Source organism: Caballeronia sp. SEWSISQ10-4 2 (assembly GCF_030464885.1).
Taxonomy (GTDB): domain Bacteria; phylum Pseudomonadota; class Gammaproteobacteria; order Burkholderiales; family Burkholderiaceae; genus Caballeronia.
In genome coordinates, this window is sequence record NZ_JALPRJ010000004.1 from 115,344 (window position 1) to 173,014 (window position 57,671).

The following is a 57,671-nucleotide window of genomic DNA, read 5'->3' on the forward strand; positions in this document are numbered from 1 at the left end:
CGCTGCCGCCACGCTCCTGTCGCACGTACTCGGAACGCCGAACGATCCCCAAGCGATCGAGACGGCGCTTCAGGATCCGAGCGCACTCGACAAGGTGCGGCAGGCGGAGAGCGCGAACGCGGTTCAGCTTCAGCAACTCGCGGTGACGGCGGCGCAAGCCCAGTTGACCCATGAGATCGAACTGGCTCGTGTGAATGCGGAAGACCGCAAGGACGCTAGGGCGATGGGTATCGCCACGCGGGACTGGGTGCCCAAGGTCCTTGCGATGGCGGTAACGATCGGCTTCTTCGGCATCTTCGTTCTGATGGCGCTGTACGCCCTGCCGGAAACCAACCGCAATCTCGTCAACGTGACTCTCGGTTCACTCGGCACGGCGTGGATCAGCATCATCGGCTATTACTTTGGAACGTCCGCGGGGTCCGCCAGAAAGACGGAATTGCTGGCGCAGTCGAGCCCCCCGGTCACGACGCCGGACAGCGCCGCCGCACCGCGCGCGCCAGCGACGAAGCCTGGCGCCGTGCCGCCGCAGGCGCCATCGCCAATGGGCGGCACAGCACTCGATGAACTGTTTCCGCCGTTTTCTCCCGGCGCACAGGGGCCGGTCTTCACCGGCGGCTGATCGCAGCAGACCGGCACACCGCACGGACGCTGACGATGCTAAGTGGTCGCATTGCCGCACGAGGGATCGTGCGGCAATGCGACCGCCGATTGGAAAGCTGTCCGGGCGCCAGCCCGGGGGAACTTCGTCCCGATTTCAAGCCTGCAACCGCTGAACCTGAAAGGACCTGTCATGAGCACGCCCGATAATGAGCCTCGCGCTTTAGCCGTCGATCTGTTGTCTGAAATAATTTCCTACATCAAGCAGAGCCGCCCTACGAGGACCGATGACAAGGCGACCGTGGGATTCGTGTACTCCCAGTTGCGTGTCGGCCAGATGATCTCCGCGACCGACTTCGGTAGAGCATGGAGTCCGATCGGCGGATCGCCGACCCAGGGCACGGGTGCGCAACAACCCCCGGCCGGCACTGATCCCGCGGCCGTCGCCACGGCGGCAACGGCTGCGGCTGCGGTGGCTCAGAACGTCAAGCGTGCGATGCAGGCGACGTATAACACCGAGCAGCTCGTCAATACGATGCTCATCGTGACCGATAACGGCACGCTCGAGACCTATAGCGGCGGCGGAAGACATCTCTCGTTCGCATACAAGGAAATACTCGACGCGATGGAAGCCCCGCCGGCGCCGCCCCGTTCCGCGGCGGACCAGCAGCGCATCGACGCGGCCACCAAGGTGCTTTGGTCGGCGGACAACACGCCGACGCCGCTCTACAACACCTACAAGAGAAACCAGACGGCTTACGCCGTGGCCAAGGCCAACTACGTTGTGAACAGCAACCGCCTGCTTGCGGACCCGGCGCAGGCAGACTCAGCGCCGATGCTGCTCGATCCCTACGACACCGCCGTTCGCCAGGCCTACGATCAGTGGAAGGCGCAAGGTGCGAACGATGTCGAGGCCGCGCTCGCGACGGTGGAATCGCTGGGCGTCCCGCTCGAGCAGGGCGCGATTGCCGACGCACGCAAGCTGATGGATGCCTGGAGCATTCCGGTTCCGAACGTCCCGGGCGTGAAGGAGCCGTATTCTTATGTGCTGCCGTCCGACTGGGCAGCGTTCGACGTCGACAACATCGGCTGGACCCAGCTAACGCTCACGCAAAGCGACTACAACTCGCACTACGCATCGAACCAGTACCAGGTCAATTCGGGTAGCTGGCGGGGCAGTTCGGAATCGTCGAGCGGCGACGTGGGCGCGAGCATCATGGGCTTCGGCTTCAACGGCTCCTATAGCGAACAGGATTCGAGCAATCAGAGCGAATCCTCTGGTAGTTCGGCCACTTATGGCTCTTTTCACAATGACGCCAAGAACCTTTCGATCGACCTCGAATATGGTCTTTGCGAGATCGTGCGGCCCTGGCTGATCACTGATCTATTCCAGCTCAAGAACTGGTATCTGAAGGGCGAGAAGGCCAATTGCATCAGCGACGGATCCATCACGGGTCAAGTGCTCAAGAACGACCCATTGCTGCCGATGATACCCACGCACTTCCTCGTGATCCGCAATGTCAGGATCTATACGCAGGAATGGAACAACGACGGGGCGACGCTCAGCAACTACTTTCAGAAGAGCGAAGGCAGCAACCAGCAGCATTCGAGCTCCGCGAGCGGAAAGGTCGAAGTGCCGGTATTCGGGCCAATCTGTCTCGACGCCGGCGCGTCGCATAGCGAAAGCGGGTATGGCGGACAGTATCAGGACGAGGCCGGCAACAGTTTCTCAAACGACTACAAAGCCCACTTCGAGGCGGGCGCGTTGACGATCCGCGGTGCGCAAATTGTCGCGTGGCTCAGCGAGGTACTGCCAGCATGTCCTCCTGTCGACGATCCAGCACTCGCAGTGAAGAAGGTGGCCGCATGACTACCATCGACCAGCTGGCCGCCGAGCTCCACGATTTCCTGCAGAAGCAGCTCGGCGGCGCGACGGGTGACGCGCCCGGCGGCATCGCCATGTTCTTTGACAAGGGCGGCACGCCGCTCGCCGCTGCTGATTTCGGTTTTAATGACAACCCCAACCAGCAGCAGCTGTTTTCGCATCAGCGTGCCGCGCAGCTCGCGGATCAGCTGCCGGTGTCCGACGCGCTTGCGGAGGGCTGGTATCTCACAAGAACTGGCGGCAAACTGTCCAACTGGTACGCCGATGCGCTGCGCGGCAGCATCTGCCTTCAGGGAACGGAGCAGGAGAAGAATTCGTTCGAGACCCGCAAGGCCGACGCGCTCGCCAAACTAGACGGAAACAAGATGCTGGAAGTCTCCGGAGCGACCGACGCTGGCAACAGCATCGACGCGACGGGCTCGCACGATGTCTACTATGCGACCGGCATGTCTCCCGCCAACTGGTTCCTGCCGAATGCCGACTGCTGGGCGACGTATCACCAGCAATCGGGCGATCAGCCATCAGGAAACCCTGTGCCGAGTCCCACCCCCTCGGCAGTCCAGCATCCCACATTCACGTTTCGGGTTGTCAGTCAGACCCAGGCGCCCGCGGTCGGCGCGTTCCTGACGCGGGCGTCGCTGCTCGCAGCACCAACCGTGGCCGCCTCGCCACCTCCCGCGCGACCGTTGCTCGTCAATTCCGGTGTCTTGGCGAGCTTCCAGAGCAGGGCACTCATGCAGCCGGTGGCAACCGTGGCTACCGTCGAGCCGCTGTCGCACGTCGTGGCCGCCAACGAGCTTCAGTTTCGGGTCCTGCCGCCAGCGGTCATCGACCGTGAGGCGCTTCAGGCGGCGACTTCCGAGCAGCCCGTGAAGAGTGTCGGTTTTCACATCGACTTCGACTACTGTCTCGTGAATTTTGACCGTCCGTGGTGGGATGAAGTGTTCCTTTCGGTGCCGCCGGGCTGGGCGATACCGGGCTACCGGCGTGGACAGGTGGCGAGCGGCTCGTTGAATGGGCCGTCCGGCTTCATCACCTTGATCACGGTCGGGATGGTCGTGATCCGCAATCTGAGCATCGAGGCCTCGTGGACGGAAGAAGACCAGAAGGCGCTTGCGGCTAACGCACTCAGCCTTGGGCCATTCTGTGTCGCCGGCGGAAGCTGGAACAACCAGAAGTTTTCTCGTCCCGGCATGCAGGTCGTGGCCTGGATATGCCAGATTCCGCCGCTGCTGCCAGCGCTGGACGCGGCGTGACGACACGCGCCGCCGATCAGTACGAAAGCGGGCATCGATGCGCACCCGGCGCGCCGGCGCCCGCGACTTCCTACGAGACCCTGGACGTGGTCTCGGCCATGCTTTTCGAAGGAGATGCGATGAACTACGCCGCCAGCGATACCGACCTTTCGACGACTACCAACAACGAAGACGGGTCCACGACGACCCGTTTTTTCCCCGACGGCACCACACGGGTCGACTATCCCGACGGCTCGTCGATGACCGCCTATCCGGACAATCGCGTGCTTAATGTTTCGCCCGACGGCACGCGCACGCTGACGGACGTCAACGGGGTTGCCCTCGATCCCGACACAGGGAAGCCGTTGGGCTCGAGTCCACCGGTCGTGGAGAAGAGTCCCGTCTCGGAAAAAGACCTCGAAACGGGAGCGCACTTTATTTCGACGCTGCTCGAAGCCGCGGCCATCGTCGCCGATGCGGAAACGATGCTGGTCTTCGTCGAGCCGATCAACGCGGTGGCCATGCCGGTTGCGATGGCGATCGAGGTGTGGCGGGCACTCGAGGCGTCGGTGCGCGCGTACTCGACCATGGCCTACTGTTATGGCCTGATGTATGGCGCGCTCGACATGGGCAAGCCCAAGTATCCCGAAGGCGCCTATTCGCTCGACAGTGCGGAGACGATTCGCGACAAACAGGCGGCGTTCGAGGATGGCATCGCCAAGGCGTCGGCGCATCTTTCCAACGGCAGCGCGGGAGTCGCCCTGCGCAATCACGTTCTCATCAGAACGGCGTTTCTGAACTCCGACCCGCATGCGACGCTCAACGAGATCTGGAAGGTGCTCTGCGAGAGCGAGGGCGACGACTTCTACGCAAAACAATTCGCGCTGCGCTGGCCGGAGACGGGGATGACAGAGGCATGAAGCATGTTCGCGCGCTGACCGGTGCGGCGTGCCGGCTTGCCGCTTGTCCGCATGCGAGCACGACAAAGGCTCCGGCTCGCGCGACATCCTTGCGCTTTGAATCCCTTTGTTTATGTCAGTTGGCCGCCCATTCACGCGCTGATGTGCTCGGCGGTCATGCTCGGATATTGCGGTCGCTGCGGAAAGACGCGCCAGCAGCCGTGCTCGTGCCGGAAGAAGAAGAGGGCGCGCGAGCCGGCGGGGTGCGACGCCTCGATGCAGACATAGCGCCGCTTTTCTAGCCGCGTTCGGCTGAAAAGGATCACGCGCACCGTCTCTTCGGCTCCCGGCGCAAGCCACTTTTCGACTTGGGAGCGCAGGCAGCGCTCATCGGAGATTTTCATTTCATGCTCCGTCATTGACGTAGGACCGGCTGCGAACCGAGTGCATCGGTGCGATCGACCGGAACGGTGCACGCTGCCGTAAGCGCGCCGTTCAATAGGAAGGACGACCGGCGTAGTGACATTTTGAAGCGCACGCGCAGCGTGGCGAGATATATCCGATGCCATGCTCCGCCACGTGGCGTCACGAGAAAAACAGGGGAGAAGTGATGTTTAATGCGGGCGAAAACCGGGCCGTCTACTTCAGGCCGACGCCCCAGAATCGCGTCGGACCGAACGGATCGATCCTGAAGCCGGCGACGTCGCGCGACAGCGGCTGGTAGACGGTCGAATGCGCGATCGGCGTGAAGGGCACCTGATCCTTGAAAATCTCCTGTGCCTCCATGTATTCGGCCGTGCGCGCGGCGACGTCGGTCGTCGCGCGAGCTTGCTTGATGAGATCGTCGAAGGGTTTGTAGCACCACTTCGCGAAGTTGCTGCCCTGGACGGCATCACAGCCGAGCAGCACGCCGAGCCAGTCGTCGGGATCGCCGTAGTCGCCGGTCCAGCCAATCAGCAGCGCATCGTGCTCGCCCGCCCGCGCGCGGCGAATGTACTCTCCCCACTCGAAGGTGACGATGCGCGCTTTGACGCCGATCTTCGCCCAGTCCGCCTGGATCATTTCGGCCATCAGCCGCGCGTTCGGGTTGTAGGGCCGTTGCACGGGCATGGCCCACAGGTCGAGCGCAAAGCCCTCGGGGTAGCCCGCCTCGGCAAGCAATGCCTTTGCCACGGCCGGATTGTAGGGCGCGTCCTTCAGGCGGGTGTCGTAGGCCCACTGGGTCGGTGGCATCGGATTGGTCGCGAGCCGGCCGCCGCCCTGATACACCGATTCGAGGATCGCGCGCTTGTTGATCGACATGTCGAGCGCACGGCGCACGGCGAGCGTGTCGAGTGGCTTTTTCGTCGTGTTGTACGCGAGATAGCCGAGGTTGAAGCCGACCTGGCTCGGCATCTGGAGGCTGGGATCGGCGCGGATTGCGGCGATGTCGGCGGGGCGCGGATAGCTCATCACCTGGCACTCGCCGCTGCGCAGCTTCTGCAGCCGCACTGCCGGGTCCACGGTGATCGCGAAGACCAGCCTGCGCACCTGCACGATCCCCGGCTGCCAGTAGTCGGGATTGCCGTCGAAGCGGATGTCCGCATCCTTCGTATAGCTACGGAAGATGAACGGTCCGGTACCGACCGGAAATTGATTGATGTCGCGCGCGTTGCCGCCCGTGAGCAGGTTGTCGGCGTATTCGCGCGAGAGAATCGATGCAAACGGCATGGCCACTTTCTGTAGAAACGGCGCATCGACGTTCGCCAGGGTGAAGCGCACGGTATACGGGTCGGGCGCTTCGATCTGCGTGATGTTCTTCGCGAGCCCGAGATCGCGGAAATACGGAAACGGCACGGGATACGCCTTCCGAAAGGGCTGCTCCGGGTCGAGCATGCGCTGGTAGGTGAAGACGACATCGTCAGCGTTGAACGCGCGCGCCGGCTTGAAATACGCGGTGGTCTGGAACTTCACGCCGTGGCGCAGGTGGAACGTGTATTGGCGCCCGTCGGGCGAAATCTCCCAGCTTTCGGCGAGACCCGGCTCGACCCCCGGGCCGTCGCGCCTGAACTCGACGAGCCGGTTGTAAACCGTGTAGGCGGCCGCACTGGCCTCGACGCTCGTCGTGTACTGCGCCACGTCGAAGCCGGCGGGGCTCGCCTCGGAGCAATACACGATGGTCTTGTCCGGCAGGTCGCCGGCGGCGCGCGCCATCGGCGACACACCGAAGGCGGCGAAGGCGAACCACAGAGTCGCCGCCCGGAGCCGGGCATGAAAACGCAGCGCGTGTTGAACATGCATCTCGTCACCGATGGGTAGCGATTCGCGGGCGATTCAAGGGAGATTTTTGGCGAGGGAAGCCTGGAGTGCAGAATCAGTATAGGCAGCAAAGTTCGCGCTCACAAAAGTAAAGCCGTATCGCGTCATGCGAATTCGCACTGTGTTCCGGGTTGTCGTCACACGCGGATCCGGTGAAAATCCGTTTGACGATTCATCCGATGATTCGACGTGGCGTGAATGCATCGAGCCGTCCTGCAGACGCCCGAACCCTGTCAAGCGCTTGACACCGGTATAGGATGGCGAGAGCCGGTGGACCGCACGCCGCTTCATCCGCTCATCGCAGAGTGCGACGCGCATCTTGTGCAGGCGGGGATCGAGAGGATCAGCATGTATATTTTGCTCACCGGACCGGCGGGGCTCTTTCGCGAAGGGGTCGAGCGCTTGCTTCGCGAGTTCGCGCAGGACGTCGAAGTGCGGTCGTGCAACTGCCTGACCTCCAACTGGCCCGACGAGCGTAAGCCCGACTGCGTCGTGATGGACGGCGATTGCCTGCGCCAGGCGAGCAACGAGCTCGAAGCGGCGCGCCGCCATACGCGCACGACGCCGGTCGTCGTGCTGTTGAGCGAGGCGAGGCGGCAGCACGTCGACGAACTCATCGCGGCGGGCGTCTCGGGCTGCGTTGAAAAGTCCGCGTCGTCCGAACTGCTCTTCAGTGCGCTGCAACTCGCGCTCGCGGGCGGCATCTATCTGCCGCGCTCGCTGCTCGCGGCAAGCCTCAGCGAACCTCCCACGCCCGCCGACACCGCCGCGCAGGCCGGTACGCCGATACCGGGCCCACACCTGCACCTGACCCCGCGGCAGATCGAAGTGCTCGCGCTTCTCGCGCGCGGCCGCTCCAACAAGATGATCGCGCATCAACTCGACGTCTCGGAGGCGACGGTGAAAACGCATCTGACGACGATCTACAAGGCGATGAACGTGACGAGCCGCGGCCAGGCAAGCGCCGTCGCAGCGCGTATGGAGAAGGTTTGCGACGAGCAGCTCAGCAAGGCGATCAATGGGCGCCTCTCTGTCGGGCGCCTGCTCGCCAATATGGAGAGCCAGCATTTCCGCCCCGGCGAAATTCTGTTTCACAAAGGCGATTCGAGCGGCGAGCTGTTCTACGTCGTGCGGGGCACCGTGCGCCTGAGCGATCTCGGTATCGAACTGGGCGCGGGCGCGATTCTCGGCGAAATCGGGCTCTTTTCGCCGGAGCACCGCCGCACCTCGACCGTGATCTGTCAGACCGACTGCGAGCTGCGCACCGTGTCCGCCGCCGACGCAATTCGCCTCTACTATCAGGAGCCGGAATTCGCGATGTACCTAATTCAGCTGCTAGCGGGGCGTATGGAAGCCGACAAGGCGCGGCGAGCGTAGCGCCGTCCGCGCGCCCGCACAGCAAACGCTTCTTGCCAATCGCGCGATCAGTTAGTACGTTATGAGATGCGGCCCTCGCCTCGCTCGCTTCGGTTACCGAAGCATCGGATGCAGCGGGGTAACGCCCGCAGCCGGCGAAGACAATCCAACCATCAGAAATAGCCGGCGCATCAGCATCTCTCGCAACACCTGCATTTGCAGTCTTCTCGAAGTCATCAGCGTAACGCCCGACCGGACAGCCGGCGGAATCGATCCGGGTATTGAAGAAAATGAACGCGGAAAGCCTTGCCGCAGTCAACGAGCTGCACAGAGTGGTGCGCACGATTCTGTTCGCCGATCTGGTCGAGTCGTGCCGTCTCGCCGAGACCGACGAGGAGGGCACGGCCGCGCGCTGGCGCGGCCTGCGCATGGCGATCGAGATGCGCATCGTTCCGGAATATTGCGGCAGGCTCATACGCACCGAGGGCGACGGGCTGATGATTGTCTTTGAGCAGGCGCTGCCCGCTGCGCGCTGCGCACTCGAGATCCAACGGACCTGCCGGCTCACGGCGACGAGCGGCGCATGCGGCGCATGCGGCGATCCGCTCCTGTTGCGCATGAGCCTGCACGAGACCGAGTTATTCACAGATGAACGCGATGTCTACGGCTGCGGCGTGAATCTCGCGGCGCGTCTGTACAACCTCGCGGGGCCCGGCGAGATCGTGCTGTCGGAGCGCATGCTCGACCGGCTCGGCGCCGGGTTCGACACCAACATGGAAGACCTGGGCGAGTGCCATCTGAGGCATCTGTCGCAGCCGGTGCATGCCTATCGTCTCGGCGGCCCCGGCCCGCGCCCGCTGGTCGCGTCGCGCACCGCGTTCGCGTCGCAGTTGCGTCCGTCGATCGCCGTGATTCCGTTCGCCGCGCGCTGCATCGAGGCGAAACACTACGTGCTGGGCGAAATCCTCGCCGATGAAATCATCGGCGCACTATCTCGCTCGGCCCAATTGCTGGTGATTTCGCGCCTGTCGACAAGCGCGCTGCGCGAGCGTCACGCGCGCGGAGAAGAGGTCAGCGCGCTGCTCGACGCCCAGTATGTGGTCTCGGGCGGCTATAGCACGCGTGATGGCAAACTCGTGCTCTCGGCCGAACTCGCCGATACCAGGCTGCACTGCGTCGTGTGGGCGCAAACGCTCAGCGACAGCATCGGGGCGATTGTCGCGGGCGAGAGCGAAATGGTCGCGCAGATCATCCAGACGATTGGTATGACGATCGTCTCGCACGAGCTGGAACACGCGCGCTCGCAGGCGCTGCCTACGCTGGAAAGCTCGACACTCCTTCTGAGCGCGATCGCGTTGATGCATCGTGGCGTGCGCGAAGAGTTCGAGCGCGCGGGCCAGATGCTCGAAGTGCTGGCCGAGCGCGCGCGCAGGCAGGCGACGCCGCATGCCTGGCTCGCGAAATGGCATGTGCTGCGCTTCAACCGTGGCTGGACCAGTGATCGTCTAGGCGAGGCGCAGCGGGCGCTCGATTGTGCGAGGCGCGCGCTCGACGCCGACTCGCAGTCGTCGATGGCGCTGGCGGTCGAGGGTTTTGTTCAGACAAACCTGCTCAAGCAGCTCGATGCCGGCGAGGAGCGCTATGAGCGCGCGCTCCACGTCAATCCCAATGATTCGCTCGCGTGGCTGCTAAAGGGCGCCCTGCACGCGTTCAAGGGCGAAGGTGAGCAGGCGGTCGCTTCCACCGGACAGGCGCTCGCGTTGTCGCCGCTCGATCCGTTGCGCAACTTCTACGATTCGCTCGGTGCGACGGCGGCGCTCTCGGCGGGCCAATACGAACACGCGATCGAACTCGCACAGCGCTCGTTGCGCGGGGGGCGCAGCAACACATCGACCCTGCGTGCGCTCGCGATCGCACAGTCCGAACTGGGGATGATGGAAGCCGCCCGCGCGACAGTCCGCGAAGTGCTCGCGATCGAACCAGACCTGACGGTGCGCAAATACCTGGAGCGCTCGCCGAGCGCCGCGTATGCGACGGGCAGGATCTGGTCGGAAGCATTGGGACGCGCCGGCTTGCCGGCCCAGTGACGACCGGTTGTCAGGCCGTCTGCCGGTCGCGTCGACGCACTGTATTTCGCCTATATCGCGGTTCAGCTTGCTTCGATGCACATTGAGCCAGAACTAACGAGGGGAACAACATGAGTGCACTGGGTGGAGCGGGAGGCGCAGGCGGAGCAGGGGGGGCAGGCGGCGCGGGTGGCGCAGGTGGCGCGGGGGCGGGTGGCGGCCCTCCGGGCGACGTGCTGGGCGACTGCGAACTGCTGACCGAGTCGCTCATCTCTCACCGCGACGGCATCGTCGGGCCATGGACGGACAAACGGCTGGCGATTCAGCCCGAAGAGAACGAGGCGCCGTCCGGCGGCCACATCGACGACAACGGGCAGCTGTGGCGCTGGGATGGATGGGTGCGCGCGGCCGTGTACGACTTCGAGCTGATTTCCAATCTCGCCTTCACGCGATCGCCGGGAGGCACCGCCGGCGTATCGCTCTGGCACCGCGGGGCCAGCATGCAGCCGGACCAGAATGAGCCGACCTTCGAGCCGGTGAAGCTGGTCGCCGAGATGTACCGGCCCGGCGAGGAAACCTTCGTCAAGCAGCTCGCGTTCATGGATCGCTATTCGGACCTGCGCGCGGAGCGCGCGAACGAGACGCTGATCCAGATGGGACCGCAAACCGCGTTCTGGGGCTCCATAGTCAATCTGAGCCCAAGCCGCACGCCGAAGACGCTCGAGCTGCTCGACACCGTGGTGCGCTTCGCCATCGCGGTGGAAATGCGCTTCAAGCATGCGCTCGCCTGCACGCGTTCGATCGACTACTCGCCGCAGGTGCAGCCGATGATTGCCACGCCGGGGCACGGCACGCTGCCAAGCGGTCATTCGACGCAGGCATACATCATCGCGGGAGTCATGTGGGAATTCTTTCGCGACCTGCGCATGGAGGCCCCGGTCATATCGGGATCCCACCCCAAGGAATCGACGACACTGAAAAACCAGTTCCTTTATCAGGCTCGCAGGGTGGCGATCAATCGCACGATCGCGGGCGTGCACTTTCCAGTGGACAGCGCAGCGGGCCATCTGCTCGGCACGACGCTCGCCGAGTATTTCGTGCACCGCTGCAAGGTCGCACCGGGTGCGCGAGGCAACTACGTGCCACGCACTTTCCAGGGGGATCAGTTCATCGGCTACCACGATTTCGATGCCGACGAGCCGCTCGTACCGGAGCTCGCCTTTCCAAGCTCCCCGTCGCCGACCACCAGTACAACGGTGCCTGGATATCCGCACATCGTGCTGCATCCACCTCTCGAGACACTCGAAGGCTCGAAGATTCTCGCGTGGATGTGGAATCAGGCGAAAAACGAGTGGAATGGAAAGAGTCTGGCGGCGGGCAGGATCAATTGAGGGAGCGCACGCATGACCTCGCAATGGGACGTGGATACCACGCGCGGCTGGCTCGCGCCGGATGTCGTCGATCAGGCCGCGACGGCGCCGTGCTTCGACCCCTATCTCGTGTGGGCGGACGCGACTGGATGGGTGGACCTGGGCGGTGTTCCGCAAGGGCGGTTTCCGATTGCGATCGAGCTAGCGAAGAGTGGCAAGACGGCGCAGGAACTGAGCCTCCTCATCAAGACCAACGGCTGGGAAGAGTGGATCTGGATGTCGTCGCTTTATCGACATCCGCCGGAGGGTCTGGAACAAACGCGCTTTTGCACGGCACACGTGACGCGTGAATTCTTCGTGCATCTGCACACAGACCTGTTCGGCTTGATCGAGCGCTTCACTCTCGGCCTGCCGATCGTCACGGGCGGCCCGGCACGTACCGATCAGATCGTGCCCGACCCGGCGCCGCTGGCGCCGGCGCAATCGCGCGGCGACCTCGGCAAGGTGGTGATCGGTGTGTGCGACGACGGCATTGCGTTCGCGCATCAGCACTTTCATGAAGATCGTGAGGGCAGGAAAACGCGAGTCGAATGCTTCTGGAATCAGGATGATGCGTCCAACTCGACCGCGGGCCTGGGTTATGGCCGCGAACTGCTGAAGTCGGACATCGATTCGCTGATGGATGCGGCGCGGCGCGGCGATACCGTCGACGAAGAGGCGGTGTACCGGCAGGCGAACTACACCGCCGTCGCGCGCCGCTGGGCGCACGGGACCGCGGTGATGGACCTCGCCTGCGGCGTGCATCCGCTGCGGCCCCCGAGGCCGCGGCAGGAGCTGGAGTTCGCACGGCCCATGATCGGCGTGCAGTTCAGGCTTCCCGGGCGAACCATGCGCGACACCTCCGGCCTATGGCTGGAAGTGCAGGCGCTCGACGCGATCCGCTACATCGTGGCGCGTGCGCACGACATCGCCGGATCGGACTGCCATGCGCTAGTCAATCTGAGTTACGGCTATATCGCAGGGCCGCATGACGGTAGCTCCATGCTTGAGTGCGCAATGGATGAACTGATCGATACAGGGGCTTGCTCGATCATCATTCCGGCCGGCAACAGCAATCTGGCGCGGTGCCACCGCACGCGTTTCATCGATTCGGGAAAAGAAGACAGCATGCGGTGGCGCGTGCCGCCCGACTGCGTGACGCCGGGTTTCGTGGAGATATGGCTTGGTACGGAGCAAGGTGATCCGCAGGTGCAGGTGAAGATCGAACCGCCGGGCGGCGAGGCGAGTCCGTGGATCAGCCTCGACAACGTTGCGAAATTGACGCGTGACGGCGACACGTTGTGCACGGTGGTGCATCTCGGACGGGGCGCGAAAGGCGACGCATGCATGATCCTGGTCGCACTCGCACCGACCGTCACGCGCGATGGCAAGCGCAAGGTCGCGCCGCCCGGCAACTGGATCATCTGGCTGAAGAACACCGCGAGCCCCGGGCTGACCGTCAATGCGTGGGTGCAGCGCAACGAGACGCCCGATGGCTTTCCGTTGCGTGGCCGCCAGTCGCGCTTTGACGACGACGCTTACCCGCGCTTTGACCGCTTCACGGCCGAGCAGGACTACGACGGCAACACGCCGAGCTGGATTCGCCGTGAGAACACCATCAATTCGATCGCGACCGGCAGGGGCCCGGCGGTGATCGGCGGGTGGCGCCAGAGCGATGGCGCCACGGCGCCATACTCGGCGACGGGAATCGACGTCGTGTCCGCCGCGCCCCAGCGCGCGGGGCCCGACGCGAGCGCGGTGTCGGAGCGCTCGATCGTGCGCGCGGGGGTCATCGCCGCCGGCACGCGCAGCGGCAGTGCGATTCCGTTCGAAGGCACGAGCGCCGCCGCGCCGCAGGTGGTGCGCATGCTTGCAAAGGGCATGCCTCTGCCGCAAACGGGAACGGGGCTCGGGCAAATGGTGGTTCAGCGGCCAGGCTCGAACCTTCGCGACGCCGTGCGAAAACTCGCAAAGAGACTGAACCCGGCCGCTAAGGCGAGCCAGCCGATACGCTTCAAAACCTTCAGCGCGGATGAGTATGCCCGCCGCCTGGCGGAACGAAACGTCGGCGCCGGACATCTCCCTTTGCAAAACGATGACGATTGAAGGCAACCGGCACACCGGGCGGTCGCAGTGACGCGGCGCTCACGCATTGGCCTCCAGCGCGAGCAGGTTGAGCAGGACGAGAATCGCGTCCCGGTTTTCCATGACGATCGCGACACCAAGCACGCCGATGAGCCAGCAGCCGATCTTCGTGACTGTGAAGTCTGCGGATGTCGCTGTTTTCCTCATCGTCACGCCGAGCTTGCGCGCGCGATAGTGATACGACGGAACCTGATATTCGTCGGCGACACGCTTGAGTCCGCCCTTGCGGTCGCAACGTGATCCGAGGCTGCCTGCGAGAATGATGCGGTCGGCATCGTCGAGCGCGTCGATGAACGTGCGGGCCGCGAGGCGCACGCGGACCTCGTTCAGGCCATGCTCCGCGAGCACCGATTCGATTGGATCGTCGATTGCATGCGTGTGAGCGTCAAGCTCGGCGGCCATGCCGTCCATCTCGATCGACACGTTGTGCTGATGGCTCGCGCTGCGCAGGCAGTCGATCAGATAACGCCGGAAATACGCGCACAGCGCATAGGCGGTCGACGGCGCACTTTCGGGAGAGGCGTGCGATACGGCGTGGTCCGGGTCGAGCCGCAGCACGCGAGAGAAGATGAACTGCGAGATCAGCTCCTCCTTGTCCTCCGGAAGCGAGCGTAGCTCGGACGGGTAATAACTGTGAAGCGCGCGCCGCACCAGCACGGAGATCCGGCCCATCTCGGTTTCGGAGAGACTCGCACGGCGATGCCAGAGATCGAGCAGCGTCTCGGCGTCGACCACTAGGCCGGCCGGCTCGGCATATCTCAGTGCGTCCATGGCGATCTCCGGTAGGCGCATGCGGCGGCGCGATGGCGCGCTAGCGCGAGACGCGCGATCGTCGAGCGGACGGGCGAGCGCGATGGCGAGAACGGGCGGATCGCGGCGGCGGCCGTGGCGCAGGCGTCGCACGATGCTTCGCTTGCGTTCTCGCGCGGGCTGGGTGCTGCGGCTGAGTCGAGCTGTGCGGACTGAGTCATGACGCCTCCTGACTTCGATGGAATGACCGGAAGGTGCTGCCGCGCGGTTGGGCCATGTGGCCTTTCGCGAGCGATGCGATACCAGTCCGGATACCTTCCAAAGTAGAGCGAAGGAGGGCGAAGGAAAATCGGCTGAATGGACTACATCGAAAGTCGTAGATACGCCGCGGGTCTCGTCGCACGAGGTCGCGGCTGGCGGCGGCCCCTTAACGGCACGACGAATACGACGGAGCGTTTATGGGAAGGACGGGTGAGTCGAAACCATGCTCGGCGCGGCAATAGCTCGCGACAGAACGCAGCCCCCGTCGCAAGACAACGCGATAACGACGGGGGCGCGCAACGCAGCTAGCTTGCGTAGCTTGTCTTGCTTTCCATGGCACCTCGCCCGGGCTCAATGACTGCTTTGGCTGGGGAAGCCTTGGCTTGTGTACGGCTCGGAAATATCACCTCGACGAGCCGATCCACGAAATAGAAAAACTTGTCGGAGGCATATCCAGCGATGAAAGCCACGGCTAGCGGAGAAATGTTCTTTCCGCCCTGAACGAGGTCGCTGAACAGGCCGATGGCGATGCCGACGATAACAGCGCACGTGATATGCGACCTGTTTGCGACTGTTGAGTACTCGGGATGAAACGTGCTCGTTTCGCTCTCGATCCTTATCTTTCTGAGGATCGCCGCACACGCGCCAAGCCAGGCGTAGAGCACGGGTAACACAAAGCCAGTGACTGCCCCGACCAGGGAAAGAACAATCTCGCGGCCATACATCGCCATTGCGCGGATGTCCTGGTAGGCGGCGATCTTCTGGAAACCCTCCTGTACGGCGTCTTCAGCGCGGAGTGTTTCGTTGCTTTCGTTCGTCACGTGATCCGCTTCCATGATGGGCACCTTGATCTCGAGATTTGCGCGGATCTTGCTCTTGGAGCATGTCCAGTCGAGAGCCAGCTGCGAGCTATCGCTCTTCGTGTTGCCCGCGGTTGTCGCTGCGCGCGCAGCGACATGTCCGCAATCCGGTTCGGTGTATGGGTTCGTGACGGGCAGAAAAAGCCAGTCGCCGATTCCCTGGGTGCGGGTGACATCGTTGTATAGCTGCCGATTGTTCGTGGCGAACTGCTGCAGCAAGTCCTTTATCTGCAATGCGGGTTGTGAGTTGCTCAGGGCCCGCAGATCGCTTGACGCATGCTGCCTGGCCGCGATCACGGATTCTTCTTCGTCTTGCGATCGGTTACGTTGCTGGTAGGCGGAGCCGAGCAGCTTTCGAAGCTCGAGTTCCTGCTTTTCGCGGGTTTCTATAATGCTGGACTCGTGACTCATCAACTGATTGTGCAGGATCATTGCCGACGCATCGTTGGTGCCGACAATCTTCAGAACGTCATCGGAGATCCGGTTCACCGTGAACAGCAAACACGACAAGGCAACCACGAATATGGTCAGGGAGATGGCCGTGATCGTATATATCTTGATAGCCCTGCGCGATCCGTGATGGGCATTCGAGCCTGCGGTCGCCGCTACAACAGGCAGAACACCCTTGGAGATTCTGTTCAGCGCTGCATAGAAAGCTGTTTCGATCTCAGCGCTCCATCGAGCTTCGGCTCGCGCAAGGCGCGCTTGCGTGAGTGCCGCGATATCCTCGGGCAATAGCTGAAGACCGGCAAGAGTCGCATGCGAGAGTAATTCGTCGGCGCTCCTCATGTCCTTGAAGACCTGGGCGCTCGGATAATAAATCGTTCTGGCGACGCGTCCCATCGCCGCAAGGAACGCACGCTCCCATTCGTAGTCCCATGCGCCCTGGTCCAGAACGCCACGCGCGTTCCTGATTGTCGCCACATCTGCGCTGTCGAGAACGACGTTGGCGTCCGCAGCATCAGCCAGCATTTTTTCGCAGTTTTCCAGATCGGCCGACAGCCGCGCCCGTTGCCGTTTGCTCTTCCTATCGACGTAAGACGTGCTGCCGGTCGCTGTCTCGTTCATTTGCGCGGTGCTCATTGCCGTCTCCATTACAAAGTTCGTCAACTGTGATTGAATGACGTCCAGTTGTCCCCAGTGGTCCCCCGGCGTTACTGCGACTGCCGAGTCGCCCTGCGAGCATCCGCACTTCCCGGTGGCAGGTAGAAGTCAAAAACGCGATGACCTCCAGTTGCGCTTGCACCTATCGCCTCGCCGGTGCAAGCCGAATGCAGTCAGCAACGCTGCTCAGAACCCTCTCCGATCGACTAGCCCGCGCCACCGAAGCCCATAAAGTATTCCCGGAAAGTATGAATCTCTAATGCGAACACACCGCTGCCGGGCAGGACTAGCGAGGCGGTGCCCCAATCCTCCTGCGTCGACCAGGTCCCATTCGTAACGTTGAGCGTACCCTCGTGATAGCCCCATGGATTGCGTAGCACGACATACTGGCGCTTGTTGGTTTCCCAAGTGCCGAGGATCGAATACGCATGGTTTGCGACGAGATTCGCACCTGCGTAGTCAACCTTATTGGGCGAGTCGTCGCTGCTGCCCCAAGTCCATGCGACCAGCGGGCTCGTTGCGCGTGCGCCGGAGCAATGCGACTGGATTGTTGACCAGGTGTCGTCAGCATCCGCCCAGTGGTACCACGCACTCGCGCCGGTCAGGATATGGCATGCCCAAGCCGCGTCGCCGCCGTTCAAATGCGCGTAGTCGTCGCTTCGCGGGAAACTCGCGTTGCCGCCGCTGCGCCAGACAGCAACCGCCTTTTCAATCACGGCCGGCCAGAGTTCGTTCGCAACGGATGACCGCGCATAGATGTAGGACCCGGCGGACTGTGGAACCTGTTCGCCGATCCAGATCGGAAATGTGAACGGAATGGTCAAGGTCACGAATCCGAGCGGAATTGTTAGCACATCGGTGAAGTCGAAGCGGAAGTCCGTGTGCCCAGAATCCTCGTCATCGCCGCCCTCGGCCTCGCCGGTCGCATTCTCTCGCCGGATGCGCGCGGCAATCAACTCGGGCCGCGTCCATGCGACGGAGGCGAGCGCCGCGATTAGCCAGCAGTCACTAAGCGCACCCTGTACCGGCGCCGTGGCGGTCGGCGCACGGACGAAATACTCGCCTGGCAGAGCGAAGTTGAGGTCGCTTAAAACCAGACGCAGCCATGCCGGCAGGAGCATGACAAACTCGCGATTAAGGGTACCGAGCGGCTTGCCCGCCTCGACAAGCGTCGCTTGCCCCATTTCCGCCACGCGGCCGGCGACGGCGAGTTCGGCTACCCGGCGGGTCTGCTCTGGACTGGCCTGCCGGCCGCAATGTTCGTCGAGAGAATGGAGATCCTTTGCGATCTGATCGGCAATGCTGGCTGCGAACAGTCTGACATTCGTCGTCGGTTCATTCAGCACGCTCCTGCTCACGAGTCCGTTCTCGACCAGCGTGGCCGACTTCGTTACCCGATCGAAGAGGTCCTTGATATCGATGCGAGGATCGACTTGAACTGGACAGCGTTGATGACTGAAATCGAGGGGCACGCCTGCGTAGATCGGTGAGCCAAATTTTGGATCGAACAACTGCTTATATGGTACGTCCAGAAATTTCTCGAGCATCTTGGGCGTGTTTTCGCTCGACCATTCAATCCGCTGCCCCGCGCGAAGCTCGGCGAGCGCACGCGGATTGGCTGCGCCTACATTACGACGACTATCTCCAGGCATAATCATCCCCTTAGGATTGTTTCTTCGCCGCAGTGGGGGCGAACGTCACAAGCTATCGTTAGCGCGCATCCGCTTGCCACGAGCGGGCGCTTCGCGTGCTGACAGAATTTTTCCATGCACCGCCTGCTCGGTTGGGATTCCGCATAACGAGCATGCATGTTCAGCATCCCCTGCGCAGCCTTCGAGAAGGTTCCAGCGTATAGAGCTGAAAGTTCGTCTGATTCCGAGAGTCTCTTCCATCGGAGGCACCGGGCAGCCAATTTGCGGCAATGCTCTGTTCCCGCGGTGGTTTCTTCCAGCTAACTATGTCCTCTCTGTTCCGAAGACGAACTTGAAAGAGGAATTTTGAAACAGCGATCGAAGACGCCATAAGCGGAAAGATACGGATGTCAGAAATTTTTTTGCGTTCGTCCGCACCTGTGTGGTGATCGCAAGAACGCGCAGCGCGAAGAGATCGCTCAGGTCCACGCGGAATCGAGGCAATTAGTACTGGAGGCGATGGGCGTCGACAACCTGCAGCCCGTCGGCAAAATCTAGCGCGGCGGTTCCTCGGCAATTCGCTTGCGCTTTAACACTTCCGTCGGTTACCGGAGGTGGGAGCAATGCCCGCGATGAGCGTCGACTTGACAGGTCATCCCGATGAAGAGTCTCTCAGGTACTGCCCAATCGATGAGCAATCAAGGCCACCGCATCCGCTACGGAGCATTGAGTGGTATTGATGCGAATGTCGGGGCTTGCCGGTTCTTCGTAGGGGGAATCAATACCTGTGAAATCCTTGATTGCTCCCTGTCTTGCCAGCTTATAAAGGCCCTTGGGATCACGCCTTTCTGCAACGGCGACGGGAACATGCACGTGTACTTCCATGAACCGGTGAGGTCCGGCAATCGCTCGTGCCAGTTGTCGATCGGCAGCAAAGGGTGAGATGGAGCAGACCAACACCAGCAGGCCGGCGTCGGCCATCAGTCGACTGACTTCGCTCACCCGTCTAATGTTCTCGTGCCGATGTTCGTTGGAGAAACCGAGGTCTCGACATAGCCCGGTACGCACCGTATCCCCGTCCAACAGAAAACAGTGTTTGCCGTTTCTGTGGAGCACCAGTTCCATGGCGCTCGCGATGGTGGATTTTCCAGCCGCGGACAGCCCGGTGAACCACACGATGCCGGGAGTTTGCCGAAGCAATTCCGCTCGGTCCCTCGCACTCACTGCGAAGGCGTGGGGGTGAATGTGGGGTGTGCTATTGATCGGCAGGTCCATTTAACATCCGCGCTGTTCCATAACATGGCATTCCTCGCACTGCTAGAGCCCGGCTTTATATCGACCTGCGCTTGAACTTGCGCGTGCAATGCTGAGGCATATTCGAGCAACTGCTTAGCCGACCCCAACGTGCAGAGAATCCACAGCGCCAAGCATGCTCAAAGCGCCGTACCGGGTCGACGAGTAGTGTAGTTGGATGCCTCGGCGGGCGCGTTACAGCGAAGCCCGCAACGGTTACGCCTTGTTACCGGAAGCAGTTTGCTGACAACTAGTTGAGGGCTTGAACTACGAAGGCGCAATTGATGCGTGCGGAAGCGATCCTCCTGACCAAGCTTGAACACTGAGCTTTCGGAAATAGCGTCAAAACAGCATCGTGTTACAGCTGTTTACTGCTTCGGCTTCGCTAGATCCCTGCTATTCCTCGTTTGGCTTTGACTGGTGCCTCTGGAGCATTACGGCGTGTTGCAGAAAAAACTAAAAAAAGACCGCACGACTTTTACATACATTAGCATCTCGACTATTGTTGCCATTGCTTGGCTCAAGACTACTTATGCAAAAGACAACGTCAGCGAAATCCCCCATATTCCTGCACTCACTATTTCGAACCGGTAGCACGTATATCTTCGATAAATTTCGTCGTACCGATCAATTTTACTGCTATCAGGAGCCATGCAACGAAGCACTGATCGATCTGGATACTTGCCCCGACGAGTTTCTAAAATCTCCTGACTATGACAGCTGCATGCTGCGGCATCCAACACTTACTGCACCCTATTTTTATGAATTTCACTGTATCCGCGATCGTCTGAAAGGTCTGTTCAGAAGATCGTTCAGTTACGACGAATATTTCACGGGACCACGACTTCCCGATACGCAAAAGAAATATTTCGACACGTTGATCGAAGCCGCGCCAAGACGACCATTGCTGCAGTTTTGCCGCAGCGCTGGGCGCGTTGAAGCACTCAAGCATGAATTCGGCGGTATTCACATTCATCTGTGGAGAGAGCCTCGCGGGCAGTGGTGGTCTTATAAAATCTCTGACTATTTTGATGCAGCCACCCAGGCGACCTACAATGCATTTCAGTTACCTGTGGTCCTGAGAAAAATCAGAGTGCTTGCCAACATCCGCCGGTTCCGGGGACGTTCGGTCTACAGAGATGTCGGCTTTTACCGGAGCCATCCACTGCGTTCGCGAGAAAGCTATCTCGCGTTTTTCGGCATGTGGCTGTATTCGTTCATCGAGTACGAGCGGCACTCGTCCGAAACAATTTGCATCAACAAGCTCAACGACGTTGATTACCGTGCGCATGTGACGCGTGCGTTAGCGCTTGCTGGCGTTGGAAGATTGGAATTCAGCGATGCGAGGCTGGCAAACTCGATGTTTTCGGAAACGGAGACGTCCTTTTACGAAAGTATCGAGGACGAAGTCGCGCAGCTGTTCTGCGCATGTGGTTATGCACGATTGGAAGTCATGGCAGCCCTTTCCGCTGGAAGGACTGCCATGCCGCCCACTTCGGATTCGCTTGTAGACACTTTGCAAAAGGAGATTTCCCGGCTACGAGTGCTGGCATTTACGCATTGGGACTCGCCGGGGGGCTGCGAATATCGCATTTCCCCTGGGGCGTTGTCGACTTGGCGGGGCTTGGTGCGAGGCTCGTGGAATGGTTGAAAACGCCGGGGCGCGAGTGACCAGCTATGCGCAATGTTGCGCTTGACTCGCATTTCGACGATCGAACGCACGGCGCGCTTCTCGTTCTTCTCTCTTGCAAAAAGTTGGGCGGAACGCTCACGGCCGTGGGTTATCGAAGTACCGTTGCGGCTACAGCGATGCCGTCGCAGAGATACTGGGCGCAAAGAAATATTCCCCGCCCTCGAGCTGGACAAAGCTGCGCAGGTCCAATTGCAGCTTGTCCGCCGTCTTATTTGAAACGGGCGCCGAGCCGGCGAAAAATCTCAAGACGTCGGCGGACTGTCCAATGATCGGATCGATACCGCTTTCGGTTTGCGAGAAAGCGCCGTTGTTGCACCAGCTCTTCTGCACGAATTCGAACTGATCCTCGATGGACGTTACATAGCATTTGAACAGCAGTCTGCGCGTCTTGTCGCCTCCGGCGGACGTTTCGTTCAACGCCTCGCTTTCTGTCAGTTCCGGTCCGAATGCAATGCCGCGCTCACGCATCTGCTCGCCGACTGCGAGAACCACTTGCCCTTAAAGTCCCATTGCCTGACCATCGCTACGTGGGTCATGCGCCCCGTACAACGCGCCATCCGATTCAATTCGAATCACCCCTGGATGGCCGGCAAGCGGACTCTGCGCTGCGATAGCGCTCACCTCATGCCCCCGCATGGCCAGCGTTGCGAATACCTCGGCACCGGCATCCTCCTCGAGCTTCAGCGCATCGCGGGTATCAGAGAAGGTCTTGCCGAGCAGGAAACGCGGACGAGCCAGCGCGCTCAACGGGTCCATCCCATAGTCGATCAGGCGCGTCAGGACTGCCGCCAGCGTCTGCGGCTGGCCGTCTGCGCCCTGCGTGCCGAACAGCAAGTGCGGCCGGCCATCCTTCAGGTACATGCCGGGATTGAGCGTATGAAACGGGCGCTTGCCCGGCTGCAAGGCATTGTGATGCGCGGGATCGACGCTGAAGGATGCACCGCGGTTGTGCCAGAGAATCCCGGTATCGCCGGCCACGATACCGCTGCCCCAGTCGAAGTACACCGTCTGCAGCAGGCTGACGCTACGGCCTTCGCGATCCGTTGCACCGATAAATACCGTATCGCCGGGACGAAACACGTGCGGCCAGGCGCGTGCTTTGTGCAGGCTGATCGATCGTGCGTGGGCATCGAGCGTTCCAGCCGAGAGCATGTCGTCGACGGGAACGCGATTGAACTCCGGGTCCGAGACAAAGCGGTCCCGGTCCACGAATGCGCATTTCACTGCTTCCACGAGCAAGTGGTAATAGTCGGTGCTGCCCTCGGCAATAGACGACAAATCGAAGCGAGCCAGCGTGCCCATGATCTGCAGCGTGGTGACGCCTTGTGTCGGCGGTTGCAGGCTGACCAGTTCTCCGCCGCGATACGCCACGCGCAGCGGCGCTTCGTCGCGTGCGCGGGTCTTAGCGAGGTCGGCTTGTGTGAGCGGCGAGCCAGCCTGCTGCAAACCGCGTGCAATGCGTTCCGCGAGTTCACCTTCGTAGAACTCGCGCGCGCCGTAGGCCGCGATGCGTTGGAGACTGCGCGCAAGCGCCGGTTGAACGAAGCGCGCGCCAATCGCCGGTAGGTGGCCGTCCGGAGCAAACACCGCCGAAAAGCCCGGGAAAGCGTGCAATTCATCGGCGCGAAACTGCTGCCAGAAGTGTTGCGATGGCGTGACCGGAAATCCCTCCGATGCATATTCGATAGCGCGATCGAACAGCGACGACCACGCGCGTTGACCGCCCCACGATGCCTGGCTGATCGCATACGCCTGATGCCACGTGTCGACGGTGCCGGCGGTGGTCAGCGTCGAGCCGGCGCCGCGCAGAGGAATGGCGCTGGAGTATCCGGGCAGATTCTGCGCCGCCTGGCCGATGCCCGACAAGGTGCGCAGCATGCCCGTCCGGTCGCCGATGACCCAGAACGCATCGCCGCCGAGACCGGTGAAATGCGGATACGTCACGCTCAACGCCGCACCGATGGCAATGGCCGCTTCAATCGCGTTACCACCCGCGCGCAGCACCTCTAGTCCGGCGGCGCTCGCGAGCGCGTGGGGACTGGTGACCATGCCTTCGGTGGACGTGGCCAGTGTCTTGTTGTTCATCGATGCTCCGTGGAGCGGTCAGCCGAGCGTGAAGCGCTCGCGGGTGGTCACGTAGTCGCTCGCGCCGAACCGTCCGACCGGGAAATAGTGTTGAAGCCGTACGCGCCACGTTTCGGTATCGATCAACTCGTCGCGTGCATGCAGCCTGTGGACACGTCCGATAAAGATCTGCCGGCTGGTGGTCTCGAGCGTCTCCCATAGCGTGCACTCGAAAGCCACTGGCGCTTCAGCGATCCGTGGCGGCGCGACCCGGGAGCTTGCGACCGGCGTCAGCCCGACCTTCTCGAGCTCGCTGACATCGGGCGGGAGGCGTTCTCCGCAGCGATGCATTTTTTCCGCCATCGCCTCGTCGCTGAGATGCACGACGAACTCGCGGCTGCGCGCAATATTCACAGCGGTGTCCTTGAGCGAGCCATCGTCGAGACGGTTGATGCTGATCATCACGATGGGCGGTTCCTCGCCCAGCATGTTGAACATCGAGAACGGCGCGGCGTTGATCGTGCCGCTCGCGCTCAAGGTCGTGACCAGCGCGATCGGGCGCGGCACGATCAGGCTCGCCATGAGTTTGTATCGCTGATATTCGGTGATGGCTTCGAAGTCGATTTCCATGATGGCCTGTGTGAGTGCGCTTACGTCCGGATCATGCCGAGCAATTCCCCAAGGCTTTTCTCACCCTGCATGCGCGATATTTCAATGCGTTCTTCCAGTTCACGAAGATGGGCTTCCATGCGGCTGATTGCGCCAGCGGAATCGTGCGCCTCGATACAGTCGACAATCGCCGCATGTTCATCGTGTTCGCAGGGCGCATGGCCCGGCGGCTCGTACACGCCCACGATCAGCGAGCATCGCGACACGAGTTCCGTCAGGTAGCGTTGCAGGATCGAGTTGCCTGCAAGTGCCGCGATACGCAGATGAAAGTCGCTTGCAAGCCGGGCCCACGAAGGCTGATCGAAGCGATGCATCGCTTCGTGTTCATCGGCTAGCTGGCGCCGGAGTTCCTTGATGTCGCCCGCGCTTGCGCGCTGCACGGCCAGTTCCACCAGCACGCGTTCCACCGAGCGGCGTGCTTCGAAAATATCGCGTGTTTCCTCAGGCGTCGGCTCGGCGATCACCGCTCCCTTGTTCGGCCGCAATGCAACGATGCCTTCGTAGGCAAGCTTCTCCAGTACGCGCCGCACGACCGCGCGGCCCACGCCGAACAACTGGCACAACTCTGGCTCTGGAAGTTTGGTGCCGGGCGTCAGGCGATGGTTGAGCACGCCGTCGAAGATGGCCTGGTAGAGGCGGGCATCGGCGTCCTGGGTCGTGTCGCGCACGGCTTCTTTCAGGGGTTTTGCAGCGACCCTCAGTGCGGGTTTCGAGGTCATTTTTCTACTGGAAGGCGGGCTGGTTTCGGCGTGCCGGCGAGGCCCAGTCGCTCCATCTCGTCCATGTGATGGGCGATCGCGCCGGGTGTGGTCATCCACACGTCGCCGTTCGCACGGGCGGCCGCGATGTGCTGAAGCGCGCGCCGCAAATGCCGCAACCGGTACGGCTGTCCGACGAGATAAGGATGCAGCGCGATGCCCATCACGAGCGCCTGCGGATGGCGGCTTCGGTTCGCCTGTTCGAGCATTTCGTCGAACTGGTCCATGATCATGTCGGCGAAGGCGCACGCGTCGAGATGGCGGCCGACCATCATCGGCAAGTCGTTGAGTTCTTGTGGATAGGGGATGGCCCATAACGGGGCGGCGCGTGTCGCCATGCGCACCGGGCGGTCGTCGTGACACCAGTTGAGGGTATAGCCGTAACCGGTTTCCGCGAGCAGGTCGGGCGTGACACGTGACTCGGAGATCCACGGCGAGAGCCAGCCGGAAGGTGGCGTGCCAGCATGTGCCGCAATGCGTTCGCGGCAATGCAGCAGCAAGGCACGTTCGTTGTTTTCGTCGAGGTCGCTCTGGCGTCGGGCATTCGTATGGCCGTGTGCGATGAGTTCGTCGCCGCGCGCGAGACACGCGTCTATGACCTCCGGGCAGTGGTCATAGAGTGCCGTATTGATCAGCGTGCCCGACGGCATGTCGAGCTGGTCGAAGAGCTCGAGGCAGCGCCACACGCCCACGCGGTTGCCGTATTCGCGCCAGCTGTAGTTGAGCACGTCGGGCTGCGGCGAGACCGGACCAAGCGCTGCGCCGAGTCCTTCGCCGAACGCGAAGTGCTCGATGTTGAACCCGAGATAGACGGCGAGGCCGGTGTCGCCGGGCCATCGAAACGAATCGGTGTCGGTGATCGGCCGATACGGAAAGCGGCCATGCGTGGCGAGCGGACCGAACCCGGATTCCTGCGATGCACAAGCGTGGCGGTTGGTGTCCATGTGCAAAAGCCTTGAGTGACGAACATGCGGCGCAGATGAAATTGCGCGTGAACCTTTTTGGGAGATCGCGCCCCGCGGCGGACCAGCGGCGCACCTCAATCGTGCGAATTATCCGGCTTGATTGCCAACAGATCGATTTTGAATTGTGTGCAATTTACACGCCATATTGTCTACGTTCAACAGAGTTGATGGTTGGCAATCGAATTGAGAGTATGCGAACGAATTGGCATATGTCTTGCATTCGAGGCATGCAAAGACCTTCCGTTCGTCACGTGTCGCCGCTCGTTGCCGTTCTAATTCAGGAAACGCCCTGCATGAGTCAGTCCACTTCAGCCGTGCTTAAAACCGAAGCCGCCGATATCGAACTGGTGCACGTATCGAAGCAATACGGCGATGCGCTCGCTGTCGATTCAATCGACCTGCGGATTCCCGGTGGACAGTACTGCTGCCTGCTTGGACCGTCGGGCTGCGGCAAGACATCGACGCTGCGCATGATCGCCGGCCACGAATCGATCACCGACGGCGACATCCTCATCGGCCAGCGCAACGTCACGCGTGCGCAACCTGCCATGCGCGGCACCGCGATGGTCTTCCAGAGTTATGCGCTGTTCCCGCACTTGTCCGCGCTCGATAACGTCGCGTTCAGCCTGAAGATGCGCGGGGTTGCGAAGGACGCACGTCGCAAGCGGGCAGGCGAGCTGCTGGAACTCGTCGCGATGAGCGCCTTTGCCGAACGCAAGCCGTCGCAACTATCGGGCGGCCAGCAACAGCGTGTCGCGCTTGCCCGTGCGCTGCTGAACGAACCGCGTTGCCTGCTGCTTGACGAGCCCCTGTCCGCACTCGACCCGTTCCTGCGCGTGCAGATGCGTGCCGAACTCAAGCGCTGGCAGAAGGAACTGGGCATCACGTTCGTGCACGTCACGCACTCGCAGGAAGAAGCGCTGGCGCTCGCGGATATGGTCGTGGTCATGAGTCACGGGCGCATTGAGCAAAGCGGTTCGCCGCACGAGGTCTTCAATCGGCCGCGCACGGAATTCGTCGCGCGTTTCCTGGGTGGCCACAACGTGCTCGAGGCGAACGGCCGCGCGTTTACCGTGCGTGCCGATCACCTCCGGATTGCGCCGCATGGCGTCACGCCGGTTCAGGCGCCGGCCAGCGAAGCCGGCTTCAGCCGGATCGGCGGCATCCCTTGCACGGTTCGCGAAACCGAGTACCAGGGTACGCATCTGCGCATGACGCTCGCGCCGCTCGACGGTTCGCCCGACCTGGTTTCACTGCTCCCCGATAACGAATACGATCCGCAGCGCCTGGGACCCGACGCGCGTGTCGTGGTCTGGTGGAATGAGCAGGACGCGCATGCATTTGCGGCATAAGAGACCGCTTTCCGCCGCATTGAACGACGATTTCAACCAAGGGAGATTGCAATGACAGAGCGTCACGAACACCCGTCCGATCCCAGCACGAGCGAGACGCCGGCGAGCGCCGCAGACGCTGAATCCAGCCTCGGCGCGGGCAAGGGCATGTCGCGCCGCACCTTGCTCAAGGGCGCGGTCGCCGCAGCAGGTATTGCCGGGTTTCCGTACGTGCATGCGCAGGAAAAGATCACGCTTCGCTACCTGGGCACGGCGGTGAACCAGAGTTCGGACATCGCCAAGAAATTCCAGGAAGACACCGGCATCCAGATCCAGTACATCCCGGTGACCACCGACGACGTCGCCAAGCGCATCATCACGCAGCCGAATTCGTTCGATATTGTCGACACCGAGTACTTTTCGCTGAAGAAGCTGATTCCTGCTGGCACGCTGGCCGGCATGGACGCAAAGAAGATCAAGCTCGCCGACAAGATCACGCCGGTGCTTACCCGGGGCGAGGTCGACGGCAAGAAGATCGGCGACCAGGGCACGGCGCCGAAGAAGGTCATGTTCCTGACAGGCGCCCGGTCGACAGAGTTCTCGGCTACACCCACCGAATGGATGACGCTGATCCCGACGACCTACAACGCCGATACGCTCGGCATCCGTCCCGACCTGATCAAGCGTCCGATCAACAGCTGGTCCGAGTTGCTGAACCCCGAGTTCAAGGGAAAGGCCGCACTGCTGAACATTCCCGCGATCGGCATCATGGACTCGGCCATGGCGATCGAAGCGATGGGTCATGTCAAGTACGGAGACAAGGGCAACATGACCAAGGCCGAGATCGACCAGACCATCAAGATCCTGATCGAGGCGAAGCGCGCGGGCCAGTTCCGTGCGTTCTGGAAGGACTTCAATGAAAGCGTCAACCTGATGGCGTCCGGCGAGGTCGTGATCCAGTCGATGTGGTCACCTGCTGTGACCAAGGTCCGCACGATGGGCATTGCCTGCAAGTTCCAGCCGCTCAAGGAAGGTTATCGCTCGTGGGCGTCAGGCTTCGGGCTGCCGCGTTCGTTGCAGGGCCGCAAGCTCGATGCAGCCTACGAATTCATCAACTGGTTCCAGGACGGCTGGGCCGGCGCGTACCTCATGCGCCAGGGTTATTACGCGGGTGTGCTCGAGACCGCCAAGACCCATATGCAGCCGTATGAGTGGGACTACTGGATCGAAGGCAAGCCGGCCGCGCAGGACATCAAGGCGCCCGATGGCCAGTTGCTGGAAAAGGTCGGCACAGTGCGCGACGGCGGTTCGTACAACCAGCGCATGGGCGCCATCGCTTGTTGGAACGCTGTGATGGACGAGAACATCTACATGGTCCAGAAATGGAACGAGTTCATCGCGGCTTGATACGCGCAGCGTGCCTGAGGCATATCAGGCACGCCGGCCGCATCCGTTTCTTCAACAGGTAATCCGCGATGGCATCGATCGAGCTTCCCATCCAACCGCTGGACGCACCGGTCAAGCACCGGCGCGCGGCCGCATGGCTACAGGCGACGCCGCTCACGTTGACTTTCGTTCTGTTCTTCATCGTGCCGCTGGTCATCACGTTGATCGTCAGCTTCTGGGACTTCAACGAATACCAGATCATCCCCGCGTTCACGTTCAAGAATTATGCGGCGATCTTCGACGGCTGTTCCTCGATGACCGATGTCTGCGTGACCTTCAAGACCTACTGGTCGACGATCAAGTTCTGCGCGATCGTCTGGGCGGTGACGTTGGTGCTCGGTTTCACGATTGCGTACTTCTTGTCGTTTCATATCCGTTCATCAGGCATGCAGACGGTCTTGTTCCTCGTCTGCACTATCCCGTTCTGGACCTCGAACGTCATTCGCATGATCTCGTGGATACCGCTGCTCGGCCGCAACGGGCTCGTGAACCAGGCACTGCTCTCGGCGCATATGATCGAGCGGCCGCTCGAATGGCTGCTCTATTCGAATTTCTCGGTTGTGCTCGCCTTCGTGCACCTCTATACGTTCTTCATGATCGTGCCGATCTTCAACGCGATGATGCGCATCGACCGGTCCTTGCTCGAAGCGGCGCGCGACGCAGGCGCGAGCGGCTGGCAGGTGATCCGCGAAGTGGTGCTGCCGTTGTCGAAGACGGGCATGGTGATCGGTTCTATCTTTGTGATCACCATCGTCATGGGTGATTTCCTGACGGTCGGCGTCATGGGCGGTCAGCAGATTGCATCGGTCGGGAAGATCATCCAGGTGCAGACCGGCTACCTTCAGTTCCCCGCCGCCGCGGCCAACGCGATCATCCTGCTGGCCGTCGTGCTGATGATCGTCTGGGGCCTCACGCGTGTAGTCGATATCCGCAAGGAGCTTTGACATGGCCGCGATTCGTCTGAAACACCGCGAACGCCGGCCAGCCAGTTTCTATTGGCTCGCGCTCGTGTTCGCGCTGTTCGTGCTGTTCCTCTACGGGCCGGTCATCACCATCTTTATTTTGTCGTTCCAGGGACCGGAAGGCGGTCTCACGTTCCCCATGCGCGGGGTATCGTTACACTGGTTCGCGGTGTTGCGGCAGGGCGTTGGCGACATCGACATCTGGGCCGCGTTCGGCCGCTCGGTGCGTCTCGCCGCAGTTGTCACCGTGTTGACGGTGCTGTTCTCGGTTGCGGCGGGACTAGCGTTTCGCAAGCGCTTTCGCGGCGATACCGCAGTGTTCTACGTGTCCGTCGCGAGTCTGATCATGCCGTCGATCATCGTGTCGCTGGGTATCGGGCTGACGTTCCGGTTGCTCGATAACGGCGTCAAGTACCTGGCAGGTGTGTGGGGTCATCAGTCGTTCGCCGACAACTATACAACGTCGATGGGCCTCTATACCTCGGCGCTCGGCGCACATCTGACCTGGACGCTGCCCTTCGGGTTACTCGTGATGTTTGCGGTATTCAATCGCTTCAACCCTGCGTACGAAGAGGCGGCTCGCGACCTGGGTGCGTCGCCATGGCAGAGCTTTCGCCATGTCGTGTTGCCGATCATCGGGCCGTCGGTGATTGGCGTCGGGATGTTCGGTTTTACGCTGTCGTGGGACGAAATCGCGCGCACGTCACAGGCTATCGGCGACCAGAACACGCTGCCGCTCGAGCTTCAGGGACTCACGACTTCCGTGACGACGCCCGTGATCTACGCGCTCGGCACAATGACCACGATGCTGTCCCTGACCGTGATGGTGGTCGGGCTGCTGACAGTGCAATGGTTGAGCCGGCGACGCTCGCGGGTGCTTGCGGGCTGACAGCCGCCAAACGCCCTCAAGTTACGCCGCCGATAACGACCGCTCGAGCGCGGCCACGCCGGCGGGAAGATCGACCGGCACGCCCAGGTCGACCATCGTCCGGCCGAGGGCATGGATGGTTCTAAAAAGATGATGCTCGCGGCATTGTTCGCCCATCTGACCGATCCGTACGATGGGTGCACCGAAGGAGCCCGCAATCTCGACGTGATGATGACGCGAGATATGAGCGCATACGTCAGTGCCGCTGAGACCTTTCGCCAACTCGATACCGACCACCGAATTCAGCCGGCTCTGTTTCGGAACGTAGAGTTTGAGCGAGAGCGCCTCAATGCCTGCCTGCAGCGCATTCGAACACCTGAGATGACGCGTGAACCGGCGCTCGAGGGTCTCCGCGCACACCAGTCGCAGCGCCTCATGGAGCGCGAGCACACCGGACACCGGCGCCGTGTAATGGTACGACGCGTTGTGCCAGAAGTTCGCTGCCAGCGACGCGTCGAGGCACCAGTGTGTAGGCGCCACCGGGCGCGTCTTGATCCGTTGCCAGGCGGTTTCGGAGAACGCGAGCAGCGAAACACCGGGAATCGATGACAGTCCTTTCTGGCCCCCGGTGATCACGGCGTCGATGCCCCACGCATCCATGGGAAGCGGCATGGTGCTCAGCGTGCAGACAGCATCGACAATCACCAGCGCACCGGCGGCACGGGCGATTGAAGAGATCGATTCGAGGCTGCGATTCCAGACGGTGTTCGACGTCTCGCCATGCACGATCGTGACAATCTCCGGGCGTAACCGGTCGATAGCCTCCGCCACTTTTTCCGTATCCGCCGCGGTGCCGTCGACCACATTCAGCGTGTCCACCTGAGCGCCGGTTCGCCTCGCCATCTCCGCCATGCGCTCGCTGAAGAACCCATTGCAGATGCAGAGGACGCGCGAGCCTTTCCAGGCAAGATTCGTGATGGCCATTTCCATGGCCGCCGATCCCGGTCCCGCAACGCCCATCACCCATTTCGATTCGGTCTGAAACACGTACCGCGCCATCGTCTTGACCTGGCCGATGACCGCGGCCATCGTCGAGCCAAGATGATTGATCACGACGCCGTTGGCTCTCGCCACGGCATCGGGAATTGGCACGGGACCGGCGCCCATCATCAGCAGAGGCTCTTCAGGAAGAATGGAAGAGAGCGGCAGGACCGTCGGGCAAGCAACGCTGGACGTATCCGGTGTGCCGGAATCTGCGGAGAAGGAATGTCGGTCGTTCATTGAGGCTCGTTGAATGGTTGCGTTGCCGGTCAGCTAAGCGAATCGTTTGCTGCTTACCCGTTGCTGTCGGATGCTGGAAGTTTACACGACGCGCTCACAGCGCCCGCGATCTGCGCTGGCCGAACCGGATCAGCAACCAGTAAAAAGCGAACCGTCGCGTGGGCGAAAATACCGGCGTCGATGCCAAAACAAAGCGGCTGTTCGATTCGGATGCGCTGATCCAGACCTTCGTGCGTGGCGCAAGCTCCAGCGTTTCGCCGGCTCGCAGCCACCAGTCTTCAGACTCGCCTTCAATAGTCAGCCACACCGTACCCCGGCAAACCGTCAGAGTGTGAGGGCGATCGATAAGCCAGCAGGCTGGCGCATCATGAGGTTCCTGCTCCAAGGTCCGGATTTCACGCATGGCGTTCTCCCATCTCCATCATGGCCGCTCACAGAGAGACGGCCTCTTGACTACATTATTTATTTAAACTTCAATCTTAGGAATGTACAGTCGAGAACAGTTGTGCCGCACTGTTCAGTGAATTTACCTGCACACTTCGAAGAGATTACGCGATGAACCTCGTCATCGATCCGCAAAACGGCGTCCCCATGACCGATCAGCTCGTGTCCGGCATCTCGAGCCTGATTCGCTCCCGGCAGCTTTTGGCCGGGGTAAAACTGCCGTCCATCCGGGCGCTCGCGGCCACTCAGCAGATCAGCCGCTTTCCGGTCATCGAGGCGTATGACCGGCTTTCGTCACTGGGTTTTATCGTGCCGAAGCATGGTTCGGGCTTCTACGTGGCGAATCACATGGGCAGCGAGAGCGGCGCTTCGGGCGGCTCGGACCCGCGTCTCGCGGAAGAAGAGTCGCACCAGATCATGCTGCAGTTCAATTATCCCGGCGAGGCCTTGAAGCTGAGTAGCGGTTTCGTGCCTGAGGTGTGGCGGGATATCGAGGGCATCACCCAGACCATGCGCCAGGTCATGCGGATGGACCCAAGCAGCGTGATCGACTATGCAATGCCGCATGGTGACGCCAATCTCAGGTATCAGATCCAGATACGCCTGGGAATGGTCGGTATTGAAGCGGACGTGTCGAACATTGTTGTGACCAACGGCGCGAGCCAAGCGCTCGATCTGATTGTCCGGTTCATGCTCAAGCCGGGCGATACCGTGTTTGTAGAAGATCCGGGGTACTACAACCTGTTCGGGTTGCTCAAGCTGCAGGGGGTCAGGATTGTGGGCGTTCCGCGGCTGGCCAATGGGCCGGATGTCGACGTCGCCGAACATCTGCTTAAAACCATCAAACCGAAACTGTTCTTCATCAACACCGTCTTCCACAACCCGACCGCTACGAACGTCGCGCCACAAGTCGCCTTCAAGTTACTGCAACTGGCGCAGCAGCATGACTTCACTATCGTTGAAGACGACATCTACGCAGACTTCCAGGCTACGCCGACTCAACGGCTTGCATCGCTGGATCAACTCGATCACGTGATCTATGTGGGGGGATTGTCGAAGACGTTGTCGTCGTCGCTGAGGATTGGTTATCTGGCGGCCAAGCGCGAGCTGATCAAGGATCTTGTCGATGTGAAGGTGCTGACTAGCCTGGGCGGTTCGCGTTTTAGCGAATGCGTCGTGGCGGCCTTGCTCGAACGCGGCACCTACCGCAAGTATCTCGAGCGGCTGCGTCGCCGGATTCGCGATACGCTCTCAACAGCAGTTTTGCGTCTTGAGGAAAACGGCTGGGAAGTCTTCGATGAACCCAGCGGCGGCAAATTCGTGTGGACCCGCGTGCCCGGTATCGAGGACTCCATGGTTCTGGTCGAGCATGCGTTGAAATTCGGCATTACGCTTGCGCCGGGCAGCTACTATCGCCCGAACGGCGAGGTGTCGCCCTGGGTCCGGATCAACACGGCGCATGCCGACGACCCCCGGGCTATTCGATTCTTCGAACACCTGGGAAAGGGCGCGGGCAAGCGATAACGTCGCGCCGCTCACCATAAGCTCCAACAAACAATCAGGACTCCACGTCTTCCAGGCTGAACAGTTCGGTCTGGTCGTTGTAGGAAAAGACTTCCCCGTAGCGCCCCCAGTTGATCACCGAGTCGAGCGTGTCTTCGGCGGCGCCGTCAGAGAGGAAATCCTCCAGCTCCTGTTCGAAGCGCACCCGGGGAGCCCGGTGTCCCGGACGCTCGTTCAACACCTTCTTGATACGCGCAGCCAGCGGCACGTGCTTCAACAGATGATCGGCGAACATCATCTTGCGTTCATGCGTACCCAGGTCGGCGAACACGTGTGCCGCCGGCGTCAGGTAAATATCCCCTTCCCGCAGCTCCGCAAACCCCAGGTGCTGCAGCATTTCCGCGATCGGGAACAGGTCATCGACTTCGAGATGCAGCGACCGGGCAATGACCGGCATATCCGCGCGTCCGTTGTAGGGCGCCACCGCGAGCGTTTCAATCAGACCGGCGAGCAGGTTGGTCGATACATGCGGCAAACGGCTGCCGAATTCGAGCGTCTGCTTGGTGGCTTCATCGGATCGCCGGGCCGTCATCTTGGCGTAGATCTCGTCGACGAGCGATCTGAACGCCGGATCGAGACGATTGCGAGGATGCTTGAACGGCACCTCGATCTCGGCGATCACCCGGCCCGGGTTCGACGACAACACCATGATCCGGTCGCACATGAATACCGCTTCTTCAATGTTATGCGTCACGATCAGCACCGACTTGATCGGCATCTTGCCGTGCGTCCAGAGATCGAGCAGGTCGGTACGCAAGTTTTCTGCAGTCAGCACGTCGAGCGCGGAGAAGGGCTCGTCCATCAGCAACAGCGTGGGGTCGACCACCAGCGCACGCGCAAAACCCACGCGCTGGCGCATCCCGCCCGACAACTCACGCGGATACGCGTTCTCGAACCCGTCGAGGCCGATCAGGTCGATGGCCGCAAGCGCACGTTCGCGTCGAGGGGCTGCACCCACTCCCTGTGCCTCCAGTCCCGCTTCCACGTTCTGCAACACGGTCAGCCACGGGAACAGCGCGAAGGTCTGGAACACCATCGCCACGCCGTCGGCGGGACCTTCAAGCGGCTTGCCTTTGTACGTGACCTCGCCGTCCGTGGGCTCGATCAACCCCGCGATGATACGCAGCAGCGTCGATTTGCCCGAGCCCGAGCGTCCAAGCAACCCGACGATCTCCCCCTGGCGCAGGGAGAGGTTCACGCCGTCGAGCACGAGCAGGTCGCCCTGGGTTTTCTTGAAGCCCCGGGAGACGTTCCGGATGTTCAGGATCTCTTCCGAAGTACGGGAGGCCGAGGTCGTCGACACGACTCGGGAAGCCACATTGAAATCTGAGTTTGGCATGGAGACAGGTCCTCAATCGACTCGAAGCTTGGCTTCGGCAAAGGTGTACATCGGGCGCCACAGCAGGCGATTGAACAGCGTGACGAACAACGACATGACGGCGATGCCCAGGATGATCTTCGGATAATCGCCTGCAGCGGTGGTTTGCGCGATGTACGAGCCGAGCCCGTGTGCTGATACCTTGGTATCGCCCCACTGCACGAACTCGGCAACGATACTTGCGTTCCACGCGCCTCCGGAAGCAGTGATCGCGCCCGTTACGTAATACGGGAAGATGCCGGGCAATATGGCCTGGCGCCACCATTGCCAGCCGCGAATCCTGAAGTTGGTCGCCACCTCGCGATAGTCGTTCGGATAAACCGTAGCGCCCGCGATGACGTTGAACAGGATGTACCACTGCGTGCCGAGCACAATGAGCGGCGACAGCCAGATATCGGGGTTCAGGTGAAAGCGAACAATCACAATCACGAAAATGGGGAATAGCAGGTTCGCCGGAAAAGCCGCCAGGAATTGCGCGACTGGCTGCACCTTCTCTGCGAGCGCGGGACGCAATCCGATCATCACACCGAGCGGAACCCAGATAAGCGATGAGATCCCGATCAGCACCACCACGCGCAGCAATGTGATCAAGCCAAGGAAAAACACGTGGCCGACTTCATCGAGAGTGACGCCGGTGCGCACATAGCTGACCACGCGCCAGACCACATAGATCGTGACCGCGATGACGATAACGCTCCAGACAATATCGCCGATGCGCGATGGTGTTCTGCGCTTCGTGATACGCAGATTCGTGCGATCGAACGAGGGCAGGCGCAGCGGTATGCGCGCGGCGGTGGCGAAGACCCAGCCGGCCGGAACGAGCAAACGGTGAATCAAATGCGTGCGCCGAATCAGGCCGAGCACCCACGACTCCGGGGCAACGCCGGAGCTGCTAGTTTCCATGCGGAACTTGTCGGCCCACGCAACGAGCGGACGAAACAGCAATTGGTCGTAGCCAAGGATCACGATGGTCATGGTGAGAATGACCCAGCCTATCGCACCCATGTTCTTCTCAGTGATGGCCTGCGCGAGATACGCACCGATCCCCGGCAGCGTGATCGTATTGTTGCCGACGGTGATGGCTTCGGATGCAACTACGAAGAACCATCCGCCCGACATGGACATCATCATGTTCCAGATGAGGCCCGGCATGGAGAAGGGCACCTCCAGCTTCCAGAATCGCTGCCATGCGGTGAGGTGAAAGCTGCGCGCGACTTCGTCCAGGTCGCGCGGCGTGGTCCGCAGCGACTGATAGAAGCTGAACGTCATGTTCCACGCCTGGCTCGTGAAGATCGCGAAGATCGCGGCGCACTCGGCACCCGCTACGCGCGTCGGAAATAACGCAATAAAGAAGGTGACCGTGAACGAGATATAACCAAGGACCGGAACCGACTGAAGGATGTCCAGGATCGGCACGAGCACCTTTGCCGCGCGGCGGCTCTTGGCCGCGAGCGTGCCGTATATCAACGTGAAAACGAGGGACGCAAACATGGCCGCGAGCATTCGCAAGGTCGTGCGCAGCGCGTATTCAGGCAGGTTCGACGGATCGAGCGAGATGACTTGCGTCTTGAGCGTGGCAATGGGCGCCATGGTTTGATGGAAACCGATGGCCGCCATCGCGATCAAGCTGATGATCAGGGGGAACGCGACGAAGTCCCATCGATTAGGCAACAGCCGCCAGGCGGACGCGTTAGCCGTGCGGTTCAGGTTGAATCCGAAGTCCATATATTCTCCGAACAGCTACGCTTGAAAACATGGCGGTACGCTTCGCGGCGCAAGCCTTGAGTGGCCGCCATGCATTGATCCGCCGATGCAAACATATGAAGGCACCGGCATTTGATTGAGCCGCGATAAATCACGAACTGTAAGCTTTAATCGTTAAGGAGTGCGGCTAAGCAATAGCGTGCACGCGGCCAGTCCGGGCACGACTATCCGGTTTATCTCGACCGCTCTGTCAGGACGGCCGACACTACTACAAAGCGTGTTTCAGGCACAACCTCGGAGGCCAAACTTATGCGTTTGCGCTCGAAAATTTATATGTAGGGAGGTTTTTAATTGAAGGAGCACGCGCAAAGCGAGTGGTTCGGCACGGTACTTGGAAGTTGGGCCGGTATCTACTCAACGCATCTGCACGCTAAAGGTGCTCGTCGGCTTTTTGAAGGCTGAAGATAAACGTAAGTATTTTGTTTGCCTTTCGGATGCTTTAAGGAATGCGCTTGAGACTGTCTGGATTCTGTTCGCCTTAGGCCGGCGGCAGCGCGCACTTTTCCAGAGCGCCAAGGTGCTGTTCGCTCGGGTGCTTTACTTATGGCACAGCGGTTGCGGTGTACCACGTTGATTGGAAGAAGTTAGTTATGCTTTTGTTTTTTTTAAGCTCAGCCGTCCATCCATTCGCAAGCCGAGCCGGACTCCACCTCAAGCAGTGGAATCCGGCAGCAGTGGTGCGAGAACTTTCCCCGCCTTCGATCAGGCGCTCATGTGCAGCGTGCCGTTGACGCCCACAGGGAAGAAGCCGCCCTGCGTGACCGCCGCATTCGTCAGGTAGACGATGTTCAGGACATTCCCGTAATTGCGGCTGAACGCGATGCCGTTGGCATCGAGCGGCACGATGTTGGAGATGCTTGCCGTCGCTCCTGCAATGCCCTGGTCGTCGTTGCCCACGTTGTCGAGCGCGTTGCGTGCATTGGAGATGGCTCCAGCCGACGCAATAAGACCGAGTGACGGGTTCGCAATACCTTTTGCATACAACACCGTACGCACGAGACCGGCGTGATACGCCTCGGCCGCCAGGATACCCGCGGCCGCTTCCAGATAGGTCTTGTTCGTGATCAGCGGCGCTGCGCCCTTGTAGGCCGTCACGCCCACGTCTTCAAAGATGAAGGCAGCGAGCAGGAAGGTCTCGTCGTTCAGATAAGGGTCGAAGGCCGTGCCCGCGGGAACCAGGCCGGCCGCTTGCGCTGCTTTCGAGAAAGCACCGTTCGGGTTCTGGTATCCGACATCGAGGGCCGGCATGGCCACTGCCGAGGCACCGAGCGCCGTGCGCAGGAATGTGACATGTTCAAGCTCGTCCTTGGCGATCTCATTGGCGTACGCCTGGACCACCGGGTCCGTGAAGGTCACGGCATGGCCGGGAATGACCGTACCCGGGGTGCCTGCACCGCTCATCAGGCTGGACGAGAGGCCCGCACCCGTGGTTGCATACGCATAGAAGGTCGCTTCGAGATATTCGAGGTTGAGCGCGAAGTTGAGTATTTCCGGGTCGGTCGGACCGCTTTGCGCCGACGCACTCGACGAACCGCCGCCGCATGCGCCCAGGATCGTGCCGCCGATGAGCCCAAGACCGACGCCGCCTGCGCTTCTGAAGAACTGCCTGCGTTTTGCGAGCTTGTCGGCACGCCGCACGAGCACATCCATGACCGTTGAATCTTCTGACATGATTTCTCCCTGAACCATTCGGTAAACTAACTAATATCGCGACTGCGCCCGCTGAAAGCCAGAGACAGAAAAGCAGCGGCCAGCGGGCGACAAGGCAAACGTGAATCACGAACGCGTGACGAAGCGCGGCGCGGAGCAGCGGGGCTGATCCGGCACCTGTCATGTCACGTACGGTTGGATACGCAGGCCGACCTCAAGACGGATGCGTGCGCGCTCAAAAATATTTCGAGTGCTTACCCGGGGAGGCGAGTGAAAGATACCGTTGGTCGTTTTGACGTATTGCGGGGTGCTTGATCCGGTATTCGATACCGACACTGTGTGAACGCGAGACCACGCCGGAGTTTCTCAGGAGAAAAAGCTCAAGCCTGCACCCAGGACGCCGGCTGCGCACACCACCACGGCAATGCCGGAAACAAGCCATAGATAGACGCCACGCGGCCGGTGCTGTGGCGCCAGCGCGGTGACGCTGAGGGCGATGAGCAAGCCCACTACCAGCGGCAGCATCAGCGCATTGACGACCTGTGCGGCCACGTTCAGCGACACGAGGTTGGGCGCTAGCCAGACGACGGTCGCGCTGCCGACGACCGAGGCAACATACACGCCGTAGAACCACGGTGCGCTCCCAGGCGGGTCTTCAAGCGAGCGCTTGTATCCCGCGACTTCACCAAGTCCCCACGCTAGTGACAGCGAGCAGACGATGGCAGCCACCATAGACGCTCCCAAAACACCCGCGCTGAAAAGGAAACGTCCGGCGCGTGGTCCCACGGCCGTTGCAAGTACGCTGCTGATTTCCCCCACGCTTTGAAAAGCGTGTTGCTGACCGTCTCTCGACATCGTTGCCGCAACCGCGACAAGTACAGCGGCCGTCAACAACTGCGTGAGGACAGCGCCGGCGGCGGTTTCGAACCGGGCGGCGGAATAGTCCTGCGCGCCTAGTTTTTTATCGGCGATCGCGGCCTGCTGATAGAAGATCATCCAGGGATTGAAGGTCGCTCCAATCAGCGCTGCCACGAGATATCCGTAATGTGGATTGGACAGCGGAAGCCTGGCCATTTGCCGGAACATCTCGTGGATGTCCGGGTGGGCACGCCACGCGACCACGAAGAAAGACAATTCGAACGCACCAATGACGATGGCGAATTTGTCCACGCGCTTATGCGAACCGGTGAACACGATGGCAACCAGGAAAGCGGCGGCGAGCGGCAACGAGACGGACCGGGAGATGCCGTACATCTCTCCCACGCCGGCGACGCCCGTGAATTCGGTTACCAGCGAACCAAGCACGGCAATGCCTAAGCCACCTGCGGATATCCATGCCCATAAGGGACCGAAGTTCGAACGAACAAGCTCACCGTGCCCCTGTCCGGTAAAAATGCCCAGCCGGACAGTGAGTTCTTGGACCATGTAAAGCAGGGGAATGAGCGCCAGGAGAACCAGCAGGAGTTGAGGGCCCCATTGCGCGCCGCTTTGCGCCGCCGTCACCACGTTCCCGGCGTCACAGTCCGCGAGCATGACGAGCAGTCCCGGGCCCCACAGGGTGAGCCAACGCAGGCTGGGCGAGACCTTCGGTTTGAGCAGCGAGGAACCAGCCATGCGTTTTGAAAGGATGCGAAGGGTGTATTGGGTGACCGATTGTAGCGAGAATCCGGCCATCCCAGTTGGGCGCGTGGCGCCCAACCTGCATCGTTACGCATCGTTACTACAGGCGGATCTTCAGATACTCTTGACGAATGCCACTATCGCGGCATCGAGCATTGCGGGGCATTGCCGGTGGGGAGAATGCCCGCAAGCGTGCAGCTTGCTCAACTGTGCACACGGTACGTGCGATGCAATTGCGTCGATCTGCGCCATCGTTCCGTACTCGTCGTCATGACCTTGGACGGCGAGCAGCGGGCACTGAATGGAAGAGAGAAGACCCGTGATATCCCACTGCCTGAACTCGGGGTTCAGCCAGATATCGTTCCATCCGTAGAAGGCTGAATCGACATCGGCGTGATAACGCGAGAGCTTGTCCCGCAAGTCGCCTCGCGTATACAAAACCGTCGCCTCGGCGATTGCCGTGACGGACACATCTTCAACAAACACATGCGGCGCAATCGCGATCACGCCACCAAGCGCGTGAGGAAATGCCGACGCATAAAGCAGCGCGATAGAACCACCGTCGCTATGTCCGATGACCCACATGCGGGCACGTTCGGCGTCGTCTATCCCGATGGCATCGAGCAAGGCCGGCAGAACGTCATAAGCCTGGCGATGCATGAAATCGACCGGCCATTTCACCTCGGCTGCACGCGGGGTCGAACCGCCATAACCGGGCCGCGAATAGACCAGGCCACGGAACCCCAGTTGTTCGCATAACTTCTGCGGCCAGTCCTTCCACATGGCAATCGATCCAAGCCCTTCGTGCAAAAACACGGCGACGGGTGCATCGGTCCGGCCGGCATTCAACCATTGATACTCGAGACGAAGTGACTCGCGACCGTCCTTTGCGGGCAAATCGGCCACGGAGATCGCAGGGGTGTGCTGGTCTAATCGGTCCATAACTCGCAGCCGGACAATGGAGGGAGACCTTCATGCATCGAGGGCCGGTTCGCGCAATTTAAACCGCTGGATCTTACCAGTCGCAGTTTTCGGCAGATCATCAATGAACAATATCTCGCGCGGGTATTTGTGAGGCGCCATCCTCGCTTTGACGAACTCCTTGAGTTCGGCAGCGAGTTCTTCTGTCGCCGGCATGCCGGGTTTAACCACCACGAACGCGCGCGTTTTGACGAGACCATCGCGCGTAACGCCGACGACCGCCGCTTCGAGAACGTCATGGTGCTGCATCAGCACCATCTCGACTTCAACAGGCGACACGAACTGGCCGCTCACTTTCAGCATGTCATCGCCGCGGCCTTCGTAGACGTAGTTCCCGTCGGGCAGGCGGCGATATTTGTCACCGCTCCTGAGCCAGTCGCCAAGAAACGTCGCGCGGGACTTCTCGCGGTTGCACCAGTACATGAGCGCGGCGCTGGGGCCCCTGATATACAGATCGCCGATCTCGCCATCCGGGACCGGCTGGCCGTTTTCGTCGCGTAGTTCGACTTCATAACCGGGCACGGCGGTGCCCGTTGTTCCGTATGCGACGTGGCCCGCACGATTCGACAGGAAGATGTGCAGCATCTCCGTCGAGCCGATACCGTCGAGAATCTCGCAGCCCACGTGCGCTGCAAAATGCTCGCCGATCTCGCGCGGCAACGCTTCGCCCGCCGACGTGCACATCCGCAAGCGAAGATCGGCGCGCGCCGGTATGTCGGGTGAAGCCAGCATGTTTGCGTAGAGCGTGGGCACGCCGCAGAAAATGGTCGGCTTGTATTGCGTGAGGCGCGCGAAGACGGCGGCCGAGGTGGGGCGCTCGGCCATGAGCACGGCTGTCGCGCCAACCGAAAGCGGGAAGGTCAGCGCGTTGCCTAGTCCATACGCAAAGAACAGCTTGGCCGCGGAAAAAACGACGTCGTCCTCACGGATGCCAAGCACCTGCTTCGCGTACAGTTCCGCGGTCCAGTACAAGTTGGCGTGCGTATGGACAGCGCCCTTGGGCTTGCCTGTCGATCCTGACGAATACAGCCAGAACGCGATGCCGTCGGCGCTGCTCACGAACGGCGTGGAATGCGGTTCTGCATCGGCCAGCAGACGCTTGAATACGCGCTCTCCCGGCAGCTTGTCCTCTTGCACATGAGAGACGATCAGCGCGCAGCCCTCGGTGGTCGTATCGGCGAGTGCTTGCGCGATGGCCGGCAGCAACGGACCCGATGCAATGACCGCACGCGCCCGGCTGTGATCGAGCATGTAGGCGTAGTCCGCCGGGGTCAGCAGGGTGTTCGCGACAACCGGCACGACGCCCGCATATAACGCCCCGAGAAACGCGATGGGCAGGTCCGCGCTGTCGAGCATCACCAGCAGGATGCGCTCCTCGGGATGAATGCCCAGTGTATTCAGCACCGATGCGAACCGGCGCGCCTGCTCCGCTAATTCGCCATACGTCGTGGTCCCCTCGTCGTCGATGTACGCAACCTTCTGCGCCCGCGTTTCGTTCAACGCAAACAGATGCGTCGCGAAGTTGAATTTGACTGGCGGCGCATTGGCGGCCGGTTTTCCAGCGGTAGCGGGCGGCGCAATGATGGCGTCCATGATGTCTCCTTCCTGTTAATGGGGTGATGCATGGTCGCAACGGATAGTGCCGTCCGCCATGCATTCGGTTTTGTTTGACGCGCGGATCGTCGCGGGCTGGTGAAGCCTTAACAGCCGACCCGCTTTGCTTCAAATCTCGACTTTGCCCGTCGGCTCCGTGAGCGCGTCGATCGAAGCAGCTGGTCCCTGGACCGCCGCTCTGCGATGATAAAAATTCAATGCACGAAGTCCGCCGAGTTCCTCGCCGCCGCCGGCGCGTCCCGGTCCGCCATGCAGCGACATCGGCATGACGTTGCCGTGGCCTGTCTGACTCTGAGCCACCGAGGGAGAAATGGCATGGACGCGGCCGTGTGTATCGGCGAGTTCCAGCGCGATGCGGGCAAGGCGCACGTCGTCATTCGAATACACCGAAGCGACGAGCGAACCCTGACCACGCCGCGCGAGTTCGACGGCCTGGGATTCTTCGAGACGGGAATCGGCCGTCGCGACTTTGTAACCGCAAAGTGTCGCGACGGGACCGAACACTTCGACCTCGTGAACACGCACGGCGCTGCTTGCATCGTCGATCACAAACAGATGCGGCGCGACGCATGCGGCGATGGCCGGATCTGCATCGACGAGCTGAACCTGCGAGCCGTCGAACGCCAGGCGCGCCTCTTCACGCAAAGAGGCGATGCCCGCGCGAACCGCGTCGTATTGTTCGCGGCTCACGAGCGAGCCCATGCGCACGGACTCGTTGCGCGGGTTGCCCACGGTCACGGCCGAGAGCTTCGCGACGAGCGCGTCGGCCGCGGCGCCCAGATATTCTTTCGGCACGAACGCGCGGCGGATGGCCGTGCATTTCTGGCCCGACTTCACGGTCATCTCGCCCACGACTTCCTTGATGAACAGGTCGAACGCGGCGGTGCCTGGCGCGGCATCGGCGGCTAGGATGGCGCTGTTGAGACTGTCGGCTTCCACGTTGAGCCGGGCGCCGCGAGTGACGAATGCGCGATGAGCGCGCAGCTTCGCGGCTGTTTCCGCCGAGCCGGTGAACGAGACCACATCGTATGCATCGATCTGATCGAGCAAGCCCGCCGAACTGCCGCAGATCACCGATATCGCGCCGGCCGGCAAGATGCCCGCATCGACGACATCGGCCACCATGCGTTGCGTGAGCCACGCCGTCGAGGTTGCCGGCTTGACGATCACCGGCACGCCCGACAACAGCGCAGGCGCGGCCTTCTCCCACAAGCCCCACGACGGAAAGTTGAACGCGTTGATAAAAAGCGCAACACCACGCTTGGGCGTCAGCACATGCTGAGACTTGAAAGTCTGGTCCTTGCTCAGGCTTACCGCCGAACCGTCGCGCAACGCATGCACATCACCAAGCGTGGCGCCCAGTTTTGCGTAATAAGAAAGCGTGAAAATGCCGCCGTCGATATCGACCGCCGAATCGTTTTTCGTCGTTCCGGAGTTCGCGAGCGAAATGGCGTAGTAGTCGTCGCGGTGTGCTTGCAGCAGTTTGGCAATTTCCGAAAGCTGGGCGGCGCGAGCGGCGTACGTCAAGGCACGCAGTGCCGCACCGCCATGTGTTCGCGCATAGTCGAATGCGGCGTGCAGATCGACGCCCTCGCTCGAGACGCGCACCAGGGCTTCGCCCGTGACCGGATCAGTGAGCGTTGTACCGTCTCCACGACCAGCGACTCGTTCGCCGGCAATATAGTTGTTCAATAATTCGGCCATTCAAATGCCCTTGTTGGTCATGCAAAGAGTTGACGTGCGTTCGCTCAAGTGGCGCTTGCCGCGTGCTTCGTGAATTCGATGGCGCCTTCGGGCAACAGATAAAGCACGAGCGCGCTGCCGCCCGCCACGGTCGGCCGATGCGCGCTGCCGGGTCCGTACACGCACCAGCCGGCGGGATGGCCGTCGAATGTGGCCCCTTCGGTCAGCGGCACGATCAGGTCGATTTCGCCGTTCGGATGCACGTGATGCGGGCCGGCGATGTCGCTCATCCGCACAACGTCGACAGAGAAACCGTGGGTATCGGCGAGGGCCTTGACGATGCGCCCGTAGCGGATGCCGCCTGCCTCTCGATCGGCGAGCCAGCCGTCTTCCACGCCGGTGCGGCATGCGTCGGCGAGTTCGGTATACCCCGCGCTGCCTGCCGGGTATTCGGCGTTCAACCACGCTTCGAGGTTTGCATCGAGTGGCCGGGACGCGATCCTTTCCGTCACGCGCGCAATAAAGCCTCGAAAATCATTGGGGGACATGCGTATCTCCGTCGCGCTAAAGCGCTGTTGGACGCCGGACGCACCTTGCCGCATTCGCAAAGGCAGGCCAACTTTCTCGTGCTGAGTGCATTAAACTTAGCTTGCGATACAGTGCATGTCAAGCACTATAATACATAAAATATCCTGCAAGGATTCATAGATATGAAGCAAACCGCCGTTTTGCAGCCAATTGAGGGCGGAGATCAGGGCGCGGACATCGAAAAAGAGCGCGAGAGCCGCGATCCGTTCCTTGTCGGGATGGGCGAGCGCGTTCGTTTGCTGCGCGCGCGTCGCGGACTGACGAGAAAAGCCCTCGCGAAAGAGGCCGACGTATCTGAGCGATATCTGGCGAACCTCGAATCGGGCGTTGGCAATGCCTCGGTGCTGTTTCTCCGGCAACTGACGAAGGCATTAAACTGCACCCTGGCAGAGATCGTGGGTGACGAAACCACGTTGACACCCGACTGGCTGCGCATCCGGGAATTGCTGAACGGCCGCGATCACGACACGCTAAAGCGCGCACGGGTCGCGTTGGAAGAGATGCTGGCCACGGCGCCGCAGGATCCGCACCGGCTGGAACGGATTGCCTTGATCGGCTTGCGCGGCGCGGGTAAGTCGACGCTCGGCCGCATGCTTGCCGATGAACTGAAAGTGCCGTTTGTCGAGATCAACCGGGTCATCGCGCAACTGGCCGGCTGCCCGCCGTCGGAGATTCACGCGCTATATGGAGCAACGGCTTACCGTCGATATGAACATCGGGCGCTGGAAGCGGTGATCCAGGAGCATCCGCGTGCGGTGATTGCGTCGCCGGGCGGGCTGGTGTCTGAGGCGACCACCTTGAACGCATTGCTGACGCACTGCTTTACCGTGTGGCTCCAGGCGACTCCCGAGGACCATATGCGCCGGGTGGTCGCCCAAGGCGACTTGCGGCCGATGTCGGGCAACAAGGAATCGATGGATGACCTGAAGCGCATCCTGGCCGGGCGCAGCGAGCTGTACGGCCGCGCCGACATGACCTTCGATACCAGCGGAAAATCGCTGGCGGAATGCTATTTATCGCTGCGAGACAGGCTGGCCGCGCGACTTGCGTCCGAATAACGGCCGCGTAGACTCCGCATTAACCCGATAAGCGCATTAAAGTGCTTGCAGTGACTTATTAGATGCACTATTGTACACACATCATATCCAGTGTACGAAGGAGACATCAATGTCAGTTGCTCAATCAGCGGAGCAGGTAGGCGTCAGTGGCGCAGTCCCGGCGGCCCAGCGCGCGGCGGCGTCCGCCAGCCAGCGCGTCGATTACCGTACGGAGCCTGCCCGCTACAAACACTGGTCGTTGACCTTCGACGGTGCGGTCGCGACGCTCGGCATCAATATTGCCGAAGACGGCGGCATTCGCGACGGCTACAAACTGAAACTCAATTCGTATGATCTGGGCGTCGATATCGAATTGCACGATGCTCTCCAGCGGGTGCGTTTCGAACACCCGGAAGTGCGCACGGTAGTGGTAACGAGCCTCAAGGACCGGGTGTTCTGCTCGGGCGCCAACATCTTCATGCTCGGCCTTTCATCGCATGCGTGGAAGGTCAACTTCTGCAAGTTCACTAACGAGACGCGCAACGGTATCGAAGATACGTCGCGTCATTCCGGCATTAAATTTCTCGCAGCGGTAAATGGTGCGTGCGCCGGCGGCGGCTATGAAATGGCGCTCGCGTGCGACGAAATCTATCTGGTGGACGACCGTTCGTCATCCGTTGCGTTGCCCGAAGTGCCACTGCTTGGCGTGCTGCCGGGCACCGGCGGTCTCACGCGTGTGACCGACAAACGCAAGGTCCGTCACGATCGCGCGGATATCTTCTGCACCATCGTCGAAGGCGTGCGTGGCGAGCGTGCGAAGCAGTGGCGCCTCGTCGATGAAGTCGTCAAGCCGAACGTATTCAAGGAGACGGTGCATGCACGCGCGCTGGAACTGGCTGCGCAAAGCGACCGGCCGGCAGATGCACAAGGCGTTGTGCTGACGCGTATTGAACGGTCCGATCGCGAAGATGGTCTGGGCTACGCAACCGTCGATGTCAGCATCGACCGCGCCCGTCGCACCGCAACGTTCACGGCCAAGGCGCCGTCGGCGAATCCGCAATCCGACATCAACGCCATCGTTGCAGCCGGCGCCAACTGGTGGCCGCTTCAGTTTGCCCGCGAACTCGATGACGCCATCCTGTGCATGCGTACGAATGAACTCGATATCGGCACGTGGATCTTCAAGACCGAAGGCGATGCACGCACGCTGCTTGCCGCCGACGCTACGCTCCTTGAGCATCGCAATCACTGGTTCGTGCGCGAAACCATCGGCATGTTGCGTCGCACGCTGGCGCGTATCGATGTCTCGTCGCGCACGCTGTTTGCGCTGATCGAACCGGGCTCGTGTTTTGCCGGCACCTTTGCAGAACTCGCGTTCGCCTGCGACCGCAGCTACATGGCCGCGTTGCCGAGCAACGAGGACGAAGAGCCGGCATTGACGCTCTCCGAGGCCAACTTCGGCCTTTATCCAATGATCACCGGCCAGTCACGTCTTGGCCGCCGTTTCTACGATGAAACCGGGCCGATGAACGCTGCACGTCAGCAAATCGGGCAGCAGGTCAAGCCGGTTGAGGCCGAGCGTCTTGGACTGGTTACCGCGTCACCGGATGACATCGATTGGGCCGACGAGATCCGCATCGCCATAGAAGAACGTGCGGCCATGTCGCCGGACGCGCTCACGGGCCTGGAAGCCAACCTGCGCTTCAACGGCGTCGAGACGATGGAAACGCGCATCTTCGGACGTTTGTCCGCGTGGCAGAACTGGATCTTCAACCGGCCGAACGCCGTGGGCGAGAAGGGTGCCCTCAAGGTCTACGGCAAGGGCAGCAAGGCGCAGTTCGACCTCAACCGCGTCTGACGCGTTTTACGTCCCGGTCTCGACCATTCAAGCGCTCATCAACGTCACGGCTTAAGGAAATAACCATGTCCACGATCAACTACAGCGAAAAGATCCCGAACAACGTCAACCTCGCCGACGACCGCACGCTGCAGCGCGCGCTCGAACAATGGCAACCGAACTTCCTGTCGTGGTGGGGCGACATGGGTCCCGAAGGCTCGCCGAACTACGATGTGTATCTGCGCACGGCGGTGAGCGTGGATGCCGGCGGCTGGGCGCACTTTGATCACGTGAAGATGCCGGACTATCGCTGGGGCATTTTTCTCGCACCGGGCATGGCGGACCGCCAGATCAGTTTTGGCGAGCACAAGGGCGAAGCGGCATGGCAGGACGTGCCGGGCGAACACCGTGCGAACTTGCGGCGCATTATCGTGACGCAGGGCGATACGGAACCGGCATCGGTCGAACAGCAACGGCATCTGGGGCTGACGGCACCGTCGATGTACGACCTGCGCAACCTGTTCCAGGTCAACGTGGAAGAAGGACGTCACTTGTGGGCGATGGTGTACCTGCTGCATCGCTACTTCGGCCGTGACGGTCGTGAGGAAGCCGAAGCATTGCTGGATCGCCGTTCAGGCGATGACAACAATCCGCGCATTCTCGGTGCGTTTAACGAACGCACGCCCGACTGGCTCGCGTTTTTCATGTTCACGTACTTCACGGACCGCGACGGCAAGTTCCAGTTGTCCGCGCTCGCCGAATCCGGCTTCGACCCGCTCGCGCGCACGACCAAGTTCATGCTGACGGAAGAAGCGCATCATATGTTCGTGGGCGAATCGGGCGTCTCGCGCGTGATCCAGCGCAGCGCTCAGGTCATGAACGAACTGAAGACCGACGACATCAACAAGGTGCGCGCCGCGGGCGTGATCGACCTTGGGACCATCCAGCGTTATCTGAACTTTCACTACTCGGTCACCATCGATTTGTTCGGTGCGGATCATTCGTCGAATGCAGCAACCTTCTATAGCTCGGGACTCAAGGGCCGTTACGAAGAGACCAAACGCGACGACGATCATCAGTTGAATGGCCAGCACTACAAGTTGCTGGACGTTGCAGACGGCAAGCTAGTCGAGCGCGAAGTGCCCATGCTCAACGCCATGAACGAAGTGCTGCGCGACGACTACATCAAGGACTCGGTGGCAGGCGTGGGCCGCTGGAACAAAGTGCTGGAAAAGGCGGGTATCGACGTTCGCCTGACCGTGCCGCACAAAGCGTTCAACCGGCAGATCGGCACCTTCGCCGGTGTGCGCGTGACGCCGGATGGCCGCGTGATCAACGAGAACGAATGGAAAGCGAACGAGGCGAAATGGCTGCCGACGCCGGAGGATCGCGCGTACGTTGCCTCGCTGATGGGGCGCGTGGTCGAGCCGGGCAAGTTCGCCAACTGGATCGCGCCGCCGGCAATGGGCATCAACCGCCAGCCGGTCGATTTCGAATACGTGCGGTTCAACTAAGTAATGCGGGAGGTGCGTCCGGGATGTCGCGGCATGCTGTAGTACGCTGCGGCGGCCCGGGTGCAGGTGGAGATAACAATGAATGGTCCAGCCCCGATAGAAGTCCTCAAGCAGCATCTGATCGACCCGGAAATCTGCATTCGCTGCAACACATGCGAAGAGACCTGCCCGGTCGACGCCATCACGCACGACTCTAACAACTATGTCGTCAAGGCCGAGGTCTGCAACGGCTGCATGGCGTGCATCTCGCCGTGCCCGACCGGTTCCATCGACAACTGGCGCACGGTGCTGAAGTCGCAGGCGTACAGCATTGAAGAGCAGTTCACGTGGGACGAGTTGCCGGCGCAGAACACGACGGCAAGCGCGGCGCTGGAGAGCCTGCCGCAAGCGGATGCTGACGAGGCCGAGAGCACCGGCGAAACGTCGGACGGCATCGACGTGGATACGGTGCGCGGCTCGACGTTGCCGCCCTGGTCGGCGGCCAAGCCTTACGTGAATCTGTACACGCACAAGCTGCCAGTGGTGGCGACGGTCGTAGGCAATTACCGACTCACGGGCGAGGCTACCGAAAGCGATATTCATCACATCGTGCTGGATTTCGGCACGACGCCGTTTCCGGTTGTCGAAGGCCAGTCGATCGGCATTTTGCCGCCGGGCACGACGAAAGACGGCAAGACACATCACGCGCGTCAGTACTCAATAGCCAGCCCGCGCGACGGCGAACGCGAGGGTTATAACAACCTGTCGCTGACGGTCAAACGCGTCACGCAGGATTATCGCGGTAATGAAGCCGACGGCGTCTGCTCGAACTATTTGTGCGACGTGAAGAAGGGCGACGCGGTCAATGTCATTGGTCCGTTCGGCAGCACGTTCCTGATGCCGAACCATCCGAACTCGCACCTGCTCATGATCTGCACGGGCACCGGTTCGGCGCCCATGCGCGCAATGACCGAGTATCGACGCCGCCGGCGTATGAAAGGCGCGACCGGCAAGCTGATGCTGTTTTTCGGCGCGCGCACGAAAGAGGAGTTGCCTTACTTCGGGCCGCTCGTGAACCTGCCGAAAGATTTCATCGATACCACGCTGGCGTTTTCACGCACCGTGGGCCAGCCGAAGCGCTACGTACAGGACGCGATGCGCGAACGTGCGGCCGATGTCGGGCAGATGCTGCGCGATGACAACACGTTTATCTATGTGTGCGGGCTGAAGGGGATGGAGGATGGGGTGCTTCAGGCGCTGCGGGATATCGCCGAGCAGAACGGCATTGAATGGGATTCGTTATGGCGCACGCTCAAACGCGATGGAAGGCTGCATCTCGAGACCTATTGAGCGCTGTCCAAACGGCATCGCCGAATAACCAACGCCCGCTTATGCGGGCGTTTTTCATTGATGCCGCACGCTACCCGCTGAAGTCATCAAGATGACTTATTGATTTGATTCACAAATCAATAACGTTAATTGAAAGAATAAATCAAAACTGTTTGCCGGGCGATACTGTCTCGACCAAAAAAACAAGAGACGGAGACAACCGGCACCTAAGCCCGCATTCACGGCCACGCCGATCCCGCGTTTTGCTCCGTTCGACACGCTGAGCCTTCGCACTTGAACCAACCCGAGATCCTCTAGCAGTCGTTATTCGACGCCCGACATCCCCTCGACGAAGGGGCGGGGAATCGCTTTGCCTAAAAAAACTCAACGGAGACAACGCAATGAAGAAGAGATGGATTTGCAGCGCCGCGGCAGTCGCAATATCGGCGATGGCTACCCAATGCGCGTACGCGCAGAGCAGTGTCACGCTGTACGGCATCATCGACGCCGGCATCACGTACTTCAGCAATCTGAATGGACACGGGACCTTCGTGGCGAATGACGGCTCGATTCAGTCGAATCGGTGGGGCTTTCTCGGCAGTGAAGATCTCGGTGGCGGCGCCAAGGCTATTTTCCAGCTCGAGAACGGTTTTAATTTATACAACGGCACGATGGTCCAGTCCGGCGTGCTCTTCAGCCGGCAGGCGTGGGTAGGTCTCACTGACACCACCCACGGAACGCTCACGCTCGGCAAGCAATACGACTTCTTCTGGGACAACCTCACGCAGTTCGCGATGGGCCAGTACGCCGGGCAATACTCGTGGCATCCCGGCGATTTCGACCATCTGGCCGGCACCTTGCACATCAACAACGCGGTCAAGTACAAGTCGCCGACCTATTATGGTTTCTCCTTCGGCGCGCTCTATGCGTTCCCTTCGCAATCCGTTTCGGCGGGCACCGGACGCGTGATCGCGTTCGGCGCGCGATACGACGGCGGTCCGTTCCAGGCGGGCGTCGCTTACACCGACACCCACGATCTCGGTCTCAACGGCCCGAGCCAGGCGGGCACCACGCTGTTTCCGAACTTGTCGGGTGCGCCGGTGGTGGCCACGAGCGTCAGCACGATCGGTGCGGGCGCGAGTTACCGGTATGGACGCAGTCTCACGCGCCTGCTTTTCACCGATACCCACTTTCGCATTGCCAGGGACAACGGCTCGATGCCTACCTACGAGATCAACGAAGTCTTCCAGATGACCCCGGCGACGACCTTGATGGGCGGCTACTGGTACAGCAAGCTCGGCGAGGAGAAGTTTCAGAACGGGACGTTGCTGCTCGACTACGCACTGTCCAAACGCACGGACGCCTACACGAGTGCGACTTACCTGCGGGTATCGGGTGGCGCGGCGCCGGTGTTCCTCGGTGGCGGTTCGGCACCGGTGTTTTCTAATGGGGTGTATGTCGGCTCGGGGGAGTCGTCGACGGCAATCCGGATCGGCATGCGCACGAAGTTCTGAAGCCGCAGGGGCCTTTCGTTCAAGCAGTAACTTCCGATGAACGACGGGCCCCTTGGTTCATGCGATCAGTCGGCCGGCCGCTTATCGGCGAGCGCCCGCTTGCATTCATCGAGCACGCGTAGCACGAGTTCCGATTGATAGTTGAGGTCGTCGCTGTCGAGAATTTCTTCTACGGCATCGCGAGCCCAGTCGGCATCCACGAGTTCCGAGTGCCGCTGGGCGAGGTCGGCCGCAATGGCCGACAGCTTCGCGATGGCGAGCCATTCGGCCTGGCGCTTGTGCCTGTCCAGCCACTTGTGAGCCGCTTGCACGTGAAAAGCCGCCGTGGGCCAGGAGCCGTTCAGATAATAGGCGCCCAGACTCCCGCAGGTGAGCCAGCAGAGCAATTCCACGCGGTCGGTCGGGCTGAGATTGTGGCGTACATCGTTCATGGCGGAGCTCACGAAGATGATTGACGTGTGCCGGACGTTCTGATTCCGGCATGAAAACGATAGCACGCCACGGTGCAATGCGGAATCCTCCATTTACGCGGAGCATTTTGCGGGCGGAGCTAAGCCGCGACGGGGTCGGCACTCATCGGCTTAGTGGGCGACTTAGTGGGATCGAGCAGCGCTGTCCTCGGCTGGCCTTTGCGGTTTTGTTGCCGACACAAAACGCCCGGACGCCCGTTCCCTCCGACGCAGGTCAATCTCGCCCTCCGCGACCCGCCATAAGCCTCCGCCTGCCGATGTAACGTAGCGACGTCGCCACATTCACGGTCGTGAACGGCACGGTGCAGCGCGTCAGGATGCCATCGCCGCCGTGATTTCCCCGAACGACGACTGCAGCCGATCGATCTTTTCCCGCAAATCGTCGAGCCTGTATTTGGTTTTGTCGGCCAGATCGCGAACGCTTTCCAGCATATGCTCGCACAGGGCGGAGTGTTGGGCCACCATCGAATCGAACGTTGTGGGTTCGGTCCATCCGGTTTGACCGGCTATGGACTTTCCGTGATCCGGAGACGATTTTCCCTGGGCAATCCTCATGCGCTCCGTCACTTCGGCGAACTTCTCGACAGGGCCGATGGCCGTGCGAAGGGAGGCGTCGACCTCGTCGAGCGCGGCTTTCAGATCGAGCGCGTTCTCCTCCATCGATATGGTCAGCCCCTCCACTTTTTGCGGCGTCATGTATCCGCGCCTGACGAGCGTCTCACTCGCATTGACCAGCGCGGCAGTGATCGCCGACACTGCCACGCGCTCGGTTTCGACGCGGCTTTTGAGGTCGGTGCATTCTGCAAGCACCTCATGGAACGCATTCAGGTGTGTTTCGATGACGGGAGTAGATGCCATAGCAATGGGTAGACAAAAGGACGACATAATCGGAAGATTCATACGGCATTTCCTGCACAAAACGTGCCAACTCAGAACGAAATTGTCTCAAAGACTCGCTGCAGGGTTTGACGTTATCGCGTTCAGGTAGACGGAAGAAGCAACAATGATGTTCGAATTGAGACGATTACGCGCGTTCAATTAATTACAGTAAATTATTCATATCGAAATAGGTGTCTGGCATTGAAATTTGATAAATTTTCCGATTCAGTCAGTCAGGACGTTTTTCCCAGCGAAATTGATTTCGAATTTGTTTCAGCTTCAATTGCGCGTTGGCTTATCGGCGGAAAGTGTTCGGGCGTCAGGGTTTGATAAAACCAATGACGTCATCTTTCTGTCATGCGCACTTCTTTTCCCGTTACCGTGCAAATTCTGCAAAACGGAACACGATTAATCCAACCGGCTTGTTTCTCCCAATCACTTTAGCGAAGTGACGGCGGATGACTAGAGGAATCAAAGCAGCAGCGGTTCGTTGCAGATTTTGACGTACCTGGAGGAATCTTGCTTGGGTCGCCCAGGCAGAGCAAGGCTTTCGAGCACTGGCGTCAAGCGAGCCGCCGTCGGCTGAAAAAAGGCCGCGCGAGGCGGCCTTCGCGAACTTAGCGTGCGGCGACATACATCGCGATTCCAAAGCTGAAACGCATATCTGTGAAACCCGGCGTGACCCATTCCATGTACCCACCTTTGGCCTTACGAAACTCGTGAACGAATTCGTGGTTAAAATCCGGAATGCGAAACAATGTCGTTATTAAGAAATATGCAAATTAAATGCATTTAAATAATCACTTGATAGTCTGGTCGTTTTATTAAAAAAACTAAACAACGTCATACGGTTTGCTTACAGAGAATGGCCATTGGCAACCCACCCGACGACCGACACCAGGCATTCGACGTATGTTCGACGCAATCTGGTTGCGTTCCAAAGCGGGTCTGCCACCCGGCGGCCTGAGTGTTATCCATGAGAGCTCTCCAAACACTTGCATGACCAACCTGAATTGCGCAACGATCGTTCTCTTGAGGGTTCAACCATCGCGGGTCGCCCATGTTCCACTCGATCCACCCTCGCAAAGGAGCGGAAAAATCAGCTATTCAAGTACGTGCCGGGTGAACCGATGACGCAGCGTATGCGTGCAATCTGGCGTCTCGCGAGACTTTTCGTGCGGGAAAGCCGCGTCAAGTCCGCAGCCGATGCCCCGATCCATCGCGTCCTGCGCTCGTTCGCAGCGGGCGCGCGGGCTCACAGCGCGACCAGTCTCTCCCAGCGTGTGCCGGTGTTGCAGAACCTGTCCGGCGTGCTGACCATGGCGTCGGGTTTGCTGATCGAGCATCCGGGGTTATCGGAGACGGCGGTGCGTGTCGCGCTCGCCGAACTGGACACGCTCAAGACGGCGCTGAAAGACGCGCCGCTGCGCCGGGCGCTGGAAACCGCGTTACCGCCTGGACGGGCGGTGGCGTTGATCGATGTGGACGCCGAACCTGAGCGTTGCGGCATCGCGGAGCAGACGCATCGTGCGCTGATCGTGCTGGATGTGAATCCGCGCGTCGGTGTGAGTGCAGCGCCCGTGGCCGCGCGCGTGACGCTGATCCGCCCCGATACACGAGCCGAACTCATGCAGGACCTCGACGTGGCCAGCTCGGCGGCGCGTCTGGCGGCACGGTTTTCACGCGAGGTCCGCGAGCAGAACGTCGGCGCGCTCATCGCGCGTGTGACAGAGTCGATCCACGGGATGCTCGATCTGCGCCAGCGCGCCGCCGATCAAAGTTATCTCCGCTACCGGCTGCGCGAGGTGAACAAGGACTCACGCGTCGTCGTGCCGGAGGTGTTCTGGGATTTTTGCAGCGATACGGTGCTCGTTACGCGCGCCGTGCGCAGCGTGCCGCTCTCGGACACTGAAGCACTGCGCGCCCACGGCCTGGACCCGGCCGGCTTGATCGCGACGTGGATCGAGGTTTTTTTCGAGGTCGCGCTGGGCGAGGGCGTGTTCCACGCCGGCCTGGAAGCGGCGGGCGCAGCGGTCAGCATCGAGCCGGACACGCTTGGGGCGCTGGTGCTCGATGGCGATTCGCCGCTCACTTTTTTCGCTTCCCACGAGCGCAGTTTCCTGGTCGCCGGGTCGGACGCGTTGTTGCGTGGCGATCACAAGGCGGCTGCGCGCGAACATATGCAGCACGGCCGCCCCGGTGAACACGAGGCGCAGCATGCGGTGCGCGTGGAAGCGACGTATCGGCGGGAAGCAGAGCGTTTTGCCGGCGATGCCCAGCGGCACCGGACAGCCGCCGATCTCTTCACCGCGTTGGGCAAAGGGCCGCTGGAGCATGCTTTCGGCGATAACCACGCAGGCATCGCCTCCCGCGCGGCGCTGCTGGCGCGCTCGGTACAGAGCATCGAGGAGATGGTGCGGCGGATCGCGCCGGATGTCGATGTGTGGCCAATCGCGCGCCGGGTAATCATGCGCCTGGCGCTGGATCAGTTCAGTTCGCACGGAGCCTTTTCGCAACTGGCGAAGGAAGCTGTGCACTGGCCGCACGCGCTGCCGCGTGTGCCGAATCTGCTGGCAGATTGGGTGAGGCGGCAGAATCAGCGGAATGCGGATTCACGTTCTGCGCGTTAGGGTCACCGCGACGAGGGGTCGTCTGTTGCCTGACTAATCCGATGTCGAGCCATCGGGGCCCCATTGGGTTTGCCCGGGAACCGGCATAACACGGTGCGCAAAAAACTGGCCGCACTTCGCAGTGCGGCCAGTCGTGTCCCGCCCCAACCCTTCTGACGAAACTATCGTTGCCGTGCCCAGATCGCGCCGAGCACAAAACCAACCGCAGCTGCCACAAGCACGCCGTTGACCGGCTGTGCAATGACCGCCTCGCGCATGTTGTCGATGGTCTCGCCGTAATTGCGCTGGATCGTGCCGAGTGTCTGACGCACCTTGCCTTCAGCCTGCATCGACGTGTCGCCGGTCAAACCGCCGACCGCATCCTGCACCTTGCCCACGACGGTTTGCGCCGCGCCTTCTACCTGATCCTGCACCATGGTGCCTCCCGTTCTAGTTGAATCGGTTATCGAAGAATCCGGCGTACCGGAGCGATTGATTCAGCAGGGTTCATGCCCAAGTCGTGCGAGCCGCGCTTCAGGCCGGTCCGATCAGGCGCGTGACGATCTCGATGAATTGATCGATGGAAAGCGGTTTGCGATGAAATTCGAGGTGCGGGTGCGTGACCGCCGGCGTGCGTGCAGCGGCGCTCGAGAGCACGACGGGAATCTGCGCGAGGGTGTCGTCGGCGGCGAGCGCGTGGCACAGCGCGACGCCGTCCATGGTGGGCATCATCCAGTCCGTCACGATCAGGTCGGGCAAATTCGCGCGCACCGACTCGAGCGCCAGCAAGCCGTTTGACGCCGTACCAACCTCGTATCCTTCCATCTGGAGCACAAGCCGCCAGGTGGTCAGGAGGTCGAATTCATCGTCGACGACGAGGATTTTTTTCATGTTCGCGTGCCGGCGTCCTGCGCGGACAGCGTGGGCGGGATCGTGCCGCGCGCCGATAACAGCGTGCTCGTGCCGACAAAACCGTCCGTCAGATGCAAGCCGTTTTCATCGATGACGAAGCGGCGGATCGACGGATCGTGGGCGCTTTCGCGTTGTTTGACGACAGACACGATCCGGTACAGCGACGTGGTCGTTTCCACGTACCGCATCAACACGATGTTCTCGGTCATCGCCGATGCGCGTATCGAGCCTCCATGCGCCATGTCGGCATAAAGCGGCAGCTCTTCGGTGAGCAGCGTCGTGACGCTTTCCTGGCGCAACCGGTGCGTCAGCGCGTTCAGGAACAGCCCGAAACGCTCCACGCGGTTTGCCGAGTCGTGGAACCCTTCAATCCCGTCGACCACCAGCCGCGACGCGCCCGCGCGCTTCACCACGGAAATCAGCTCGGCTGCGAGTTCGTCGATGGCAAGTTCCACCGCCGGGCGCCATTCGACGATCAGG

47 protein-coding genes (2 of these 47 cut by a window edge) are annotated in these 57,671 nt (G+C 61.0%); 20 read left to right on the forward strand and 27 right to left on the reverse strand.

The window, feature by feature from the left end:
* From M0D69_RS04105 to M0D69_RS04120, 4 genes are all read left to right on the forward strand, one after another.
* Positions 1-619: the 3' portion of a hypothetical protein gene (locus M0D69_RS04105; RefSeq protein WP_301780793.1), read on the forward strand. The gene continues 89 nt to the left of window position 1, outside the view; only the last 619 of its 708 coding nucleotides appear in the window; the start codon falls outside the window, past its left edge; its stop codon occupies positions 617-619.
* Between the two features lie 171 nt (positions 620-790).
* On the forward strand, positions 791-2,467 hold the full coding sequence (locus M0D69_RS04110; protein ID WP_301780794.1) for a hypothetical protein: 1,677 nt from the start codon (positions 791-793) through the stop codon (positions 2,465-2,467).
* Entirely contained in the window at positions 2,464-3,738 is a 1,275-nt protein-coding gene (locus M0D69_RS04115) for a hypothetical protein (RefSeq protein WP_301780795.1), read from the forward strand. Before M0D69_RS04110 ends, M0D69_RS04115 begins: the two co-directional genes overlap by 4 nt.
* A 119-nt stretch (positions 3,739-3,857) precedes the next feature.
* The gene (locus tag M0D69_RS04120; RefSeq protein ID WP_301780796.1) at positions 3,858-4,637 is read left to right on the forward strand and encodes a hypothetical protein; all 780 of its coding nucleotides are present in this window, start codon (positions 3,858-3,860) and stop codon (positions 4,635-4,637) included.
* Positions 4,638-4,768: 131 nt separating this feature from the next.
* On the opposite strand, the gene M0D69_RS04125 is transcribed toward M0D69_RS04120, so the two are convergent.
* Positions 4,769-5,020 carry a hypothetical protein gene (locus M0D69_RS04125; protein ID WP_301780797.1) on the reverse strand — a complete coding sequence of 84 codons (252 nt, stop codon included), beginning with the start codon at positions 5,018-5,020 and terminating at the stop codon, positions 4,769-4,771.
* Positions 5,021-5,255: 235 nt separating this feature from the next.
* Positions 5,256-6,896: an ABC transporter substrate-binding protein gene (locus M0D69_RS04130; protein ID WP_301780798.1), complete on the reverse strand. Its 1,641-nt coding sequence runs from the start codon at positions 6,894-6,896 to the stop codon at positions 5,256-5,258.
* Positions 6,897-7,184: 288 nt separating this feature from the next.
* Here M0D69_RS04130 and M0D69_RS04135 point away from each other — a divergent pair, with 288 nt between their 5' ends.
* The 4 genes from M0D69_RS04135 (at position 7,185) to M0D69_RS04150 (ending at position 13,851) form a co-directional block, all read left to right on the forward strand.
* Positions 7,185-8,291, forward strand: coding sequence for a LuxR C-terminal-related transcriptional regulator (locus M0D69_RS04135; protein ID WP_301780799.1), 1,107 nt, complete (start codon positions 7,185-7,187; stop codon positions 8,289-8,291).
* A gap of 269 nt (positions 8,292-8,560) precedes the next feature.
* A complete protein-coding gene (locus M0D69_RS04140) occupies positions 8,561-10,357 on the forward strand; it encodes an adenylate/guanylate cyclase domain-containing protein (RefSeq protein WP_301780862.1) in 1,797 nt (598 codons plus the stop codon).
* Positions 10,358-10,467: 110 nt separating this feature from the next.
* The gene (locus M0D69_RS04145) at positions 10,468-11,727 is read left to right on the forward strand and encodes a phosphatase PAP2 family protein (protein WP_301780800.1); all 1,260 of its coding nucleotides are present in this window, start codon (positions 10,468-10,470) and stop codon (positions 11,725-11,727) included.
* Between the two features lie 12 nt (positions 11,728-11,739).
* Positions 11,740-13,851, forward strand: coding sequence for a hypothetical protein (locus tag M0D69_RS04150; protein ID WP_301780801.1), 2,112 nt, complete (start codon positions 11,740-11,742; stop codon positions 13,849-13,851).
* A 39-nt stretch (positions 13,852-13,890) separates the two neighbouring features.
* Here M0D69_RS04150 and M0D69_RS04155 read toward each other — a convergent pair whose 3' ends face one another.
* The 5 genes from M0D69_RS04155 to cysC all read right to left on the reverse strand — a co-directional run bounded on the left by M0D69_RS04155 (position 13,891) and on the right by cysC (position 19,771).
* On the reverse strand, positions 13,891-14,661 hold the full coding sequence (locus M0D69_RS04155) for a hypothetical protein (protein WP_301780802.1): 771 nt from the start codon (positions 14,659-14,661) through the stop codon (positions 13,891-13,893).
* On the reverse strand, positions 14,649-14,861 hold the full coding sequence (locus tag M0D69_RS04160) for a hypothetical protein (RefSeq protein ID WP_301780803.1): 213 nt from the start codon (positions 14,859-14,861) through the stop codon (positions 14,649-14,651). The genes M0D69_RS04155 and M0D69_RS04160 overlap by 13 nt, the downstream gene beginning before the upstream one ends.
* Before the next feature lie 345 nt (positions 14,862-15,206).
* Positions 15,207-16,844 carry a hypothetical protein gene (locus tag M0D69_RS04165; protein ID WP_301780804.1) on the reverse strand — a complete coding sequence of 546 codons (1,638 nt, stop codon included), beginning with the start codon at positions 16,842-16,844 and terminating at the stop codon, positions 15,207-15,209.
* Between the two features lie 227 nt (positions 16,845-17,071).
* A complete protein-coding gene (locus tag M0D69_RS04170) occupies positions 17,072-18,517 on the reverse strand; it encodes a C2 family cysteine protease (protein WP_301780805.1) in 1,446 nt (481 codons plus the stop codon).
* 651 nt (positions 18,518-19,168) lie between these two features.
* Entirely contained in the window at positions 19,169-19,771 is a 603-nt protein-coding gene (gene cysC, locus M0D69_RS04175; RefSeq protein WP_301780806.1) for an adenylyl-sulfate kinase, read from the reverse strand.
* Positions 19,772-20,321: 550 nt separating this feature from the next.
* Between cysC and M0D69_RS04180 the strand changes: the two genes are divergently transcribed.
* Positions 20,322-21,440, forward strand: a complete 1,119-nt coding sequence (locus M0D69_RS04180; RefSeq protein ID WP_301780807.1) for a hypothetical protein — start codon at positions 20,322-20,324, stop codon at positions 21,438-21,440.
* A gap of 150 nt (positions 21,441-21,590) precedes the next feature.
* Here the strand turns inward: M0D69_RS04180 and M0D69_RS04185 are convergent, their stop codons facing one another.
* From M0D69_RS04185 to M0D69_RS04205, 5 genes are read right to left on the reverse strand one after another with little or no spacing between them, the layout of a single operon-like run.
* Positions 21,591-21,974, reverse strand: coding sequence for a hypothetical protein (locus M0D69_RS04185; protein ID WP_301780808.1), 384 nt, complete (start codon positions 21,972-21,974; stop codon positions 21,591-21,593).
* Positions 21,975-21,980: 6 nt separating this feature from the next.
* On the reverse strand, positions 21,981-23,567 hold the full coding sequence (locus M0D69_RS04190) for a gamma-glutamyltransferase family protein (RefSeq protein WP_301780809.1): 1,587 nt from the start codon (positions 23,565-23,567) through the stop codon (positions 21,981-21,983).
* An 18-nt stretch (positions 23,568-23,585) separates the two neighbouring features.
* Positions 23,586-24,176: a flavin reductase family protein gene (locus M0D69_RS04195; RefSeq protein ID WP_301780810.1), complete on the reverse strand. Its 591-nt coding sequence runs from the start codon at positions 24,174-24,176 to the stop codon at positions 23,586-23,588.
* A 20-nt stretch (positions 24,177-24,196) separates the two neighbouring features.
* Positions 24,197-24,934 carry a GntR family transcriptional regulator gene (locus M0D69_RS04200; RefSeq protein ID WP_301780811.1) on the reverse strand — a complete coding sequence of 246 codons (738 nt, stop codon included), beginning with the start codon at positions 24,932-24,934 and terminating at the stop codon, positions 24,197-24,199.
* Entirely contained in the window at positions 24,931-25,917 is a 987-nt protein-coding gene (locus M0D69_RS04205; protein WP_301780812.1) for a polysaccharide deacetylase family protein, read from the reverse strand. The genes M0D69_RS04200 and M0D69_RS04205 overlap by 4 nt, the downstream gene beginning before the upstream one ends.
* A gap of 314 nt (positions 25,918-26,231) precedes the next feature.
* On the opposite strand from M0D69_RS04205, the gene M0D69_RS04210 reads away from it, so the two are divergent.
* The 4 genes from M0D69_RS04210 to M0D69_RS04225 all read left to right on the forward strand — a co-directional run bounded on the left by M0D69_RS04210 (position 26,232) and on the right by M0D69_RS04225 (position 30,566).
* Positions 26,232-27,290: an ABC transporter ATP-binding protein gene (locus tag M0D69_RS04210; RefSeq protein ID WP_301780813.1), complete on the forward strand. Its 1,059-nt coding sequence runs from the start codon at positions 26,232-26,234 to the stop codon at positions 27,288-27,290.
* Positions 27,291-27,437: 147 nt separating this feature from the next.
* Positions 27,438-28,676, forward strand: coding sequence for a PotD/PotF family extracellular solute-binding protein (locus M0D69_RS04215; protein WP_301780863.1), 1,239 nt, complete (start codon positions 27,438-27,440; stop codon positions 28,674-28,676).
* A 68-nt stretch (positions 28,677-28,744) separates the two neighbouring features.
* A complete protein-coding gene (locus M0D69_RS04220) occupies positions 28,745-29,659 on the forward strand; it encodes an ABC transporter permease (protein WP_301780814.1) in 915 nt (304 codons plus the stop codon).
* Between the two features lies 1 nt (position 29,660).
* Positions 29,661-30,566, forward strand: coding sequence for an ABC transporter permease (locus M0D69_RS04225; protein ID WP_301780815.1), 906 nt, complete (start codon positions 29,661-29,663; stop codon positions 30,564-30,566).
* Positions 30,567-30,587: 21 nt separating this feature from the next.
* Here the strand turns inward: M0D69_RS04225 and M0D69_RS04230 are convergent, their stop codons facing one another.
* Both M0D69_RS04230 and M0D69_RS04235 read right to left on the reverse strand, forming a co-directional pair.
* The gene (locus M0D69_RS04230; RefSeq protein WP_301780816.1) at positions 30,588-31,826 is read right to left on the reverse strand and encodes an alanine--glyoxylate aminotransferase family protein; all 1,239 of its coding nucleotides are present in this window, start codon (positions 31,824-31,826) and stop codon (positions 30,588-30,590) included.
* Positions 31,827-31,920: 94 nt separating this feature from the next.
* A complete protein-coding gene (locus M0D69_RS04235; RefSeq protein ID WP_301780817.1) occupies positions 31,921-32,229 on the reverse strand; it encodes a DUF2917 domain-containing protein in 309 nt (102 codons plus the stop codon).
* A 152-nt stretch (positions 32,230-32,381) separates the two neighbouring features.
* On the opposite strand from M0D69_RS04235, the gene M0D69_RS04240 reads away from it, so the two are divergent.
* Positions 32,382-33,794 carry a PLP-dependent aminotransferase family protein gene (locus M0D69_RS04240; RefSeq protein WP_301780818.1) on the forward strand — a complete coding sequence of 471 codons (1,413 nt, stop codon included), beginning with the start codon at positions 32,382-32,384 and terminating at the stop codon, positions 33,792-33,794.
* Positions 33,795-33,828: 34 nt separating this feature from the next.
* On the opposite strand, the gene M0D69_RS04245 is transcribed toward M0D69_RS04240, so the two are convergent.
* The 8 genes from M0D69_RS04245 to M0D69_RS04280 form a co-directional block, all read right to left on the reverse strand.
* Positions 33,829-35,172, reverse strand: coding sequence for an AAA-associated domain-containing protein (locus M0D69_RS04245; RefSeq protein WP_301780819.1), 1,344 nt, complete (start codon positions 35,170-35,172; stop codon positions 33,829-33,831).
* A gap of 12 nt (positions 35,173-35,184) precedes the next feature.
* The gene (locus M0D69_RS04250) at positions 35,185-36,936 is read right to left on the reverse strand and encodes an ABC transporter permease subunit (protein WP_301780820.1); all 1,752 of its coding nucleotides are present in this window, start codon (positions 36,934-36,936) and stop codon (positions 35,185-35,187) included.
* Positions 36,937-37,677: 741 nt separating this feature from the next.
* Positions 37,678-38,646 (reverse strand): ferritin-like domain-containing protein, encoded by a 969-nt coding sequence (locus tag M0D69_RS04255; protein WP_301780821.1) that lies wholly within the window; start codon positions 38,644-38,646, stop codon positions 37,678-37,680.
* Positions 38,647-38,991: 345 nt separating this feature from the next.
* Positions 38,992-40,239 (reverse strand): NRAMP family divalent metal transporter, encoded by a 1,248-nt coding sequence (locus M0D69_RS04260; RefSeq protein WP_301780822.1) that lies wholly within the window; start codon positions 40,237-40,239, stop codon positions 38,992-38,994.
* Between the two features lie 120 nt (positions 40,240-40,359).
* Complete coding sequence (locus M0D69_RS04265; protein ID WP_301780823.1) at positions 40,360-41,187, reverse strand: alpha/beta fold hydrolase; 828 nt, start codon at positions 41,185-41,187, stop codon at positions 40,360-40,362.
* Between the two features lie 30 nt (positions 41,188-41,217).
* Positions 41,218-42,819, reverse strand: coding sequence for a benzoate-CoA ligase family protein (locus M0D69_RS04270; protein WP_301780824.1), 1,602 nt, complete (start codon positions 42,817-42,819; stop codon positions 41,218-41,220).
* Positions 42,820-42,948: 129 nt separating this feature from the next.
* On the reverse strand, positions 42,949-44,544 hold the full coding sequence (locus M0D69_RS04275; protein WP_301780825.1) for a 3,4-dehydroadipyl-CoA semialdehyde dehydrogenase: 1,596 nt from the start codon (positions 44,542-44,544) through the stop codon (positions 42,949-42,951).
* Between the two features lie 44 nt (positions 44,545-44,588).
* Positions 44,589-45,071, reverse strand: coding sequence for a DUF4863 family protein (locus tag M0D69_RS04280; RefSeq protein ID WP_301780826.1), 483 nt, complete (start codon positions 45,069-45,071; stop codon positions 44,589-44,591).
* A 162-nt stretch (positions 45,072-45,233) separates the two neighbouring features.
* Here M0D69_RS04280 and M0D69_RS04285 point away from each other — a divergent pair, with 162 nt between their 5' ends.
* From M0D69_RS04285 to M0D69_RS04305, 5 genes are all read left to right on the forward strand, one after another.
* Complete coding sequence (locus M0D69_RS04285; protein ID WP_301780827.1) at positions 45,234-46,169, forward strand: helix-turn-helix transcriptional regulator; 936 nt, start codon at positions 45,234-45,236, stop codon at positions 46,167-46,169.
* Between the two features lie 109 nt (positions 46,170-46,278).
* Positions 46,279-48,006 (forward strand): 2,3-epoxybenzoyl-CoA dihydrolase, encoded by a 1,728-nt coding sequence (boxC, locus tag M0D69_RS04290; protein WP_301780828.1) that lies wholly within the window; start codon positions 46,279-46,281, stop codon positions 48,004-48,006.
* Between the two features lie 65 nt (positions 48,007-48,071).
* The gene (gene boxB / locus M0D69_RS04295; RefSeq protein WP_301780829.1) at positions 48,072-49,499 is read left to right on the forward strand and encodes a benzoyl-CoA 2,3-epoxidase subunit BoxB; all 1,428 of its coding nucleotides are present in this window, start codon (positions 48,072-48,074) and stop codon (positions 49,497-49,499) included.
* A gap of 78 nt (positions 49,500-49,577) precedes the next feature.
* Complete coding sequence (gene boxA, locus M0D69_RS04300; protein WP_301780830.1) at positions 49,578-50,828, forward strand: benzoyl-CoA 2,3-epoxidase subunit BoxA; 1,251 nt, start codon at positions 49,578-49,580, stop codon at positions 50,826-50,828.
* A gap of 380 nt (positions 50,829-51,208) precedes the next feature.
* On the forward strand, positions 51,209-52,321 hold the full coding sequence (locus M0D69_RS04305; protein WP_301780831.1) for a porin: 1,113 nt from the start codon (positions 51,209-51,211) through the stop codon (positions 52,319-52,321).
* Between the two features lie 65 nt (positions 52,322-52,386).
* On the opposite strand, the gene M0D69_RS04310 is transcribed toward M0D69_RS04305, so the two are convergent.
* The gene (locus M0D69_RS04310; protein WP_047845755.1) at positions 52,387-52,752 is read right to left on the reverse strand and encodes a hypothetical protein; all 366 of its coding nucleotides are present in this window, start codon (positions 52,750-52,752) and stop codon (positions 52,387-52,389) included.
* A 351-nt stretch (positions 52,753-53,103) separates the two neighbouring features.
* Positions 53,104-53,691 carry a hypothetical protein gene (locus M0D69_RS04315; RefSeq protein ID WP_301780832.1) on the reverse strand — a complete coding sequence of 196 codons (588 nt, stop codon included), beginning with the start codon at positions 53,689-53,691 and terminating at the stop codon, positions 53,104-53,106.
* Between the two features lie 1,109 nt (positions 53,692-54,800).
* Between M0D69_RS04315 and M0D69_RS04320 the strand changes: the two genes are divergently transcribed.
* Complete coding sequence (locus M0D69_RS04320; RefSeq protein ID WP_301780833.1) at positions 54,801-56,300, forward strand: AarF/UbiB family protein; 1,500 nt, start codon at positions 54,801-54,803, stop codon at positions 56,298-56,300.
* A gap of 161 nt (positions 56,301-56,461) precedes the next feature.
* Here the strand turns inward: M0D69_RS04320 and M0D69_RS04325 are convergent, their stop codons facing one another.
* From M0D69_RS04325 to M0D69_RS04335, 3 genes are all read right to left on the reverse strand, one after another.
* The gene (locus M0D69_RS04325) at positions 56,462-56,716 is read right to left on the reverse strand and encodes a CsbD family protein (RefSeq protein ID WP_301780834.1); all 255 of its coding nucleotides are present in this window, start codon (positions 56,714-56,716) and stop codon (positions 56,462-56,464) included.
* Between the two features lie 97 nt (positions 56,717-56,813).
* Positions 56,814-57,170 carry a response regulator gene (locus tag M0D69_RS04330; RefSeq protein WP_301780835.1) on the reverse strand — a complete coding sequence of 119 codons (357 nt, stop codon included), beginning with the start codon at positions 57,168-57,170 and terminating at the stop codon, positions 56,814-56,816.
* Positions 57,167-57,671 carry the 3' portion of an ATPase domain-containing protein gene (locus M0D69_RS04335; protein WP_301780864.1) on the reverse strand. Its footprint extends 995 nt past the window's final position, so only the last 505 of its 1,500 coding nucleotides appear in the window; the start codon falls outside the window, past its right edge; its stop codon occupies positions 57,167-57,169. Before M0D69_RS04335 ends, M0D69_RS04330 begins: the two co-directional genes overlap by 4 nt.

Bases quoted from the DNA above. Each gene is read 5' to 3' on its own strand.
- M0D69_RS04110 (WP_301780794.1), top strand. From the start codon at position 791: ATGAGCACGCCCGATAATGAGCCTCGCGCTTTAGCCGTCGATCTGTTG.
- M0D69_RS04115 (WP_301780795.1), top strand. From the start codon at position 2,464: ATGACTACCATCGACCAGCTGGCCGCCGAGCTCCACGATTTCCTGCAG.
- M0D69_RS04120 (WP_301780796.1), top strand. From the start codon at position 3,858: ATGAACTACGCCGCCAGCGATACCGACCTTTCGACGACTACCAACAAC.
- M0D69_RS04125 (WP_301780797.1), bottom strand. From the start codon at position 5,020: ATGAAAATCTCCGATGAGCGCTGCCTGCGCTCCCAAGTCGAAAAGTGG.
- M0D69_RS04130 (WP_301780798.1), bottom strand. From the start codon at position 6,896: ATGCATGTTCAACACGCGCTGCGTTTTCATGCCCGGCTCCGGGCGGCG.
- M0D69_RS04140 (WP_301780862.1), top strand. From the start codon at position 8,561: ATGAACGCGGAAAGCCTTGCCGCAGTCAACGAGCTGCACAGAGTGGTG.
- M0D69_RS04145 (WP_301780800.1), top strand. From the start codon at position 10,468: ATGAGTGCACTGGGTGGAGCGGGAGGCGCAGGCGGAGCAGGGGGGGCA.
- M0D69_RS04150 (WP_301780801.1), top strand. From the start codon at position 11,740: ATGACCTCGCAATGGGACGTGGATACCACGCGCGGCTGGCTCGCGCCG.
- M0D69_RS04155 (WP_301780802.1), bottom strand. From the start codon at position 14,661: ATGGACGCACTGAGATATGCCGAGCCGGCCGGCCTAGTGGTCGACGCC.
- M0D69_RS04160 (WP_301780803.1), bottom strand. From the start codon at position 14,861: ATGACTCAGTCCGCACAGCTCGACTCAGCCGCAGCACCCAGCCCGCGC.
- M0D69_RS04165 (WP_301780804.1), bottom strand. From the start codon at position 16,844: ATGAGCACCGCGCAAATGAACGAGACAGCGACCGGCAGCACGTCTTAC.
- M0D69_RS04170 (WP_301780805.1), bottom strand. From the start codon at position 18,517: ATGCCTGGAGATAGTCGTCGTAATGTAGGCGCAGCCAATCCGCGTGCG.
- cysC (WP_301780806.1), bottom strand. From the start codon at position 19,771: ATGGACCTGCCGATCAATAGCACACCCCACATTCACCCCCACGCCTTC.
- M0D69_RS04180 (WP_301780807.1), top strand. From the start codon at position 20,322: ATGCAAAAGACAACGTCAGCGAAATCCCCCATATTCCTGCACTCACTA.
- M0D69_RS04190 (WP_301780809.1), bottom strand. From the start codon at position 23,567: ATGAACAACAAGACACTGGCCACGTCCACCGAAGGCATGGTCACCAGT.
- M0D69_RS04195 (WP_301780810.1), bottom strand. From the start codon at position 24,176: ATGGAAATCGACTTCGAAGCCATCACCGAATATCAGCGATACAAACTC.
- M0D69_RS04200 (WP_301780811.1), bottom strand. From the start codon at position 24,934: ATGACCTCGAAACCCGCACTGAGGGTCGCTGCAAAACCCCTGAAAGAA.
- M0D69_RS04205 (WP_301780812.1), bottom strand. From the start codon at position 25,917: ATGGACACCAACCGCCACGCTTGTGCATCGCAGGAATCCGGGTTCGGT.
- M0D69_RS04210 (WP_301780813.1), top strand. From the start codon at position 26,232: ATGAGTCAGTCCACTTCAGCCGTGCTTAAAACCGAAGCCGCCGATATC.
- M0D69_RS04215 (WP_301780863.1), top strand. From the start codon at position 27,438: ATGTCGCGCCGCACCTTGCTCAAGGGCGCGGTCGCCGCAGCAGGTATT.
- M0D69_RS04220 (WP_301780814.1), top strand. From the start codon at position 28,745: ATGGCATCGATCGAGCTTCCCATCCAACCGCTGGACGCACCGGTCAAG.
- M0D69_RS04225 (WP_301780815.1), top strand. From the start codon at position 29,661: ATGGCCGCGATTCGTCTGAAACACCGCGAACGCCGGCCAGCCAGTTTC.
- M0D69_RS04230 (WP_301780816.1), bottom strand. From the start codon at position 31,826: ATGAACGACCGACATTCCTTCTCCGCAGATTCCGGCACACCGGATACG.
- M0D69_RS04235 (WP_301780817.1), bottom strand. From the start codon at position 32,229: ATGCGTGAAATCCGGACCTTGGAGCAGGAACCTCATGATGCGCCAGCC.
- M0D69_RS04240 (WP_301780818.1), top strand. From the start codon at position 32,382: ATGAACCTCGTCATCGATCCGCAAAACGGCGTCCCCATGACCGATCAG.
- M0D69_RS04245 (WP_301780819.1), bottom strand. From the start codon at position 35,172: ATGCCAAACTCAGATTTCAATGTGGCTTCCCGAGTCGTGTCGACGACC.
- M0D69_RS04250 (WP_301780820.1), bottom strand. From the start codon at position 36,936: ATGGACTTCGGATTCAACCTGAACCGCACGGCTAACGCGTCCGCCTGG.
- M0D69_RS04255 (WP_301780821.1), bottom strand. From the start codon at position 38,646: ATGTCAGAAGATTCAACGGTCATGGATGTGCTCGTGCGGCGTGCCGAC.
- M0D69_RS04260 (WP_301780822.1), bottom strand. From the start codon at position 40,239: ATGGCTGGTTCCTCGCTGCTCAAACCGAAGGTCTCGCCCAGCCTGCGT.
- M0D69_RS04265 (WP_301780823.1), bottom strand. From the start codon at position 41,187: ATGGACCGATTAGACCAGCACACCCCTGCGATCTCCGTGGCCGATTTG.
- M0D69_RS04270 (WP_301780824.1), bottom strand. From the start codon at position 42,819: ATGGACGCCATCATTGCGCCGCCCGCTACCGCTGGAAAACCGGCCGCC.
- M0D69_RS04275 (WP_301780825.1), bottom strand. From the start codon at position 44,544: ATGGCCGAATTATTGAACAACTATATTGCCGGCGAACGAGTCGCTGGT.
- M0D69_RS04280 (WP_301780826.1), bottom strand. From the start codon at position 45,071: ATGTCCCCCAATGATTTTCGAGGCTTTATTGCGCGCGTGACGGAAAGG.
- M0D69_RS04285 (WP_301780827.1), top strand. From the start codon at position 45,234: ATGAAGCAAACCGCCGTTTTGCAGCCAATTGAGGGCGGAGATCAGGGC.
- boxC (WP_301780828.1), top strand. From the start codon at position 46,279: ATGTCAGTTGCTCAATCAGCGGAGCAGGTAGGCGTCAGTGGCGCAGTC.
- boxB (WP_301780829.1), top strand. From the start codon at position 48,072: ATGTCCACGATCAACTACAGCGAAAAGATCCCGAACAACGTCAACCTC.
- boxA (WP_301780830.1), top strand. From the start codon at position 49,578: ATGAATGGTCCAGCCCCGATAGAAGTCCTCAAGCAGCATCTGATCGAC.
- M0D69_RS04305 (WP_301780831.1), top strand. From the start codon at position 51,209: ATGAAGAAGAGATGGATTTGCAGCGCCGCGGCAGTCGCAATATCGGCG.
- M0D69_RS04310 (WP_047845755.1), bottom strand. From the start codon at position 52,752: ATGAACGATGTACGCCACAATCTCAGCCCGACCGACCGCGTGGAATTG.
- M0D69_RS04315 (WP_301780832.1), bottom strand. From the start codon at position 53,691: ATGAATCTTCCGATTATGTCGTCCTTTTGTCTACCCATTGCTATGGCA.
- M0D69_RS04320 (WP_301780833.1), top strand. From the start codon at position 54,801: ATGACGCAGCGTATGCGTGCAATCTGGCGTCTCGCGAGACTTTTCGTG.
- M0D69_RS04325 (WP_301780834.1), bottom strand. From the start codon at position 56,716: ATGGTGCAGGATCAGGTAGAAGGCGCGGCGCAAACCGTCGTGGGCAAG.
- M0D69_RS04330 (WP_301780835.1), bottom strand. From the start codon at position 57,170: ATGAAAAAAATCCTCGTCGTCGACGATGAATTCGACCTCCTGACCACC.